This window comes from Variovorax sp. GW821-FHT09A10, assembly GCF_059418385.1.
The window spans coordinates 217936-272466 of the sequence record NZ_JBWKPT010000001.1 but is presented as its reverse complement, the minus strand read 5'-3'; the positions used below and the strand labels follow the sequence as shown (position 1 = coordinate 272466).

54 protein-coding genes and 1 pseudogene (2 of these 55 cut by a window edge) are annotated in these 54531 nt (G+C 68.1%); 14 read left to right on the top strand and 41 right to left on the bottom strand.

All coding sequences use genetic code 11. The features are described from left to right. Window positions 1-148 carry the start of a decarboxylating NADP(+)-dependent phosphogluconate dehydrogenase gene (gene gnd, locus AC07Q9_RS01375; RefSeq protein WP_495306972.1) on the bottom strand. Its footprint begins 1274 nt before the window's first position, so the window shows 148 of its 1422 coding nt (coding positions 1-148); the start codon lies at window positions 146-148; its stop codon lies beyond the left edge, outside the window. A 128-nt stretch (window positions 149-276) separates the two neighbouring features. Here gnd and AC07Q9_RS01370 point away from each other — a divergent pair, with 128 nt between their 5' ends. Next, window positions 277-1263 carry an AraC-like ligand-binding domain-containing protein gene (locus tag AC07Q9_RS01370; RefSeq protein WP_495306971.1) on the top strand — a complete coding sequence of 329 codons (987 nt, stop codon included), beginning with the start codon at window positions 277-279 and terminating at the stop codon, window positions 1261-1263. Window positions 1264-1270: 7 nt separating this feature from the next. Here AC07Q9_RS01370 and AC07Q9_RS01365 read toward each other — a convergent pair whose 3' ends face one another. From AC07Q9_RS01365 to AC07Q9_RS01340, 6 genes are read right to left on the bottom strand one after another with little or no spacing between them, the layout of a single operon-like run. After that, window positions 1271-2056: an SDR family oxidoreductase gene (locus AC07Q9_RS01365; protein ID WP_495306970.1), complete on the bottom strand. Its 786-nt coding sequence runs from the start codon at window positions 2054-2056 to the stop codon at window positions 1271-1273. Beyond that, window positions 2053-2646 carry a cysteine hydrolase family protein gene (locus AC07Q9_RS01360; protein WP_495306969.1) on the bottom strand — a complete coding sequence of 198 codons (594 nt, stop codon included), beginning with the start codon at window positions 2644-2646 and terminating at the stop codon, window positions 2053-2055. The genes AC07Q9_RS01365 and AC07Q9_RS01360 overlap by 4 nt, the downstream gene beginning before the upstream one ends. Further along, window positions 2643-3128, bottom strand: a complete 486-nt coding sequence (locus AC07Q9_RS01355) for an aromatic-ring-hydroxylating dioxygenase subunit beta (RefSeq protein WP_354347311.1) — start codon at window positions 3126-3128, stop codon at window positions 2643-2645. The genes AC07Q9_RS01360 and AC07Q9_RS01355 overlap by 4 nt, the downstream gene beginning before the upstream one ends. Further along, window positions 3125-4480: an aromatic ring-hydroxylating dioxygenase subunit alpha gene (locus AC07Q9_RS01350; protein WP_495306968.1), complete on the bottom strand. Its 1356-nt coding sequence runs from the start codon at window positions 4478-4480 to the stop codon at window positions 3125-3127. The genes AC07Q9_RS01355 and AC07Q9_RS01350 overlap by 4 nt, the downstream gene beginning before the upstream one ends. Window positions 4481-4503: 23 nt before the next feature. Further along, on the bottom strand, window positions 4504-5469 hold the full coding sequence (locus AC07Q9_RS01345) for a PDR/VanB family oxidoreductase (protein WP_495306967.1): 966 nt from the start codon (window positions 5467-5469) through the stop codon (window positions 4504-4506). Next, window positions 5466-6728: a dienelactone hydrolase family protein gene (locus AC07Q9_RS01340; RefSeq protein WP_495306966.1), complete on the bottom strand. Its 1263-nt coding sequence runs from the start codon at window positions 6726-6728 to the stop codon at window positions 5466-5468. The genes AC07Q9_RS01345 and AC07Q9_RS01340 overlap by 4 nt, the downstream gene beginning before the upstream one ends. Before the next feature lie 189 nt (window positions 6729-6917). On the opposite strand from AC07Q9_RS01340, the gene AC07Q9_RS01335 reads away from it, so the two are divergent. Then, window positions 6918-8114, top strand: coding sequence for an ABC transporter substrate-binding protein (locus tag AC07Q9_RS01335; RefSeq protein ID WP_495306965.1), 1197 nt, complete (start codon window positions 6918-6920; stop codon window positions 8112-8114). Between the two features lie 10 nt (window positions 8115-8124). Here the strand turns inward: AC07Q9_RS01335 and AC07Q9_RS01330 are convergent, their stop codons facing one another. The 5 genes from AC07Q9_RS01330 to AC07Q9_RS01310 form a co-directional block, all read right to left on the bottom strand. Beyond that, window positions 8125-9150 (bottom strand): AraC family transcriptional regulator, encoded by a 1026-nt coding sequence (locus tag AC07Q9_RS01330; protein WP_495306964.1) that lies wholly within the window; start codon window positions 9148-9150, stop codon window positions 8125-8127. Between the two features lie 148 nt (window positions 9151-9298). Beyond that, window positions 9299-10018 carry an arsenical resistance protein ArsH gene (gene arsH, locus AC07Q9_RS01325; protein WP_495306963.1) on the bottom strand — a complete coding sequence of 240 codons (720 nt, stop codon included), beginning with the start codon at window positions 10016-10018 and terminating at the stop codon, window positions 9299-9301. Beyond that, window positions 10002-10433, bottom strand: coding sequence for an arsenate reductase (glutaredoxin) (arsC, locus tag AC07Q9_RS01320; RefSeq protein ID WP_495306962.1), 432 nt, complete (start codon window positions 10431-10433; stop codon window positions 10002-10004). The genes arsH and arsC overlap by 17 nt, the downstream gene beginning before the upstream one ends. Window positions 10434-10462: 29 nt before the next feature. Then, window positions 10463-11749, bottom strand: coding sequence for an arsenic transporter (locus tag AC07Q9_RS01315; RefSeq protein ID WP_495306961.1), 1287 nt, complete (start codon window positions 11747-11749; stop codon window positions 10463-10465). 295 nt (window positions 11750-12044) lie between these two features. Beyond that, window positions 12045-12362, bottom strand: coding sequence for an ArsR/SmtB family transcription factor (locus AC07Q9_RS01310; RefSeq protein ID WP_495299268.1), 318 nt, complete (start codon window positions 12360-12362; stop codon window positions 12045-12047). A 168-nt stretch (window positions 12363-12530) separates the two neighbouring features. Here AC07Q9_RS01310 and AC07Q9_RS01305 point away from each other — a divergent pair, with 168 nt between their 5' ends. After that, window positions 12531-13259, top strand: coding sequence for an alpha/beta fold hydrolase (locus AC07Q9_RS01305; RefSeq protein WP_495306960.1), 729 nt, complete (start codon window positions 12531-12533; stop codon window positions 13257-13259). A 10-nt stretch (window positions 13260-13269) separates the two neighbouring features. On the opposite strand, the gene AC07Q9_RS01300 is transcribed toward AC07Q9_RS01305, so the two are convergent. From AC07Q9_RS01300 to AC07Q9_RS01285, 4 genes are read right to left on the bottom strand one after another with little or no spacing between them, the layout of a single operon-like run. After that, complete coding sequence (locus AC07Q9_RS01300; protein WP_495306959.1) at window positions 13270-13893, bottom strand: 3'-5' exonuclease; 624 nt, start codon at window positions 13891-13893, stop codon at window positions 13270-13272. Continuing rightward, the gene (locus tag AC07Q9_RS01295) at window positions 13890-14276 is read right to left on the bottom strand and encodes a TfoX/Sxy family protein (RefSeq protein WP_495306958.1); all 387 of its coding nucleotides are present in this window, start codon (window positions 14274-14276) and stop codon (window positions 13890-13892) included. Before AC07Q9_RS01295 ends, AC07Q9_RS01300 begins: the two co-directional genes overlap by 4 nt. After that, window positions 14273-14668: a VOC family protein gene (locus AC07Q9_RS01290; protein ID WP_495306957.1), complete on the bottom strand. Its 396-nt coding sequence runs from the start codon at window positions 14666-14668 to the stop codon at window positions 14273-14275. The genes AC07Q9_RS01295 and AC07Q9_RS01290 overlap by 4 nt, the downstream gene beginning before the upstream one ends. 26 nt (window positions 14669-14694) lie before the next feature. After that, window positions 14695-15198 (bottom strand): GNAT family N-acetyltransferase, encoded by a 504-nt coding sequence (locus AC07Q9_RS01285; protein ID WP_062470730.1) that lies wholly within the window; start codon window positions 15196-15198, stop codon window positions 14695-14697. A 121-nt stretch (window positions 15199-15319) separates the two neighbouring features. Between AC07Q9_RS01285 and AC07Q9_RS01280 the strand changes: the two genes are divergently transcribed. Then, window positions 15320-16729, top strand: a complete 1410-nt coding sequence (locus AC07Q9_RS01280) for a serine hydrolase domain-containing protein (RefSeq protein ID WP_495306956.1) — start codon at window positions 15320-15322, stop codon at window positions 16727-16729. Between the two features lie 97 nt (window positions 16730-16826). Continuing rightward, window positions 16827-17810: an AraC family transcriptional regulator gene (locus tag AC07Q9_RS01275; protein ID WP_495306955.1), complete on the top strand. Its 984-nt coding sequence runs from the start codon at window positions 16827-16829 to the stop codon at window positions 17808-17810. Window positions 17811-17825: 15 nt separating this feature from the next. Here AC07Q9_RS01275 and fghA read toward each other — a convergent pair whose 3' ends face one another. From fghA to AC07Q9_RS01245, 6 genes are read right to left on the bottom strand one after another with little or no spacing between them, the layout of a single operon-like run. Next, on the bottom strand, window positions 17826-18704 hold the full coding sequence (gene fghA, locus AC07Q9_RS01270; protein ID WP_495306954.1) for an S-formylglutathione hydrolase: 879 nt from the start codon (window positions 18702-18704) through the stop codon (window positions 17826-17828). Beyond that, complete coding sequence (locus AC07Q9_RS01265) at window positions 18701-19630, bottom strand: alpha/beta fold hydrolase (protein ID WP_495306953.1); 930 nt, start codon at window positions 19628-19630, stop codon at window positions 18701-18703. Before AC07Q9_RS01265 ends, fghA begins: the two co-directional genes overlap by 4 nt. Before the next feature lie 19 nt (window positions 19631-19649). After that, window positions 19650-20756 carry an S-(hydroxymethyl)glutathione dehydrogenase/class III alcohol dehydrogenase gene (locus AC07Q9_RS01260; RefSeq protein ID WP_070059685.1) on the bottom strand — a complete coding sequence of 369 codons (1107 nt, stop codon included), beginning with the start codon at window positions 20754-20756 and terminating at the stop codon, window positions 19650-19652. A 52-nt stretch (window positions 20757-20808) separates the two neighbouring features. Then, window positions 20809-21459, bottom strand: a complete 651-nt coding sequence (locus AC07Q9_RS01255) for a glutathione S-transferase family protein (protein ID WP_495306952.1) — start codon at window positions 21457-21459, stop codon at window positions 20809-20811. Continuing rightward, a complete protein-coding gene (locus AC07Q9_RS01250) occupies window positions 21456-22301 on the bottom strand; it encodes an aromatic ring-hydroxylating dioxygenase subunit alpha (protein ID WP_495306951.1) in 846 nt (281 codons plus the stop codon). The genes AC07Q9_RS01255 and AC07Q9_RS01250 overlap by 4 nt, the downstream gene beginning before the upstream one ends. Window positions 22302-22318: 17 nt before the next feature. Next, window positions 22319-22993 carry a Rieske 2Fe-2S domain-containing protein gene (locus AC07Q9_RS01245; protein WP_495306950.1) on the bottom strand — a complete coding sequence of 225 codons (675 nt, stop codon included), beginning with the start codon at window positions 22991-22993 and terminating at the stop codon, window positions 22319-22321. A 171-nt stretch (window positions 22994-23164) separates the two neighbouring features. Between AC07Q9_RS01245 and AC07Q9_RS01240 the strand changes: the two genes are divergently transcribed. Both AC07Q9_RS01240 and aroQ read left to right on the top strand, forming a co-directional pair. Continuing rightward, window positions 23165-24163 carry a LysR family transcriptional regulator gene (locus tag AC07Q9_RS01240; RefSeq protein ID WP_495306949.1) on the top strand — a complete coding sequence of 333 codons (999 nt, stop codon included), beginning with the start codon at window positions 23165-23167 and terminating at the stop codon, window positions 24161-24163. Between the two features lie 46 nt (window positions 24164-24209). Then, window positions 24210-24650 (top strand): type II 3-dehydroquinate dehydratase, encoded by a 441-nt coding sequence (aroQ, locus tag AC07Q9_RS01235; RefSeq protein ID WP_062470706.1) that lies wholly within the window; start codon window positions 24210-24212, stop codon window positions 24648-24650. A 7-nt stretch (window positions 24651-24657) separates the two neighbouring features. Here the strand turns inward: aroQ and AC07Q9_RS01230 are convergent, their stop codons facing one another. From AC07Q9_RS01230 to AC07Q9_RS01145, 18 genes and pseudogenes are all read right to left on the bottom strand, one after another. Continuing rightward, a complete protein-coding gene (locus tag AC07Q9_RS01230) occupies window positions 24658-26235 on the bottom strand; it encodes a SpoVR family protein (RefSeq protein WP_495306948.1) in 1578 nt (525 codons plus the stop codon). Then, the gene (locus AC07Q9_RS01225) at window positions 26232-27524 is read right to left on the bottom strand and encodes a YeaH/YhbH family protein (RefSeq protein WP_492681142.1); all 1293 of its coding nucleotides are present in this window, start codon (window positions 27522-27524) and stop codon (window positions 26232-26234) included. Before AC07Q9_RS01225 ends, AC07Q9_RS01230 begins: the two co-directional genes overlap by 4 nt. Before the next feature lie 81 nt (window positions 27525-27605). Continuing rightward, on the bottom strand, window positions 27606-29528 hold the full coding sequence (locus AC07Q9_RS01220) for a PrkA family serine protein kinase (protein ID WP_101492107.1): 1923 nt from the start codon (window positions 29526-29528) through the stop codon (window positions 27606-27608). A gap of 656 nt (window positions 29529-30184) precedes the next feature. Then, window positions 30185-31324 (bottom strand): molecular chaperone DnaJ, encoded by a 1140-nt coding sequence (dnaJ, locus tag AC07Q9_RS01215; RefSeq protein WP_095744576.1) that lies wholly within the window; start codon window positions 31322-31324, stop codon window positions 30185-30187. A gap of 100 nt (window positions 31325-31424) precedes the next feature. Continuing rightward, entirely contained in the window at window positions 31425-33365 is a 1941-nt protein-coding gene (gene dnaK / locus AC07Q9_RS01210; RefSeq protein ID WP_487849290.1) for a molecular chaperone DnaK, read from the bottom strand. Window positions 33366-33479: 114 nt separating this feature from the next. Then, window positions 33480-34052 (bottom strand): nucleotide exchange factor GrpE, encoded by a 573-nt coding sequence (gene grpE, locus AC07Q9_RS01205; protein WP_159272622.1) that lies wholly within the window; start codon window positions 34050-34052, stop codon window positions 33480-33482. 227 nt (window positions 34053-34279) lie between these two features. After that, on the bottom strand, window positions 34280-34630 hold the full coding sequence (locus AC07Q9_RS01200) for an FKBP-type peptidyl-prolyl cis-trans isomerase (protein ID WP_099796131.1): 351 nt from the start codon (window positions 34628-34630) through the stop codon (window positions 34280-34282). Window positions 34631-34834: 204 nt separating this feature from the next. Continuing rightward, window positions 34835-35137, bottom strand: a pseudogene (locus tag AC07Q9_RS01195) (winged helix-turn-helix transcriptional regulator); the annotation flags it as partial. A 189-nt stretch (window positions 35138-35326) separates the two neighbouring features. Then, the gene (gene asd, locus AC07Q9_RS01190; protein WP_062470689.1) at window positions 35327-36172 is read right to left on the bottom strand and encodes an archaetidylserine decarboxylase; all 846 of its coding nucleotides are present in this window, start codon (window positions 36170-36172) and stop codon (window positions 35327-35329) included. 347 nt (window positions 36173-36519) lie between these two features. Then, the gene (locus AC07Q9_RS01185; protein ID WP_489057493.1) at window positions 36520-37512 is read right to left on the bottom strand and encodes a Bug family tripartite tricarboxylate transporter substrate binding protein; all 993 of its coding nucleotides are present in this window, start codon (window positions 37510-37512) and stop codon (window positions 36520-36522) included. 26 nt (window positions 37513-37538) lie between these two features. Then, window positions 37539-38519: a tripartite tricarboxylate transporter substrate binding protein gene (locus tag AC07Q9_RS01180; protein ID WP_495306947.1), complete on the bottom strand. Its 981-nt coding sequence runs from the start codon at window positions 38517-38519 to the stop codon at window positions 37539-37541. A gap of 58 nt (window positions 38520-38577) precedes the next feature. Beyond that, entirely contained in the window at window positions 38578-39339 is a 762-nt protein-coding gene (locus AC07Q9_RS01175) for an SDR family NAD(P)-dependent oxidoreductase (RefSeq protein WP_495306946.1), read from the bottom strand. A 26-nt stretch (window positions 39340-39365) separates the two neighbouring features. Next, the gene (gene garD, locus AC07Q9_RS01170) at window positions 39366-40937 is read right to left on the bottom strand and encodes a galactarate dehydratase (RefSeq protein WP_495306945.1); all 1572 of its coding nucleotides are present in this window, start codon (window positions 40935-40937) and stop codon (window positions 39366-39368) included. Between the two features lie 22 nt (window positions 40938-40959). Further along, entirely contained in the window at window positions 40960-42255 is a 1296-nt protein-coding gene (locus tag AC07Q9_RS01165) for a TRAP transporter large permease (RefSeq protein WP_495306944.1), read from the bottom strand. A gap of 8 nt (window positions 42256-42263) precedes the next feature. Beyond that, window positions 42264-42752, bottom strand: a complete 489-nt coding sequence (locus AC07Q9_RS01160) for a TRAP transporter small permease (RefSeq protein ID WP_495306943.1) — start codon at window positions 42750-42752, stop codon at window positions 42264-42266. Window positions 42753-42888: 136 nt separating this feature from the next. Next, window positions 42889-43866 carry a TRAP transporter substrate-binding protein gene (locus tag AC07Q9_RS01155; protein ID WP_489057487.1) on the bottom strand — a complete coding sequence of 326 codons (978 nt, stop codon included), beginning with the start codon at window positions 43864-43866 and terminating at the stop codon, window positions 42889-42891. A gap of 44 nt (window positions 43867-43910) precedes the next feature. Further along, complete coding sequence (locus AC07Q9_RS01150) at window positions 43911-44798, bottom strand: SMP-30/gluconolactonase/LRE family protein (protein ID WP_495306942.1); 888 nt, start codon at window positions 44796-44798, stop codon at window positions 43911-43913. Between the two features lie 17 nt (window positions 44799-44815). Beyond that, entirely contained in the window at window positions 44816-45640 is an 825-nt protein-coding gene (locus AC07Q9_RS01145; RefSeq protein ID WP_495306941.1) for an NAD-dependent epimerase/dehydratase family protein, read from the bottom strand. A 111-nt stretch (window positions 45641-45751) separates the two neighbouring features. Here AC07Q9_RS01145 and AC07Q9_RS01140 point away from each other — a divergent pair, with 111 nt between their 5' ends. The 7 genes from AC07Q9_RS01140 (at window position 45752) to AC07Q9_RS01110 (ending at window position 53034) form a co-directional block, all read left to right on the top strand. Then, a complete protein-coding gene (locus AC07Q9_RS01140; RefSeq protein ID WP_495306940.1) occupies window positions 45752-46612 on the top strand; it encodes a FadR/GntR family transcriptional regulator in 861 nt (286 codons plus the stop codon). A 123-nt stretch (window positions 46613-46735) separates the two neighbouring features. Next, a complete protein-coding gene (locus AC07Q9_RS01135) occupies window positions 46736-47725 on the top strand; it encodes a Bug family tripartite tricarboxylate transporter substrate binding protein (protein ID WP_307585986.1) in 990 nt (329 codons plus the stop codon). Window positions 47726-47777: 52 nt separating this feature from the next. Next, entirely contained in the window at window positions 47778-48689 is a 912-nt protein-coding gene (gene kdgD, locus AC07Q9_RS01130; RefSeq protein ID WP_492681126.1) for a 5-dehydro-4-deoxyglucarate dehydratase, read from the top strand. Window positions 48690-48743: 54 nt separating this feature from the next. Next, on the top strand, window positions 48744-49202 hold the full coding sequence (locus AC07Q9_RS01125) for a nuclear transport factor 2 family protein (protein ID WP_495306939.1): 459 nt from the start codon (window positions 48744-48746) through the stop codon (window positions 49200-49202). A gap of 14 nt (window positions 49203-49216) precedes the next feature. After that, window positions 49217-50206 (top strand): Bug family tripartite tricarboxylate transporter substrate binding protein, encoded by a 990-nt coding sequence (locus AC07Q9_RS01120; RefSeq protein ID WP_495306938.1) that lies wholly within the window; start codon window positions 49217-49219, stop codon window positions 50204-50206. A gap of 16 nt (window positions 50207-50222) precedes the next feature. Then, complete coding sequence (gene gudD / locus AC07Q9_RS01115) at window positions 50223-51584, top strand: glucarate dehydratase (protein WP_495306937.1); 1362 nt, start codon at window positions 50223-50225, stop codon at window positions 51582-51584. 13 nt (window positions 51585-51597) lie between these two features. Continuing rightward, window positions 51598-53034: an aldehyde dehydrogenase family protein gene (locus AC07Q9_RS01110; protein ID WP_495306936.1), complete on the top strand. Its 1437-nt coding sequence runs from the start codon at window positions 51598-51600 to the stop codon at window positions 53032-53034. A gap of 7 nt (window positions 53035-53041) precedes the next feature. Here AC07Q9_RS01110 and AC07Q9_RS01105 read toward each other — a convergent pair whose 3' ends face one another. Continuing rightward, window positions 53042-54531 carry the 3' portion of an ABC transporter permease/substrate-binding protein gene (locus AC07Q9_RS01105; RefSeq protein WP_495306935.1) on the bottom strand. 67 nt of this gene lie beyond the right edge of the window, so only the last 1490 of its 1557 coding nucleotides appear in the window; its start codon lies beyond the right edge, outside the window; the stop codon is at window positions 53042-53044.

Sequence of the window (54531 nt, the reverse complement as noted above, 5' to 3'; positions counted from 1 at the left end):
TGCCGGGGTTGGCGGCAAGGAAGGCCTCGGTGGTGGCTTCGGTGCGGTTGTAGACGCTGACCTGGAAGCCGCGGCTTTCCACGTTCAGCACCAGGTTCTGTCCCATCACGGCCAGGCCGATCAATCCGAAATCGCTTTGCTTGCTCATGTGTGTCGGGCCCTTCGTGCGTGTGCGGTGGATGAAGCGGGCCATTGTGCCGGGCACCCGCGCGGTGCGGCGTCGGAGGGCGTCTATACCCGCTTGGCAAACGGGCCCGGGCTGGCTATGTTGGCGGGATGACTTCCGCCGCCATGCCCGCAGCCCCTGCAGCGATCCACACCTGGTCGACCGACACCGTGCCGCCGCCGCAGCGGCTGGACTACTGGATCGGCGCGGTCTGCGAAGGCTTTCTCGAGATGGACGTGACCAGCCCGCTGGCCGGCCGCTTCGGCGCCTCGCTCGAATCCGCGCCGCTCGGGCCGCTGCACGTGAACCGGGTGCGCGGCAGCGCGCAGGACGTGTACCGCACGCGCCGCGCCATCGCCCACAGCCGCCACAACTTCTACTACCTGCTGTGCAAGGCCGACTCGCCCTGGGTCGCGGTGCAGGAAGAGCGCTCGGCGCGTCTGCTGCCCGGCGACGCGGTGCTGGTCGATTCGCGGCGCTGCTACGCCTTCCACCTGCAGCAGTCGGCCGACACCGTGTCGATCGAGCTGCCGACCGCGTGGGTCGAGTCGTGGCTGCCCGACGCCGGCGACCACGTGGCACGCCGCATCGACGGCCACAGCGGCTGGGGCGCGGCGCTCAGCGGCTTCGCGCAGGCGCTGTCGCCCGAGGTGGCCCTGCGGCCGCCGCTGCCGGCGGCGTTGCTGGCCGACCAGCTCGGCGGGCTGCTGGCCTTGGCGCTCGGTCCCGGCGTGGCGGTGCCCGACGCCTGTGGCCGCACCGCCTTGCGCCAGCGCGTGCTCGACGCCACGCGCGAGCGCCATGCCGAGCCGGGCCTCACGGCCGCGGCCGTGGCGCAGGGGCTCGGCATTTCGGAGCGCAGCCTGCACCGCTGCCTCGCGGAAGGGGCAGGGGATGGCACCACCACTTTCGCCAACGCGCTGGCCGCCTGCCGCATGCAGGTGGCACAGCGCATGCTGGCCGATGCGCGCTTCGACCGCCTGAGCGTGGCGCAGATCGGCCTGCGCGTCGGGCTGGCCGACGCCTCGCATTTCGTGCGCCTGTGCCGCCGCCACCTGGGCGGCACGCCGGGCGCGCTGCGCCAGTCGCGCGGCTGAGCGCCGGCTACGCCTCGAACCAGTCGCGCGCCGACCGCCCCTGGTCGGGCCCCAGCATCGAGAAGCCGCCGTCGACCGGGATGTCCGCACCGGTGACGAAGCGCGCCGCGTCCGAGCACAGGAACAGCACCACCTGCGCCACGTCGTCGCCGTCGCCCACGCGGCCCAGCGGGTGCATCGGCGCGCCGACGCGGTCGGCGCGTGCGCGGTCGCCGTTCGTCATGCGCGACAGCGCGTCCGACCAGGTCCAGCCCGGCGACACCGAGTTCACCCGCACGCCGCGGGGCGCCAGCGTGGCGGCCTGGTTGCGCGTGAGCTGCAGGATGGCGGCCTTGGCCGCGGGGTACAGCGCCCGGCCCGCCGCGCCGAACTTGCCGCCGACGCTGCCCATGTTCACGATGGCGCCGCCGTGCGCGGCCAGCGCGTCGGCGGTCTTCTGCACCAGCATCGCGCCCGAGACGAGGTTGACGTTCAGCGCGCCCAGCCAGTCGGCGCGCGCGGCATTCAACCCCGCGTCGCCGTAGACCACGGCGTTGTTGATGAGGAAGTCGATGCGGCCTTCGGTGCGCAGCGTGCCGGCCACGAGCGCATCGAGTGCGTCGTCCGAGGCGATGTCGCAGGCGACGAAGCGGCAGCCCGCGCCCACGTCGGCGGCCAGCGCGGCGCCGCGCGCCGTGTCGATGTCGACTGCCACCACGCGCGCGCCGGCTTGCACGAAGGCCCGCACGATGGCGCTGCCCAGCAGCGCGGCGGCGCCGGTCACGATCGCGACCTTGCCCTGCAGCGTCGTCATGGCCGGCCTCCCATCTGCGCCACGGCCTCATCCACGCGCACCACGTCCGCGAGCATCGCCAGGGTTTCCAGGCTTGCCGCCTGCAGGTGCGTCTGCGCGGTGCTGCAGGCGTCGGCGACCACGGCCACGTCGTAGCCCAGGTCGCTCGCATGGCGCGCGCCGTGTTCGACGACGTGGTTGGTCGCGATGCCGGCCACGTACAGGCGGCTGGCGCCGGTGGCGCGCACCGCCTCTTCGAGCCCGCTGGCCCAGAAGGGGTTGTTGCGCTTGTGGGTGACGACGGCCTCGCCCGGCCGCGGCGCGAGTTCGTCGTAGAAGCTCGCGCCCCAGCTGCCTTCCTGCACCGCGCCGCTCTCGGCCACGCGGCGGAACAGCGTGCAGTTGCGCAGGCAGTCCGAGTAATCCGGTGCGAAGGCGATGCGCACGAAGATCACCGGCACGCCGTTCGCGCGCGCCCCGGCGATGAGCCGTGCGGCCGAGGCGATGAGGCGCGGGCGCGCCGGGTCGTCGGCGGCCACGCCCACGCGCACCTTGCCGTCGACGTGCAGCACGTCGTTCTGGTAGTGCATCGCCAGCAGCGCGGCCTTCACAGGAACACCTGCAGGGCTTCGTGCGGCGCGTCGCAGTTGACGAGGTCGACGCGCTTGGTCTGGATGCGCCAGCCGTCGTCGGCACGGCGCAGCGTGTGCAGCACGCTGCCGCCGAAGGTGCGCTGCTCGGTTTTGCGCCACTCCAGCAGCAGGAAGGTCGAGCGCACGGTGCAGCCCGCGTCGTCGCGCGATTCGAGCGCGATGTTGCCCAGCACGTGCACGGTGCGCGTGGGCGGCTGCTGCGAATAGGCACGGGCCTGCTCGAGCCGCCGCGCGCGCATCGAGCGCAGCAGGGCGTCCTCGCAGAACAGCGAGGCGTGGTTGAGGTGGTCGGCCTGGCCGTGCACCAGCGGCACCCAGTACAGGCCGTCGGGCGTGAAGAGCTTCTGCCATTCGTCCCAGCGGTGCTCGTCGAGCAGGCGCGCCTCGTGGTGCAGGAACTGCGTGAGGTCCTGCTGTTCGTTCCAGTCGCGGAAGTTCATTCGGCGCTCCCGGTCTGTGCACCCGTATCGACGCCCATGTAGCCGGCCCACGCCGCGAACATGTTGCGCGAGGGCATCTCGCTGTTGCCGTTGGACGCGCGCCCGCCCGGCAGCGGCTGGTCGCGCCCGGCGGCGCGGTGCATGCTGACCCAGTCGCCGCCGTCGGAGCCCAGGCCTTCCTGCACGCGGTTGTAGGCCTCCAGGTCGTCGGGCATCACGTTCGACGAGGGCGAGTTGACGATGTTGGTGTACTTGAGCGTGCGCTGGAAGGTGGCCTCCGGCGCACCCTTGAGCCGGAAGCTGAAGATCTCGACCAGCGTGCGGTCCACCGACAGCGGCCGGATCACGCGGATCTGCTGGAACGAGGTGTGCGGCGAGCAGCTCGGGTACACGATGGTGTTGTGCCGGTTCACGCGCAGGATCGCGTCGGCCTTTTCGGCGCCCTTCGCGGCTTCGAGCGAGGCCACGTAGGCCAGGCTCACCGGGTCGGTCGGCGGCACGAAGATGCCTTCCATGAAGCCGTGACCGTGGTCGTAGCCCTTGAGCTCCAGCTTCTCCCAGAACTCCAGCGGCTCGCCGTTGCCGTCGACGATCACCACCTCGAAGGGCTTGGGCGTGCCGGCCGGCATGGCCTCGTGCTCTTCCTTGGCCGCGCGCCACGACGACTCGTGCGTGGCCACGGCGTGGATGGTGTCGTGCAGGTTCTCGAAGAAGATCTTCCAGTTGTTGCGCTGGATCACGCGCTGAACGCCACCGGCCACTTCCACTTCGCCTTCGGGGGCGCGGTCGCAGAAGTTGTCGAGCGACGTGGCCACGCCGCCCAGGAATTCCTTCAGCTCGGGCCCGTCTTCCGACAGGCTGGCGAACACGAAGCCGCGGTGCGAGGCCACGCGCGCCACCTTGCGCACGCCGTACTGCGGGTCTTTCAGGTCGAGTGCGGTGCATTCGTAGCCGCTGCGCAGCGGCACCGACAGCAGGCTGCCGTCGCACTTGAAGGTCCAGCCGTGGTACAGGCAGCGCAGGAATTTGCCGGCGCTGCCGCTGCCGTCGGGCACGAGCTTGGCGCCCTTGTGCGGGCAGCGGTTGAACATCACGTGCACCTGGCCGTCGGTGTGCCGCACCATCACCACGGGCTCGCGGCCCAGGCGGGTGGTGAAGTAGTCGCCGGGCTTGGGCACCTGGCTTTCGTGGCCGATGTAGATCCAGGCCTGGCCGAACACGCGGTCCATTTCCAGCTCGAAGATGGCGGGGTCGGTGTAGACGCGCTTGTGCACGCGGTCGGGCTGCACGAGCGACTGGATGTCGATCGGGCTTGTCGCCGCGATGGGGATGATGGGGATCACGGAATTCATCGGGTGGGTCTCCTGAAACGTCATCAGATATCGAGCACCAGGTGCGGCGTCTTCGCGCGCGACACGCAGGTGCACAGGGTCTTGCCGTCCGCCTTCTCGCGCGGACTGAGGTTGTGGTCGCGGTGGTCGGGCACGCCCTCGACCACGTCCACCACGCACACGCCGCAGTCGCCCTGGCGGCAGTCGTACAGCGGGTCCAGGCCGGCGGCGATGAGCACGTCGAGCAGGCTCTGGTCGGGCGCCACGGTCAGCGTCTTGCCCGAGCGCAGCGTGCGCACCTCGAAGGGCGCATCGCCCGCCTGCTCGATGGCGCCGGCGAAGAGTTCGAAATGCACGTGGTCGTCGGGCCAGCCGAGCGCGCGGGCGGTGTCGACCACGGCCTGCACCATGCCGCGCGGGCCGCACACATGCAGGTGGCGGCCGGGCACGGGCGCCGCCAGCAGCGCGCGCAGGTCAATGCCGCGTGCCGGGTCGCCGCCGTCGTGCACCACCGTGCCGCCGAGCGCGCGCACCTCGTGCAGGTAGGCCGTGGCTTCTTCGCTGCGCGTGGCATAGACGAACTCGAAGGGGCGGGCTTCGGCCGCGAGCGAGCGCGCCATGCACAGCAGCGGCGTGATGCCGATGCCGCCCGCGATGAGCAGCGGCGGCGCGCTGCCCGCGTGCAGTGCGAAGTCGTTGCGCGGCGCGTGCGCGGCCAGCGCGGTGCCGGGTTGCAGCGCGTGCATCCAGGCCGAGCCGCCCGCGCCCTGCGGTTCGCACAGCACGGCGATTTCGCAGCGGTCGGAGCCGTCGTGCGGCTTGGCGAGCGAATAGGCGCGCTGGCCCGGATGGCCGTTGGCCTGCACCACCTGCACGCCCAGGTGCGCGCCCGGCGTGAACGGCGGCAGCGGCTCGCCGCCGGCCGAGCGCAGCACGAAGGCCTTGATGGCCGGCGTGAGCGGCGCGACCGCGTCCACGACCAGCGCCAGCATGTCGGCGGCGTGGCTCATCCCAGGGGCAGCGCCGGGTCGGCGATGGTGAGGCCGGTCGATTTTTCCCAGCGCGGCATCAGCGTGTTCGACGGCTGCGTCTCGTCGACCAGCTTGCGCGCCGTCTCGGCGCCGGCCACGGGCAGGCCCTTCGGATCGAGCAGGCCGATCTGCACCAGCACGCTGGCCTGGTCCCAGTAGATGTGCTCGTGATACAGCTTGTCGCCACGGAACTTCACGATGGCCACGAGCGGAATCTCCACCGGCTTGCCGGTGGGCGCGATGCCCGGGAGCAGCCAGTCGATCTCGACCGTGTGGGTGAAGCTGAACAGCATCTCGTCCACGATCTGCGTCGCGCCCACTGTGCGCGAGATGGGCGTGAGCCGCGTGTCGGGCGGCGTGCTCGGAATGAAGTGGTGCTTGTAGAAGCGCGACAGCTCCTTGGCGCCCACGCCGCCGGTCATGGTCGGGATGTGGTTCACGTAGGGCTCGCTCACCATCGTGGCCATCGTGGCGACCACGTCGCGCGTGGCGAACTCGTACTCGCAGTGCTTGTCCCACAGCGCCGAGAGGTCGTACACGGGGCCGATCGCCTCCTTGAACAGCGCCATCGAGCGCTGGTGCGCCATGAGCGTGGAGGGCTTGTCGAAATGGTCGCCGCCGGTGCGCGCAAACGCATGGTCGACGCCAGGGTAGACGTACATCTGCGCCTCGGGCTGGCCGGCGAAGGCTTCGAGCACCTGGGCGCGGGCCTCGGGCGGGCAGAACTGATCGAGCTCGGCGAAGTGCAGGGCGATCGGGCATTTGATTTGCGGCACGAGGTCGAGCGCGCCCTCGATGCCCACGCCGTAGTAACCCACGGCCGCGTCCACGCCCGAATGCGCGGCGGCCAGGTAGGCCAGCTTGCCGCCAAGGCAGAAGCCCAGCGCGCCGACCTTGCCGGTGCAGGCCGGGTGCGCGCGCAGCGCCTTCACGCTGGCCGTGACGTCGGCCACGCCGGCTTCGATGTCGAACTTCTGGAAGAAGCCGAAGGCGCGCTGCCAGTCTTCGGGCGAGTAGCCCAGATCGACACCGGGCTCCATGCGCCAGAACAGGTCGGGCGCGAGCACCACGTAGCCTTCCTGCGCATAGAGGTCGGCCACCTCGCGCACATAGGCATTGACGCCGAAGATCTCCTGGCACAGCACGATGCCGGGGCCGCGCCCCGAGGCCGGCAAGGCCAGGTAGCCGCGAAAGGTCTGGGTGCCGTCGCCGGCCGGGATGTCGATGGTGTCGCTCATCGGTTCGTCTCTTGAAGTGGTGGGGTCGGCGGCGATTCTGGGGAGCGCGCCGGCCTGTTGTCTGTCCATTTCGTGCAGCGGTTTCGGTCGCACGAAACGGATAGCGGGGCGCCGCCGCCGCACAGAGACTGCGCCCTGCATTTGCAGCAGCCCCCCACGTTCAACGAACTCACCCCGAGGAGACCTTTCATGTCGCAGGCCACGCCCCGATCCGTCTTGTGCGCGCTCACCGTCCTGGTGGGCGCGCTGGCTTTACCCACGCAGGCACAGACCGCGCAGACCGTGAAAGTCGGCCTGGCGATGGACCTGTCCGGCCCGTTCGCCGTCGGCGGCGCCGAGGCCAAGGCCGGCTTTGCCGTGGCGATGAAGCAGCTGGGCGGCAAGCTCGGCGGCGTGCCGGTGGAGTTCGTCGAGGCCGACACGGCCGGCAACCCCGAGATGGCACGCCAGGTGGTCGAGCGCATGCTGCTGCGCGACAAGATCGATTTGTTCACCGGGCCTGTCGGTTCGTCGGTCGCGCTGGCCGTCGGCCCGCCGCTCTTCGCTGCCAAGGTGCCCTACCTGTCGAGCAACACCGGCCCGAGCGACTACTCGGGCGCGCGCTGCAACCCGTACTTCTTCGGCGCCTCGTACCCGAACGACGCGTACTACGAGTCGGCCGGCAAGTTCGCGAGCGACAAGGGCTTCAAGAAGGTCGCGATGATCGCGCCCAGCTACCCGGGCGGCAAGGACGCCATCAACGGCTTCAAGCACACCTTCAAGGGCGCCGTGGGCGACGAGCTGTACACCAAGCTCGGGCAGCTCGACTACTCGGCCGAGCTGGCGCAGATCCGCGCCTCGAAGCCCGATGCGCTGTACTTCTTTTTGCCCGGCGCGATGGGCGTGAGCTTCATCAAGCAGTTCGTCGGCGCGGGGCTGTCGAAAGACGTGGCGCTGATCTCCACCGCCTTCTCGGCCGACGAGGACATGATCCCCGCCGTCGGCGAGCCGATGCTAGGCCTGTTCAACACGGCGCACTGGTCGTTCGACCTCGACAACCCGGCCAACCAGCGCTTCGTGGCTGCGTTCCGCCAGCAGAACAACGGGCGCAACCCGTCGTTCTATGCCGGCCAGGCCTATGACGTGCTCATGGCGATGGATGCGGCCGTGCGCGACGTCGGCGGCAAGGTGGCCGACAAGCCCGCGCTGCTCAAGGCGATCAAGGCGGCCAACTACAAGTCAGTGCGCGGCGATTTTCGCTACGGCTCCAACAACTTCCCGATCCAGAACTACTACCTGCGCGTGGTCGCCAAGGACGGCAGCGGGCGCATCGCCAACAAGGTGATCGGCACCGTGCTGGAGCGCTACCAGGACCGCACCGCCGCGCAGTGCGCGATGAAGTCCTGAGGAGGTGTGTTCAGTGCCGCGCGGCGGGCAGCCGCGCGGGGTCGCGCGAGGTGTCGCGCGGCAGCTGCCCGAAGCGCTCGCGGTAGCAGGCGGCAAAGCGGCTCAAGTGCGAGAAGCCGCAGTTCAGCGCCACCTCGGTGACGCTGGCGCCGTCGTGCCGCGCCAGCAGTGCGTGCGCGGCATCGAGCCGCATGTTGCGCAGCACTTCGCCGGGCGACAGGTCGCGGTGGCGCCTGAAGAGCAGGGCGAGGCCGCGGCGCGTGACGCCCGCGGCCTGCGCCACCTCTTCGAGCGAGAGCAGCGAGTCGAGCCGCTCGCGCATGAACTCTTCGGCCCGGCGCAATTGCCTCAGGCTGGTTTCCTCGGTGCCGCGCTGCGCGTCGGCATGCCGCTGCAGCACCGAGTTCGGCCGGTGGCACAGCAGGTAGAGCATGAGGTTGTCTTCACAGTGCGCGAGCCAGCGCGGGTCATAACGCTCGAACTCGGTGGGCGGCAGCAGCGAAGCCAGGCTCGCCACCATGCGGCACCACTGCGTGCCCGCCGCGTCGTCCAGGCGCAGGGGCATGTCGAAGTCGATCTCGCCCACGGTGTCGCCGCCGCGCAGCGCGAAGGCATGGCGCGCCACCTCCTGCAGGCGGCTGAGTTCGATCTTCAGCATCAGCTGTTCGCAGTCGGCATGCCAGCGCAGGCGCACCGGCTTGTGGGCGGAAATGATGGCGCCTTGCCCGGGATGGATCTGCAGCGTCTGTCCGCCGGTGTGGATGTCGGCGCGGCCGCGCAGCGGCATCTGCACCAGCACGAAGTTGCCGAGCGCGTCGGGCTCGATGTCGACGTCGCACCCGTAGCGCAGGATGCACAGCGACAGTGCGCTCATTTCGGCGCGGCAGAAGACGGCATCGACATCGCCCGCGCCCCACGCGCTGCGGTGCGGCTTCAGTTCGCGCGCCACGCGCGCGTCTGTCTCTTCGGCCTCGCGCGAGCGGAAGACCTCGCGCCTGTACAGCGGGGACAGTTGCTGACTCGACCATGCGTCCATGGACACTCCTGCGGGGCCAAAGTGGGGAAAGCGACGGAAACGGACGCTTTTTTCTACGCTGGAATCTACGTGGGTGCGCCGCGCGCCGCCATGGGAGTTGCCCGGGCAACGGGCGTCCCCGTTGCAAGAAGCTTGCCGACCCTTGTGTCTAAATGCTGCGCAGGTTGACGCGCTTCGACAGCGCCTCCGCACTCTCGCGCCGCTCGCTGTAGCGGTCGACCAGGTGGTCCGCGCAATCGCGCGTGAGCAGCGTGAACTTCACCAGCTCTTCCATTACGTCGACCACGCGCTCGTAGTAGGGCGAGGGCTTCATGCGGCCCGCGTCGTCGAACTCGAGGAAGGCCTTGGCCACCGACGACTGGTTGGGGATGGTGATCATGCGCATCCAGCGGCCCAGCACGCGCAGCTGGTTCACCGCGTTGAACGACTGCGAGCCGCCCGACACTTCCATCACCGCGAGCGTCTTGCCCTGCGTGGGCCGCACGGAGCCGACGGCCAGCGGAATCCAGTCGATCTGCGCCTTCATGATCCCGGTCATCGCGCCGTGGCGCTCGGGCGAGGTCCACACCATGCCCTCGGCCCACTGCGCAAGATCGCGCAGCTCCTGCACCTTCGGATGGTCTTCGGGTTCGCCATCGGGCAGCGGCAGGCCGCGCGGGTCGTAGATGCGGGGCTCGGCGCCCATCGCGCGCAGCAGGCGGGCGGCCTCTTCGGTCAGCAGGCGGCTGTAGGAGCGCTCGCGCAGCGAACCGTACAGCAGCAGGATGCGCGGTGCGTGCGTGGCGCGCGCGGCGGGCAGAAGCGCCTGCAGGCGGGGGACACGGAACGCATCGGCGTCGACGTGGGGCAGATCAGGGCTTGGCGACACGCTGGCCTTTCGCGTCGATCACGGCTTCGCCGTCTTCCTTGGCGAACGCGCCTTGCTGCGGCCTGGGCAGGATGTCGAGCACGGCCTCCGAAGGCCGGCACAGGCGCGTGCCCAGCGGCGTGACGACGATGGGGCGGTTGATGAGGATCGGGTGCTGCCCCATGAAGTCGATGAGCTGTTCGTCGCTCCACTTGGGATCGCCCAGGCCCAGCTCGTCGTACGGCGTGCCTTTCTGGCGCAGCACCTCGCGCACGGGCACGCCCATCGCCGCGATCAGCTGAGTGAGCGTGGCGCGGTCGGGCGGGGTCTTCAGGTACTCGATGACGGTGGGCTCGTCGCCCGTGTTGCGGATCAGCGCGAGCACGTTGCGCGACGTGCCGCAGGCGGGGTTGTGATAGATCGTGATGTCGCTCATGGCAGGCTCGTTGAGAGAAAAAAAGTGGGTCAGCCGAGGCTGAGCCGCAGCGCCAGCGCGGCGAGCGTGGCGGCCAGCACGGGCAGGGTCAGCACGATGCCGATGCGGAAGTAGTGGCCCCAGGTGATGGTCATGCCCTTTTTCGCGAGCACGTGCAGCCACAGCAGCGTGGCCAGGCTGCCGATGGGCGTGATCTTCGGGCCGAGGTCGCAGCCGATCACGTTGGCATAGACCATCGCCTCCTTCACGAGGCCCACCGCGCCCGAGGCCTCGATCGACAGCGCGCCGACCAGCACGGTCGGCATGTTGTTCATGACCGAGGAGAGCACCGCCGCGAGAAAGCCGGTGCCCATGGCCGCGCCCCAGACGCCGCCTTGCGCGAACAGGTTCAGCAGCGTGGCGATCTGGCCGGTGAGCCCGGCGTTGCGCAGCCCGTAGACCACGAGGTACATGCCCAGCGAGAAGACGACGATCTGCCAGGGCGCGCCGCGCAGCACCTGGCGCGTGTGGATCACCGGGCCGCGCGCCGCCACCGCGAGCAGGATCACCGCGCCGAAGGCGGCCACGGCGCTCACCGGCACGCCCAGCGGCTCCAGGCCGAAGAAGCCCACGAGCAGCAGCGCGAGCACCACCCAGCCCGCACGGAAGGTGTCGCGGTCGCGGATCGCATCGGCGGGGTTCTTGAGGCGGGCCATGTCGTAGCGCGCGGGAATGTCGCGCCGGAAGCACCACAGCAGCACGCCCAGGCTCGCGAGCACGGCGGCGACGTTGACGGGCACCATCACCGAGGCATAGGCGTTGAAGCCGATGCCGAAGAAGTCGGCCGACACGATGTTCACGAGGTTCGACACGATGAGCGGCAGGCTGGCCGTGTCGGCGATGAAGCCCGCCGCCATGACGAAGGCCAGGGTGGTGGCCGGCGTGAAGCCGAGCGCCACGAGCATCGCCATCACGATGGGCGTGAGGATCAGCGCCGCGCCGTCGTTGGCAAAGAGGGCCGAGACCGCGGCGCCCAGCAGCACGATGAAGGCGAACAGCCGCCGGCCGTTGCCGCGACCCCAGCGGGCCACGTGCAGGGCGGCCCACTCGAAGAAGCCGGCTTCGTCGAGCAGCAGGCTGATGAGGATGACGGCGATGAAGGTCGCGGTGGCGTTCCAGACGATGGCCCAGACGACGGGGATGTCGGTGAGCTGCACCACGCCGAGGAGCAGGGCGATGACGGCGCCCAGGGAGGCGCTCCAGCCGATGCCGAGGCCGCGGGGCTGCCAGATCACGAGCAGCAATGTGCCGGCGAAGATGAGGAGGGCGGTGGTCATTTTTTCAGGGCGCGTGCACAGGCCACCGGGTACTTCCCTCCGCGAATGTCCCCCGCCTTCGGCTCCTCCTTGATTTCGCTGCGGGAAGCACCCAGTGCCCTGCGCACATGGAGGCGCTGCTGGTGCTCGCCGATCAACGACCGCCGCGAACAATGCTCACGCCGATGGGGTGCCTTGCGCAGCGAAATCAAGGGGGAGGCCGCAGGCCGGAGGACATTCGCGGAGCAAGGTGCCCCGTCGGCGTGAGCACGCCAGAGCACACGCACTCGGCGTGCAACAGCACAGGCTTTCATGGTCAGCAGTCGCAGGTGCTCGCCGGAAGACAAGGCTCCCCTTGGCAGCAGTTCTCGGTGAGGTAGCCGAGCAGGCCGTTCATCCGCTCGAACGACGCGCGGTAGATGAGGTTGCGCCCCTGGCGCTCCTGCGAGACCAGGCTCGCGTTCACCAGCTCCTTGAGGTGAAAGGACAGCCCCGTGGCCGACACCGCCAGCGCTTCGGTCAGCGCACCCGGCGTCAGCCCGTCGGGCCCCGCCACCACCAAGGCACGGAACACCCGCAGGCGCACGGGTTGCGCGAGTGCGCCCAAGGCGCGGACCACATCGTTTTCTTCCATTATTCAAGTATCTTTGAATTATTGAATCGAGGCAACCCGAAAGACCAAAAGACCGGTGGCACGAATCGGCCATCGCCCTGGCAGGCAGCGGCCATCCGCGACGCAACGCTTTTTCTACAGTCGCCCTCGGTTCATTCCCCAACGACGCATCCAACGAAGGAGACATCCATGTCCGACACCTATGTTCTGGTTCACGGCGCCTGGCACACCGGCGCCGAAATGGAGGCCGTGGCCGACGGCCTGCGCGCGGCCGGCCACACCGTGCATTGCCCCACCGTGGCAGGCAACAACCCCGGCGACGACCGCGCGGGCACCGGCCTGGCCGACGCCATCGCCTCGGTGGTCCGCTTCATCGAGGGAAAAGACCTCACGCAGGTGCGGCTCGTGGGCCACAGCTACGGCGGCATGGTGATCTCGGGCGTGGCCGACCGCATCGCGGCGCGGCTGCGGCGGCTGGTCTACATCAACGCCTTCGTGCCGCTCGATGGCGAGGCGCTCAACGACATGGTGCCGCCGCACTACGTGACCATGTTCGACGCGGTGGCTGCGGCCAACAACAACGCCGTGACGCTGCCCTTCGAGATCTGGCGCGAGGCCTTCATCAACGACGCCGATCTCGCGCTGGCGCAGGCCGCCTACGACAAGCTCAACCCGCACCCGTACCGCACCTTCACCGACAAGATCCAGCTGAAGCAGCCGCTGGCGGCGCTGGCGCTGGGCAAGTCTTACGTCAATTGCCAGCAGGACACGGCGCTGCCGCACAGCCTGCCGTGGCATCCGCGGCTGTCGGAGCGGCTGGGGTTGTTCCGGCTCGTGGAGTGCCCGGGCAGCCACGAGATGTTCTTCTCGAACCCGGCGCGGCTGGCGCAGGCGATCCTCGAAGCGGGGCGCGACTGAGGGCGGAGGTTCAGTCGTTCGGAAAGAGCGCGTCGAACACGCGCAGCGACGCATAGGCGTCGTTGGCCGCGTAGCGGATCTGCGATTCGCTGAGCTGCTTGTGCGCCCAGTTCGAGGTGGTCGCCTTGCGCGACTTGGCGAAGCGGCGGTTGAACATCAGCGCCACCGCCGTCTTCACGCCCACCGAGCGGCGGTAGCCGCGCCGGCGGAACTCGTCGTCGATGTCGAACACGGCCTGCGGCGCAATCGCCAGGCGTAGGCGGATCAGCGACAGGTCGCTCGAAAGCCCGAAGCCGACCTTGCGTAGTTCGGTGGACGCGAGCAGGCCCGCGACCACGGGGTTGCATTCGTCGCGGTGCAGCTGGAACAGCCAGGCCGTGTCGCGCGTGGCGAACTGCACCACATGCGGGCCGGTCGACACTTCGTTCTTCGCGAAGGTGGGGCGCGACTCTGTGTCGAAGCCCGCCACGCCGGCGTCGAGCAATTCGTCGGCGGCGCGTTCGGCTTCGGCCAGTGAGCTGACGACCACGATGTCTTTCAGGTTGAGGCTGTCGAAGGGGTCGAGCAGCGCGATCTGTTCGCGCTCGGGAAGCGGAGGTAGCCGGTGGCCGTGGTTGTTGTTCTGGTCGTTCACCGGGTCTTCGCTTTCGCGGCCTTGGGGGGTGTCTTGGGTTTGGGCTTCTTCGGCTTCGGCGGCTGGCCCGAACGCAGCGCGGCTTCGTAGGCCAGGCGGCCCCAGCGCGCCGCTTCCTCGCGGTCTTCGAACAGGTCGGCCGGCGCCAGTCGGTACGACATCGGCATCTCCTTGCCCGCGCGCACGTAGGTGAAGGGCGGCAGGTTCAGTGCATCGAAGTGCGCGGCGCTGCCGGCATCGGACTTGAGATACTGCGTGTCCTTCGCGACGAGCGCGATCATGCGGCCCTCGTGCCACACGCCGTGGCCGCCGAACATGCGGCGGGTCTCGATGCGGCCGAGGCGTTCGAAGGTCTCGTGCAGGCTCTGGACGAAGGCGCTCATGACGTGATCTCGATGCGGTTGCCGTCCGGGTCGAGCACCACGCTCTCGTAGTAGCCGTCGCCGGTGCGGCGCGGGCCGTCGAGCAGCGGGTAGCCGTCGGCCTTCAGCCGCTGCGTGAGCGCATCGACCTCGGCGTCGGAGCCGACCGAGATCGCCAGGTGCGTCCAGCCCATGCGCTGCGCGCCGGCCTCGGCGACCACGGGCGAGAGCGTGCTCGTGGTCATGGCCTCGATGCGCGCGCCATCGTCCAGGCTCAGGAAGCACGAGGCGAAGCCCTTGGCCGGGTTGACGTAGCCGGCGCCGGCGGTGGCGCCGAAGTAGTCGACGTAGAAGCGCTTGCAGCGTTCGAGGTCGGTGGTCCAGAGGGCGATGTGGTCGATGCGGATGCGCATGGGGCAGGAAGGAAGTGCGGAGGGTGTCAGCCCGTGCGCCAGGGCGCGCGGCTGGGCGACCAATGGTAGGCGATGCGTTCGCGTCCGCTGCCCGGGTGGCGGTCGACCACGCCGCGCACGAGGCCGTAGCGTTCGTAGAAGCGCTGCGCTTCGGTGTTGGTGACGGCCACGTGCAGCCGCCAGCCGTGCGGCATGCGCACGCAGGCCTCGTCGAGCAGCGCCTTGCCCAGGCCCTGGCTGCGCAGGTGCGGCTCGACGAACAGCTGGGCCACGTACTCGCGCGCCGTGAGCAGCACCATGAAGGCCAGCACCTGGCCGTCGCGCTCGGCCAGCACCACGTCGGCGGGCGGGATGAATTCGGTCTGCACGCGCCGCAGCCAGTGGCCGATGGGCTCGACGTGGACGGCGCTGCGGTTGGCCGACACCCAGGCGCGGCGCCAGATGCCCGCGAGCACCATGTTCTCTTCGGCGCCGCCATCGCGCGAGCGCAGCTGGAAGGCAGGAATCTGGGCGGCGGACATGCGGACCATGATAGCCACGCGCAGCAGTTCCGTCCGGCGACAGCGCGGGTCCGTGGGGCGGTAGACGCCGCCGCCGCGCCTTTTGACACTGCCTCGCACTCGCCCGTTTGAGGCGAGGTTGGAGACACGGATGACCGACACCTCGACCGCCAGCCGGCGGCACTTTCTTTCGCGCGGCGGCGCCGCGCTGCTGGGCGCCGCCGCTGCCGGTGCGTTGAACGCCTGCGGCGGCGCGTCCGCCGGCGAAAACCCGATATGGATCGCGCCCGTCAACCCGCCGGTGGTTCAGCCGCTGCCCGACGGCGGCCTCGTGAGCGGCCATGTGGCGCCGGCGTACCAGCCGGTGCTCGACGCCTTCGTGGCGAACTTCCGCGACCGCCGCGAGATCGGCGCCTCGCTCGCCGTCACCGTCAAGGGCGTGCCGGTGGTGGACGTGTGGGGCGGCCACTCGGACACACTGGCCGCCAGGCCCTCGGTGCCCTGGGCGCGCGACGACGTGTCGCTGGTGTTCTCGTGCACCAAGGGCGCGACGGCGTTGTGCGCGCACATGCTCGTGGCGCAGGGCCAGCTCGACCTCGACAAGTGGGTCGCCTACTACTGGCCCGAATTCGCCGAAAAGGGCAAGGATGTCATCACCGTGCGGATGCTGCTGCAGCATGCGGCCGGGCTGGCGGCCATTCCGTTCAGCACCCCGGTGCGGCCCGGCGGCTGGGCCGACCCCGACTACATGAGCGGCCTGCTCGCGGCGACCACGCCCTGGTGGGAGCCGGGCACGGCCCACGGTTACCACGGCATGACCTTCGGCTGGCTGGTCGGCGAGCTGGTCAAGCGGGTGAGCGGCCTGTCGCTCGGCACCTTCTTCGCCAGGCACGTCGCGGCGCCGCTGGGCATCGACTTCTGGATCGGCACGCCGGAGGCCGTGCTGCCGCGCGTCGCGCCGATGATGGCGGCCACCGAGGTGCTGCCGGTCGATCCGGTGGCCCAGGCGATCGCGCGCGACCCGGCCTCGATGCAGGCGGCCATGTTCTTCAACGTCGGCGGCTGGCTCGGCCTGCCGCCCGACACGCCGCCCGCGTACAACACGAAGGCGTCGCTGCAGGCCGAGATTCCCGCGGCCGGCGGCGTGACGAACGCGCGCGGGCTCGCCACGATGTACGCGGCGCTGGCCAACGGCGGTGCGTTGAACGGCGTGCGCCTGCTGCCGGAGGACTACACGGCCCAGCTGGGCGTGGTCCATGCTGCCGCGCCGGTCGAGCGCATGGCCCTGCTCGCGAGCCGTTTCGGGCTGGGCTTTCATGGCGGCATCGACAACCGGGCGAGGGCGCCCGGCAACTCGGCGATCCTGGGCCCTCAGGCCTTCGGCCATGCCGGCTTCGGCGGCAGCCTGGGCTTCGCCGACCCGCAGGCGCAGATGTCGTTCGGCTACCAGATGACGCGCATGGGGCCGGGCACGCTGCTGAACGACCGGGGCCAGTCGCTGGTCGATGCCGTCTACGGCGTGCTGGGCCGCACCTCGAACCGGTACGGCTTCTGGGTGTGACGCAGGCGACAGCGGCGGTGTCCTGGCGCATTGACGCCGGGGGGCCTGGGGATCAGCATGCGCCTGTTGCCATCCTCGGCCCCCGCCCGCCATCGCCATGCCGTTGCCTGTCGCCACCGAAGGCCCGCCGCCCGGACGCTGGCGCGCCGCGTTCCGCACGCACGACCCCGATGCGGCGCGCCAGCATGTGGCGCAGCTCTACGGCGCGCATGCGCTGGAGCTGCGCCCGCGCGCCGAGATCGACCTGCGGCTGTCGGGCTTCGATCTCGGCGGGTTGAACGTCTCGCGCATCCAGTACGGCTGCCCGGCGGTGGCCCGCAACATCACGCAGCGCGACTTCTGGGCCTTTGCGCTGCTCGTGCAGGGCCGCAGCGCGGTGGGCAGCCAGCCGGCGCATGTCGGCGACGCCAGCGCCCTCGACCCGGACGACCTGCGGCGGATTCCGATGTCGAGCGACATGCGGCTGGTCAACCTGCGCGTCACGATGGCCGACATGGACGAGGCCTGCCGCGTGCTGCTCGGCAGCGACCGCCCGCAACGCCTGCGCTTCGACGCCTACGTGCCCGGCGGCAGCCCGGCCGCGCAATGGCTGGCCGGCCTGGCGCCGCGGCTGGCTGCCGTGCCCGCCGTCGCGCACCCGATGCGTGCCGTGCTGGAGCGCCGCTGGCAGGAGGCGACATTGCTCGAGCTGCTGATGGTCTGGCCGCATGCGCAATCGCAGCAGCTGGCCCGAACCCCGGAGGCGCCCGACGCGGTGCAGCGCGCCATCGACTACATCGAAGCGCACCTCGACCAATTGCCCACGCTGGGCGACATCACGCGGGCGGTGGGTGTCGGGGCGCGTGCGCTGTCGCGCGGCTTCGACAAGCGCCTGGGCGTCTCGCCGATGCGCTTCGTGCTGCAGCGCCGGCTCGACCGCGCGCGGGACGAACTGCTCGATGCCGTGGGCGGCGCGAGCGTGGCCGACATCGCCTGCCACTGGGGCTTTGCCAACCTGGGCGACTTCGCGGCGCACTACCGCGAGCGCTTCGGCGAGTTGCCGCGCGAGAGCCTGGCACGGGCGAAGTCGCGCCGCCCCTGAGCCGATCGCTCGCGGTCAGCCGTTCAGCGTCTGCGCATGGTGCGCGATGTGGTCCGCCATGAAGCTCTGGATGAAGTAGTAGCCGTGGTCGTAGCCCGCATGGCGGCGCAGCGTGAGCGGCTGGCCGGCGGCGAAGCAGGCGGCCTCGAAGGCCTCGGGGTGCAGCTGCTCGGCGAGGAATTTGTCGGCCAGGCCCTGGTCGATGAGGATGCCCTGCGGATAGGGCGCCACGGTCTGCGATTGCATCAGCGCGCTGGCGTCGTGCGCGAGCCATTGCGCGCGGTCGTCGCCGGGCTCGCCTAGGTAGCCGGCGAAGGCCTTCTGGCCCCACGGGCACTGGGTGGGCGCGCAGATCGGCGCGAAGGCCGAGAGCGACTTGAAGCGCCCCGGGTGCCGCAACGCCAGCGTGAGCGCGCCGTGGCCGCCCATCGAGTGGCCGAAGATGCCGATGCGCTCGCCGTCGATGGGAAAGTGGCGGGCCACCAGCGGCAGCAGCTCGTGCACGATCCAGCTTTCCATGCGCCAGTGCGTGGTCCAGGGCTCGGCGGTGGCGTCGAGGTAGAAGCCGGCGCCGATGCCGAAGTCCCAGCTGTCTTTGGCGCCCGGCAGGCTTTCGGGTTCCGTGCCGCGCGGGCTGGTGTCGGGCGCGATGAGCGCAACGCCCAGGCTGGCGGCCATGCGCTGCGCGCCGGCCTTCACCGCGAAGGTCTCTTCGTTGCAGGTCAGGCCGGCAAGGTAGAGCAGGGCGGGCACGCGCGTGTGCGCGGCCTGCGGCGGCAGGTAGACCGAGAAGCGCATCGGCAGGCCGATCTCGTGCGAGCGGTGCTCGACGAAACGCTGCACGCCGCCGAAGGCGTGGTGTTCGGAAAGAAGGGTCGGGGCGGTGTCGGTCATGAAGAAGAGGTCGTCTGGCTCCGCAGCGCGGGCACGAGTTCAAGCACGGCGTCCGCGAAGGTGCGCGGCGCTTCCTGCGGCAGGTTGTGGCCCGCGCCGGGCACGAGGCGGTGCGAGCGCGGTCCGCTGAAGCGGTGCGCGTGGGCCGAGGCATCGGCGGGCGGTCGCACGCCGTCGTCGATGCCGTCGAAGGTGATGGCGGGCACGGTGATCGTCGGCTGCGCGGCAAGGCGGCGTTCGATGTCGGCATAGGCCGGGTCGCCGGGCACGAGGCCGAAGCGGTGGCGGTACGAATGGATCACCACGTCCACGAAGTCGGGGTGCTCGAAGGCGGCGGCACTGCGCGCGAAGGTGGCCTCGTCAAATTGCCATGTCGGCGACCACAACTGCCACAGCAATCTGGTGAGGGCCTTGCGGTCCTTCGCGAGACCGGCGCGCCCGCGTTCGCTGTGGAAGTAGTACTGGTACCAGAGGCTGTGCTCGTTGGCGGGCGTGTCCGGCTCCATCGCCTTCGCGATGTTCTGGATGTTGTAGCTGTTGAGCGAGACCAACCCCGCGCAGCGCTCGGGCCACAGTGCCGCGACCACGCAGGCGGCACGGCCGCCCCAGTCGTAGCCGGCCAGCACGGCGCGCTCGATCTTCAAGGCGTCGAGCAGCGCGAGCAGGTCGGCGCCGAAGGCCGCCTGTTCGCCCGAGCGCGGCGTGGCCTCGCTCAGGAAGCGCGTGGCGCCGTAACCGCGCATGTACGGCACGATCACGCGGCAGCCTTGGGCGGCCAGCATCGGCGCGACCTCGGCGTAAGTGTGAATGTCGTATGGAAAGCCGTGCATCAGCAGCACGGGCGGGCCGTCGGCGGGGCCGGCTTCGTAATAGGCGATCTCGAGGACGCCCGCTTCGATGGTGCGCAAGGGTTCCATGCGGTTCATGGCGGGCGCCTCCTCGGGCTCAGTACAGGACCACGCCGCGGATCGATTCGCCGCGCTTCATCAGGTCGAAGCCCTTGTTGATGTCTTCCAGCGGCATGGTGTGCGTGATCAGGTCGTCGATGTTGATCTTGCCTTCCATGTACCAGTCGACGATCTTCGGCACGTCGGTGCGCCCGCGCGCGCCGCCGAAGGCCGAGCCTTCCCACTTGCGGCCAGTGACCAGCTGGAACGGGCGCGTGCTGATCTCGGCGCCGGCCTCGGCCACGCCGATGATGATGCTGCGGCCCCAGCCCTTGTGCGTGCACTCGAGCGCCTGGCGCATCACCTGCGTGTTGCCGATGCACTCGAAGCTGTAGTCGGCGCCGCCGTCGGTCAGCTGCACGATGGCGTCGACCACGTTCTCGGTGGTCTTGGGGTTGATGAAGTGGGTCATGCCGAACTGGCGGGCCATGGCTTCGCGCTCGGGGTTCAGGTCGACGCCGATGATCTTGTCGGCGCCCACCATCTTGGCGCCCTGGATCACGTTCAGGCCGATGCCGCCCAGGCCGAACACCACGACGTTCGCGCCGGCTTCGACCTTGGCCGTGAAGATCACCGCGCCGATGCCGGTGGTGACGCCGCAGCCGATGTAGCAGACCTTGTCGAAGGGCGCGTCTTCGCGGATCTTGGCCAGCGAGATCTCGGGTGCCACCGTGTAGTTGCTGAAGGTGCTCGTGCCCATGTAGTGGAAGATGGGCTTGCCGTCGAGGCTGAAGCGGCTGGTGGCGTCGGGCATCAGGCCCTTGCCCTGCGTGCCGCGGATCAGCTGGCACAGGTTGGTCTTGCGGCTCAGGCAGAACTTGCACTGGCGGCATTCGGGCGTGTACAGCGGAATGACGTGGTCGCCCTTCTTCAGCGTGGTGACGCCGGGGCCGACATCGACCACGATGCCCGCGCCTTCATGGCCCAGGATGGCGGGGAAGATGCCTTCGGGGTCGGCGCCCGAGAGCGTGTAGTAGTCGGTGTGGCAGATGCCGGTGGCCTTGATCTCGACCAGCACTTCACCGAATTTCGGACCTTGGAGGTCCACGGTTTCGATGGTCAGGGGTTGGCCTGCTTGCCAGGCGACGGCGGCTTTGGTTTTCATGGGATTCGGTTCTTCAGAGAGCGGAAGGGGACAAGGATACTCAGGCGAGCCTTCAGGCGGGGCCAGCCGGGAAGATACCCGACATGCCCACAAAGCCCGGCAGGTGACGAAAGTCCCAGACCCAGCGGCGCAGCGCGGGAAACTCGTCGAGCGAGATGCCGCCTTCGCCCGCCAGCGCCACGTACGGAAAGCAGGCGAGGTCGGCAATGGTCGGCTCGGGCGCGGCCACGAGCCAGCGCAGGCCGGTGGCGGCGTGCTGCTCGGCCAGGTGGTCGTCGAGCACGCGGAAGGCCGCGCGCGCGCCGCGCCGGCAGGCCTCGATGTCCAGGTGCGTGTAGCCCAGCGCGTCGTGCAGCCGGGCGGCCGAGGCGGTGCGCGTGATCTCGTCGGCCATGGCGAGCCACATCGCGACCTGGCCGCGCAGCTTCGGGTCGGCGGGGTACCAGCGCTGCCGCGCGTCGTCGTAGCGGCTCGCCAGGTAGACCAGAATGGCCTGCGCGTCGCGCAGCACGAAGCCCTCGTCGTCGATCACGGGGAGCTGGCCGAGCGGGTTGACCTGTTCGAGGAATCGAGCGGACTTGTGTTCGCGGCCCGGATGGAAATCGACCGGCACGCTCGCATGGTCCACGCCGAGCCACAGCAGCATCTGCCGCACCTTGAAGCAGTTGCCCGAGAGCGGGTAGTCGTAGAGCTGGACGGTCATGCGGCGGCCCTCGCGGTGCCGAAGCGCATGCCGCGCTCGCGCAGCCAGCGGCGGTAGGTGACGGAGGTGGTGTCGCCGCGCGTGGGCGTCTCGGCGCGGCCTTCGAGCGGCATGCGCTTGAAGGCGTGGTTCTCCAGGATTGGCTTGTCCTGTCCGAAGATGGTGTGCTGGAAGGCGATGAGCTCGGCGTCGCTCGACACGTCGTCGAAGTAGGCCAGCAGCGTGTGGGCGATGACGTGCTCGTCGTCCACCGGCTGCAAGAAGAGGCCGATGGCGTCGAGCTTGTCGGGCCGGTGGCTCGACTTGTAGAGCATGGCCGAGAAGGGCTGCATCACGCGGTACTTGTAGAACACCTCGCTGCCGGTGTCGTGGGCGGCCGAGGCGCGCGGCTGCCAGAAGCGGCAGTCGGTGGCCCAGATCTCGTCGGTGGCGGCGTCGACCTCGACGTTGTACTTCGCCACTTCGGTGTGCGGCACCTTGCCGAGGTAGTCGGGGTGCACGAAGGGAAAGTGCGCCATGTCCAGGAAGTTCTCGATCACGCGCAGGCCCGACACGGCCACGCCGAGCCCGCCGCAATCGACGATGCGGCGGCCGGGCTCGTCGTACTCGGGGAAGGCGAACAGCGGTCGTGCGGGGCGACCGCTGGGGCAGACCCAGAGGAAGCCGTAGCGCGACTGCACGGTCAGCGCGTCGTTGCCGAGGAGGGCGTGCGGCGTGCCGTCGGCATCGGCGTGCAGGTGCAGGGTGTCGCCGAGCAGACGCGTCGTGCGCGGCAAGCCGCTGGCGGGGCCGACGACGAGCCAGTCGTCGAGCATGTTGGGATCGTCGGTGACGAAGGGCATGTTGCTTCTTTCTTCTTCTAGTGCGATGCAGCGGCTTCGATGTCGCTGCGCAGCTGGCGCGCCGCGCGGTGCACCCGGGCCATCGCGTCGGAGCCGGGGGCTGCGTCGGTCCACAGGTGCAGGAAGCTCAGCTGCGGCTGGGCGTCGAGCAGCAGCGCGGCGACGGGCGATTCGCCCAGCGTGCCTTGCCATGCATCGGGCGTTCCCGTCGATGCGAAGCCATGGGGCGCCAGCGCAGCACGCACCTCGGAGGCGGCCACGCGCAGCGTCAGCGTGCGGGCGAGGTGCCAGCCGGCGGGAACCGCGCCGGCCAGTTCGGGCGGCGCCTCTGCGCCGTCGGCAGCGAGGCGCACCCACAGCATCCCCGCAGCATCCGCCGTGGCGAACGTCTTGGCGCAGACGTTGCGCGGCGCGGGCATCGCCGGGTGCGCCGGGATGCGCACGCACGCGCCGCTGCCGGCTTCGTACTGCCAGCCGTGGTACGCGCAGGCCAGGCGGTCGCCGCCGGTCACCTGGCCGAGGGTGAAGCGCACGCTGCGGTGTGGGCAGCGGTTCTCCCAGGCCTGCGGCGCGCCATCGGCCGCGCGCCACAGCGCGAGCTCCTGGCCTTGCGCAAAGCCGGCGACGATGTTGGCGCCGGGGCGCACCTCGGCGGAGGGCGTGACGGGGTGCCAGGTGGCGGAAGGATTCATGGGTCTTGATCGTGGGGGCAGCGGGGAAGGGCGCCGCAAATCGGCATAGCATCGGCCATGCCCTTGTCGGCGGTGCCGCCTACCGTAGCGTGTCCGCCGCACCGATGAAAGCCCCATGCCAAGACGCTCCTTTTCATTCCTGCAACGACGGCCCGCGCGGCGGTGGCGTCCATGACGGCCGGGCGCATCGATCTCGCGCTGGTCGAGGCCTTCGTGCTCGTGATGAAGAGCGGCAGCCTCACCAAGGCCGAAAGCCTGTCGGGCGTGTCGAAGGCCACGCTGAGCCGGCAGCTCACACGGCTGGAGGAGCTGCTGGGCGCCCAGCTGCTGCTGCGCAGCTCGCGCCGCATTGCGCCCACGGAGGCCGGGCGTGCGTTCTTCGCACGCTGCGAGGGGCTGCTCGGCGAGGTGAGCGGCCGGCTGGAAACGGCGCGCACCGAGGTGCAGGAGCTCACGGGCGGGGTGTCGGGGCGGCTCACGCTGCTGTCCGACACGCAGTTCAGCACCTCCTTCGTCTGCCATGTGGTGCGGATCTTTCTCGAATCGCACCCGAACGTGCGCTGCCAGCTCGACGTGGCGAACGGTGCGCAGGCCCCGCGGATCGGCGAGGTCGACTGCTATGTGGGCTCGGCGCCGCCCGACCTGCCGGACCTGGTCGCCAAGCTGCTGGGCCGGCTGGCCTACGGCCTGTACGCCAGCCCGCAGTACCTGGCGCGGCACGGCACGCCGCAGGCGCCCGAGGCGCTGGCGCAGCACCGGATGATCGCGATGCGCGAGCCCTCGGGGCCGCCATTGCCGCTGTGGCTGGTGTCGCAGCAGGCCTCGGGACGCCATGTGGTGCGCACGGAGCCGGCCTTCGAGACCAACGACCACTGGGTGATGAAGACTTTCTGCATCGACGGCCTGGGCATCGCGCCGCTGCCGGTGTTCTTCGCGGGCCCCGAGGTGGCGCAGGGCGTGCTGGTGCCGGTGCTGCCGCAGTGGCCGCCGGAGGCGCGGCGGCTGTACTGCGCCTACCAGCGGCAGCGCTACATGGGGCAGAAGCTGCGCGCATTCGTCGACTTGATGGCGCGCTGCGTGGCGGACATCGGGTCGTACAACCACTACGTGGGGTCGACTGCGGCGGTGTCGCCTTCAGCGCGCCGGGCGCGGTCGGCGGCGCGCCCATAATCTTGGCCATCTGCCGGTATCCGGTTGCTTCCTTCACCGATCCATCATGAAGAAAATCCTCGTTCTCAACGGCCCCAACCTCAACCTGCTTGGCACGCGCGAGCCCGAACAGTACGGTCGCGACACGCTCGCCGACGTCGAACGCCTGTGCAAGGAGACGGGCGCGAAACTCGGCGTCGAGATCGAGTGCCGCCAGTCGAACCACGAAGGCGTGCTGATCGACTGGGTTCAGGAGGCGGGCCGCGAAGTGGCGGCCGGCAACATGCTGGGCGTGGTGATGAATCCGGGCGCCTACACCCACACATCGATCGCGCTGCACGACGCCATCAAGGGGGCGAGCGTGCCGCTGATCGAGCTGCACATCTCGAACGTGCATGCGCGGGAAGAGTTTCGCCACCACTCGTACATCTCGCCTGCAGCGCGGGGGATCATCGTGGGGCTGGGGGTGAAGGGGTACACGCTGGCCATCGCCGCGCTGGTGCCTTGACCCTTCTTCAGTAGTTCTGCTTCGGCGCGGCAGCCTTCCAGCTGCGGCTGACCCGGCCTGCGCTGTCGACGCTTTCCAGGTGCACGTCGAAGCCCCAGAGCCTTGCGACGTGCTTCAGCACTTCTTCGGCGTTGTCGTTCAGCGGCAGGTTGTTGCGCTGCGTATGGCGCAGCGTGAGCGAGCGGTCGCCGCGCGTGGCCACGCTCCAGACCTGGATGTCGGGCTCGCGGTTGCCGATGTCGTACTGGCGTGACAGCGATTCACGCAGCGCCTGGTAGCCGCTGTCGTCGTGGATGGCCGACACCTCGAGTTCCGATTCGCTCTGGAAATCGCGGATCGAGAACAGGCGGAAATCGCGCATCGTCTTCGGGCTCAGGAACTGGCCGACGAAGCTCTCGTCCTTGAAGTTGCGCATCGCGTAGTCGAGCGTCTTCACCCAGTCGGTGCCCGCAAAGTCGGGGAACCAGCGGCGGTCTTCTTCGGTCGGCTTCTCGCAGACGCGCCGCAGGTCGGTGAACATCTTGAAGCCCAGCGCATACGGGTTGATGCCGCTGTAGGCGCGGTGGCCTACGGGCGGCTGGAACACCACGCTGGTGTGCGAGCTGAGCCATTCCATCATGAAGCCGTCGTCCAGCTGGCCGCGGTCGTACATGGTGTTGAGCAGCGTGTAGTGCCAGAAGGTGGCCCAGCCTTCGTTCATGACCTGGGTCTGGCGCTGCGGATAGAAGTACTGCGCGATCTTGCGCACGATGCGCACCACCTCGCGCTGCCACGGTTCGAGCAGGGCGGCGTTCTTCTCGACGAAGTAGAGCAGGTTCTCCTGCGGCTCCGACGGAAAGCGGCGCGCGGATTCCGACTCGGCCGTCTGCTCGCTCTTGCGCGGCAGCGTGCGCCAGAGGTCGTTCACCTGCTGCTGCATGTGGCGCTCGCGCTCGGTGCGCTGTGCGCTTTCTTGTGCCAGCGAGCGCTTCTGCGGACGGCGGTAGCGGTCGACGCCGTAGTTCATCAGCGCGTGGCAGGAGTCGAGCAGGTCTTCCACGGCATCGAGGCCGTGGCGCTCCTCGCACTCGGCGATGTAGTGCCGCGCGTAGACGAGGTAGTCGATGATCGACGATGCATCGGTCCACATGCGGAACAGGTAGTTGCCCTTGAAGAAGCTGTTGTGCCCGTAGGCCGCGTGGGCAATCACCAGGGCCTGCATGGCCATGGTGTTTTCTTCCATGAGGTAGGCAATGCACGGATCGGAGTTGATGACGATCTCGTAGGCCAGCCCCATGTGGCCGCGCTTGTAGTTCTTCTCGGTGGAAATGAACTGCTTGCCGTACGACCAGTGCCTGTAGATCATGGGCATGCCCACGCTGGCGTAGGCGTCCATCATCTGCTCGGCCGTGATCACCTCGAGCTGGTTCGGGTAGGTATCCAGCCCGAAGCTCCTCGCGGTCTTGGCGATCTCGGTGTGGTACGTCTCGATGAGCTCGAAGGTCCAGTCGGAGGGGCTGGGCAGGCGCTCGAGGCGGGAGGTGGGGAGGTCGGTGCTGCGCGGCAGGACCGGCGCCCCGGGCGCGCGTTCGGTGGTGGTGATCATGCGGGCACCCCTTCCTTCTTGAACAGGTCGCGGAACACCGGGTAGATGTCCTGTGCGTCCGATACCTTGCGCATCGCAAAGTTGGGCGCCACGCCTTCGAGCTGCTGGTACTCCTGCCACAGGTTCTGCTCGGTCTCGGCCACCTGCACGTAGGCGTAGTAGCGCACCACCGGCAGGATGTTGTCGACCAGCAGTTCGCGGCAGCGTCCGCTGTCCTGGTGCCAGTTGTCGCCGTCGCTGGCCTGGGCGCCGTACACGTTCCATTCGCCGCTGGCGTAGCGGGCCTTGACGATCTCGTCCATGAGCACCAGCGCGCTCGACACCACGGTGCCGCCGGTTTCGGTGGCGTGGAAGAACTCTTCCTCGGTCACTTCCTGCGCCTGCGTGTGGTGGCGCAGGAACACGAGGTCGATGCGCTCGTAGTGCCGCGTGAGAAACAGGTACAGCAGCATGAAGAAGCGCTTGGCCATGTCCTTGCGCGCTTCGTCCATCGAACCCGACACGTCCATGAGGCAGAACATCACGGCCTTGGCGCTGGGCACGGGCGTCTTCACGCGGTTGCGGTAACGCAGGTCGATCGGGTCGATGTAAGGCACGTGCCGCATGGTGCGGCGCAGCTCGGCGATGAGGTCCTCGGTCTCGCGGATTTCCTTCTGGATCAGCGCTGTCTCGACCTGCGGATGCGCTTTCAGGACCAGGAGGTGCGCCTCCAGGCGCTTGAGCTCCTTGCGCGGTTCGCCTCCCAATGCAATGCGCCGCGCGAGCGCGCCGCGCATGGAGCGCACCACGTGCAGGTTGTTGGGCGAGCCGTCGCTGGTGAAGCCGGCGCGGTGGCTCTTCCATTCGGGTACTTCGGCGATCTGGGTGCGGATGAGGTGCGGCAGCGCGAGGTCGTCGAAGAAGACGCGCATGAACTCCTCGCGCGTGAGGCGGAAGACGAAGTCGTCCTCGCCTTCGCCGCTGTCGCTGGCCTCGCCACTGCCCGAGCCACCGCCGCCCTGGCCCTCGGGGCGCGCGATGCGGTCGCCCTTGAGGTATTCCTGGTTGCCGGGGTGCACGTACTCGCGGTCGCCGCCGCGCGCATGGCCGAACACCGGCTCGGAGACATCGTGGCGCGGCAGGGTCACGTCTTCGCCTTGCTCCAGTTCGCGGATGTTGCGCCCGCTGACCGCGCGCCGCACCGCCTCCTGGATCTGGCCCTTGTAGCGCCGAAGGAAGCGCTCGCGGTTGCCGATGGACTTGTTCTTGCCCGAGAGCCGACGATCGATGATCTGCTGCAGGATGGCCACGATGTTTTCAAAGCTCCTTGCAAAACGGTGGACGGTGCGCTGGTTAGGTCCTTCGCACGCGTCCGTTGTTCCCGCTGTCCGCTATGAACTCTTGCGCACCCGCAGGTACCACTCGCAGAGCAGGCGCACCTGCTTGGCCGTGTAGCCCTTCTCGACCATGCGGGTCACGAAGTCTTCGTGCTTCTTCTGCTCGTCGGCGCTGCTCTTGGTGTTGAAACTGATCACCGGCAGCAGCTCTTCGGTGTTGGAGAACATCTTCTTCTCGATGACTGCGCGCAGCTTCTCGTAGCTGGTCCACGCCGGGTTGCGCCCCGCGTTGCCGGCCCGTGCGCGCAGCACGAAGTTGACGATCTCGTTGCGGAAGTCCTTCGGGTTGCCGATGCCGGCGGGCCGCTCGATCTTCTCGAGTTCGCCGTTGAGCGAGGCGCGGTCGAACACTTCGCCGGTGTCCACGTCGCGGAACTCCTGGTCCTGGATCCAGTAGTCGGCGTAGGTCACGTAGCGGTCGAAGATGTTCTGGCCGTACTCGCTGTAGCTCTCGAGGTAGGCGGTCTGGATCTCCTTGCCGATGAACTCGGCATAGCGCGGTGCCAGCAACTCCTTGATGTAGCTGATGTACTTCTGCTCGGTTTCCGGCGGAAACTGCTCGCGCTCGATCTGCTGTTCGAGCACATACATCAGGTGCACGGGGTTGGCGGCCACCTCGGTGCTGTCGAAGTTGAACACCTTGGAGATGATCTTGAAGGCGAAGCGCGTCGACACACCGCTCATGCCTTCGTCGACGCCCGCGTAGTCGCGGTACTCCTGGATCGACTTGGCCTTGGGGTCGGTGTCCTTCAGGTTCTCGCCGTCGTACACCTGCATCTTGCTGAAGGTGCTGGAGTTCTCGGGCTCCTTCAGGCGCGTGAGCACCGACAGCTGCGCCATCATGCGCAAGGTGCCGGGCGCGCACGGGGCCTTGGCCAGCGAGGAGTTGCGCACCAGCTTCTCGTAGATCTTGATCTCTTCGGAGGCGCGCAGGCAGTACGGCACCTTCACGATGTAGATCCGGTCGAGGAAAGCCTCGTTGTTCTTGTTGTTGCGGAACGCCTTCCACTCGCTCTCGTTGCTGTGGGCCAGCACGATGCCGTCGAAAGGAATGGCGCCGAAGCCCTCGGTGCCCTTGAAGTTGCTTTCCTGCGTGGCCGTGAGCAGCGGGTGCAGCACCTTGATGGGTGCCTTGAACATTTCCACGAACTCGAGCAACCCCTGGTTGGCCAGGCACAGGCCACCGGAGTAGGCGTAGGCGTCCGGGTCGTCCTGGGCGTAGGTTTCGAGCTTGCGAATGTCGACCTTGCCGACCAGCGAGGAGATGTCCTGGTTGTTCTCGTCGCCCGGCTCGGTCTTGGCGACCGCGATCTGGCGCAGCACCGAGGGGTAGCGCTTGACCACCTTGAACTGGCGGATGTCGCCGCCGTACTCCTCGAGCCGCTTCACGGCCCAGGGCGACAGGATGCGGTTCAGGTAGCGCACGGGGATGCCGAACTCTTTCTCGAGGATCTCGCCGTCTTCGAGGGTGTCGAACAGCCCGAGGGGCGATTCGTTCACCGGGGAGCCGTGGATCGCATAGAAGGGCACGTGCTCCATGAGCTGCTTCAGGCGCTCGGCGATCGAGCTCTTGCCGCCGCCGACGGGGCCCAGCAGGTAAAGGATTTGCTTCTTTTCTTCCAGGCCCTGCGCGGCGTGGCGGAAATAGGACACCACCTGCTCGATGGCATCTTCCATGCCATAGAACTCCTTGAACGCCGGATAGATCTTGATGACCTTGTTCGCGAAGATCCGCGAAAGACGGGGGTCATTGCGGGTATCTACCAGTTCCGGCTCGCCAATGGCCTGGAGCATTCGTTCGGAGGCCGTTGCATATGCCGTCGGATCGCGTTTGCAGATATCCAGATATTCCTGCAGCGAGAGAACTTCCTCGCGGGTGCGTTCGTAGCGGGCTGCAAAGTTGCTGATCACGTCCATGGTCGCGCCTCCTTCAGGTCGGCGGGGCTTTTGACCCCGATGCCTACAGCCAGAGACTGCGTCGCTCCTCTTGGAAGAGGGGCCCCGCCCATGGCCGTATGCCGTGGAAAACTCCCTTACACACTATCTACACAATCGGTTCAATCAGCATAAAGCAAAGAATGAACCGGGCAAATGTTTTATTTATTCTGAACCCCTCTGCCGAGTAAAGTTCCTCGGAAAACAAGGAACTTCTATTCGCGTTTCTGTTAAATTGAAAAGCTCGCGCTCGCGTAATTGTCCCCGGATGAAATGACTATGCCGAATGGCTATCGTCCTCATTGAAATTCTGCGGCGAACACCTTTCCTAATTGAACCCGGGTTCAATAAAGCCGATGCCTTTCAGCAATAACGCGCGACCTGTCGTTTGGTTTATTGCATATCCAAAAAAACATTAAAGCAATCCCCGCGCCACTCCTGTGGCGGGTGGCGGGCGCATGGCAACGTGGGAAGGCAACGCAGGCGCCGGTCGGCGGCGTTCCGCAACGGTGCAGGGAGCACCGTTCGCGTGCCTGGCGCGCCGCCGGAGTGCGGAGGCGGCCGAAAGAGGGCACGCTGCGGGCCGACAGGGCGTCGGCCCGGCGCTGACGAGCATCGTCAGCGCGTCAGCAGCAACATCAGCTGAAGAATTCCTTGGCCTTGTCGAACCAGCCCTTGTCGGTCGGGCTGTGCTTCTCGCCACCCTTCTTGAGCGATTCGTCGAGTTCCTTGAGCAGCTTGCGCTGGTGCTCGGTGAGCTTCACCGGCGTTTCCACGCGCACGTGGCAGTACAGGTCGCCCGGGTAGCTCGAACGCACGCCCTTGATGCCCTTGCCGCGCAGGCGGAACTGCTTGCCGCTCTGGGTGCCGTCGGGAATGTCGATGGCGGCTGCGCCCTTGAGCGTCGGCACGTTGATCTCGCCGCCGAGCGCCGCGGTGGTGACGCTCACGGGCACCACGCAGTGCAGGTCGTCGCCGTCGCGCTCGAACAGGTCGTGCTTCTTGAGGCGGATCTCGATGTACAGGTCGCCGGGCGGCCCGCCGTTGGTGCCGGGCTCGCCGTTGCCGGTGCTGCGGATGCGCATGCCGTCGTCGATGCCGGCCGGGATCTTCACTTCGAGCGTCTTGTTGTTCTTGATCTTGCCCTGGCCGTGGCACACGGTGCACGGGTCGGGAACGATCTTGCCGCTGCCATGGCAGGTCGGGCAGGTCTGCTGCACGCTGAAGAAGCCCTGGCGCATCTGCACCGCACCCGCGCCGTGGCAGGTGGTGCAGGTGATGGGCTTGGTGCCGGGCTTGGCGCCGGAGCCGTGGCAGGTGCCGCAGTCGTCCCAGCTCGGGATGCGGATCTGGGCGTCCTTGCCTTCCGCGGCTTCCTCGAGCGTGACTTCCATCGCGTAGCTCAGGTCGCTGCCGCGGAACACCTGGCGTCCGCTGCTGGTGCGGCCACGGCCGCCACCGCCGAACACGTCGCCGAAGATGTCGCCGAAGGCTTCCGCGAAACCGCCGAAGCCTTCCGCGCCCGGACCGCCGCGCATGTTGGGGTCGACGCCCGCATGGCCGTACTGGTCGTAGGCGGCGCGCTTCTGGCCGTCCGACAGCATCTCGTAGGCTTCCTTCACCTCCTTGAACTTGGCCTCGGCGTCCTTGCTGGTGTCGCCGTGGTTGCGGTCGGGGTGATGCTTCATCGCAAGCTTGCGATAAGCCTTCTTGATTTCGTCCTCGTTCGCGTTCTTGGGAACGCCGAGGGTTTCGTAGTAGTCGCGTTTGGTGGCCATGTCAGCAGATTCGGTCGGGCGGCGGGAACTCGGGGAACTGGAAGCGAGAAAGGCTGGAGCACCTGTTCAGGTGTTCCAGCCTTGCATGAAGGGCAGGGGATCAGCCCTTCTTCACTTCCTTGACTTCGGCGTCGACCACGTTGTCGTCAGCCTGGGCATGCGCCGCAGCTTCCGCGCCTGCCGGGCCGGTGGCTGCCGAGGCGCTGGCCGCGGCGGCCTGCGATTCGGCATACATCTTCTCGCCGAGCTTCTGGCTCGCGGTCATCAGCGTGTTGGTCTTTTCCTCGATCGCGGTCTTGTCTTCACCCTTGAGGGCTTCCTCGACGTCCTTGATCGCGGCTTCGATCGCGTCCTTCTCGGCGGCTTCGAGGCTGGCCCCGTGCTCGCCGAGCGACTTCTTCACGCTGTGCACCATGGCTTCGCCCTGGTTGCGCGCCTGCACGAGTTCGAGCTTCTTCTTGTCGTCTTCGGCGTTGAGCTCGGCGTCCTTCACCATCTTCTGGATCTCGTCTTCGCTCAAGCCCGAGTTCGCCTTGATGGTGATCTTGTTTTCCTTGCCGGTGCCCTTGTCCTTGGCGCCGACGTGCAGGATGCCGTTGGCGTCGATGTCGAAGCTCACCTCGATCTGCGGCGTGCCGCGCGATGCCGGCGGAATGCCCTCGAGGTTGAACTCGCCCAGGGCCTTGTTGCCCGAAGCGATTTCACGCTCGCCCTGGAACACCTTGATCGTCACGGCCGGCTGGTTGTCCTCGGCGGTCGAGAAGGTCTGTGCGAACTTCGTCGGGATCGTGGTGTTCTTCGTGATCATCTTGGTCATCACGCCACCCATGGTCTCGATGCCCAGCGACAGCGGGGTCACGTCGAGCAGCAGCACGTCCTTGCGGTCACCCGAGAGCACCTGGCCCTGGATGGCGGCGCCGACAGCCACGGCTTCGTCGGGGTTCACGTCCTTGCGCGGCTCCTTGCCGAAGAAGGCCTTCACCTTTTCCTGCACCTTGGGCATGCGGGTCATGCCGCCGACCAGGATCACGTCGTTGATGTCGTTCACGCTGATGCCGGCGTCCTTGATGGCCAGGCGGCAAGGCGCGATGGTGCGTTCGACCAGCTCGTCGACCAGGCTTTCCAGCTTGGCGCGGGTGAGCTTGATGTTCAGGTGCTTCGGACCCGACGCATCGGCCGTGATGTACGGCAGGTTGATGTCGGTCTGCGCGCTGTTCGACAGCTCGATCTTGGCCTTTTCAGCGGCTTCCTTCAGGCGCTGCAGGGCGAGCACGTCCTTGCCCAGGTCGACGCCTTGTTCCTTTTTGAACTCGCCGATGATGTAGTCGATGATGCGCTGGTCGAAGTCTTCGCCGCCCAGGAAGGTGTCGCCGTTGGTCGACAGCACTTCGAACTGCTTCTCGCCGTCGACGTCCGCGATTTCGATGATCGACACGTCGAAGGTGCCGCCGCCCAGGTCATACACGGCGATCTTGCGGTCGGCCTTGTCCTGCTTGTCCAGGCCGAAGGCCAGGGCTGCAGCGGTGGGTTCGTTGATGATGCGCTTGACGTCCAGGCCCGCGATGCGGCCGGCGTCTTTCGTGGCTTGGCGCTGTGCGTCGTTGAAGTACGCCGGCACCGTGATCACGGCTTCGGTGATGGTTTCGCCGAGGTAGTCTTCGGCGGTCTTCTTCATCTTGCGCAGGATGTCGGCGCTGACCTGTTGCGGGGCCATCTTCTTGCCGCGCACTTCCACCCATGCGTCGCCGTTGTCGGCCTTGGCGATGGTGTAGGGCATCAGGTCGATGTCCTTCTGGACTTCCTTTTCCTCGAACTTGCGGCCGATCAGGCGCTTGATCGCGTACAGCGTGTTCTTGGGGTTGGTGACGGCCTGGCGCTTGGCCGAGGCACCGACCAAGACTTCACCGTCTTCCTGGTACGCGACGATCGACGGCGTGGTGCGGGCACCTTCCGAGTTCTCGATCACACGCGTGGTGTTGCCTTCCATGATCGACACGCACGAGTTGGTGGTGCCGAGGTCGATGCCGATGATCTTTGCCATGTTCTTACTCCTGAAATTCGGAAAAATATGTTGTTATGAACTTGTGGATAACCCGGCGTGATTCAAGGGATGACGCGGGGATTTCCTGTGGGAATCTTGTGGGGCAGTGCCGATTTACTTCGGGGCGGCCACGGTGACCAGCGCCGGGCGCAGCACGCGCTCGTTGATGGTGTAGCCCTTTTGCAGGAGGCCCACCACGGTGTTGGCGTCCTGGTCGGCGGGCACCATCGAGATGGCCTGGTGCAGGTGCGGGTCGAACTTGTCGCCGGCGGCGGGGGCCACTTCGATCACCTTGTTGCGTTCGAGTGCGCTCTTGAGCTGGCGCAGCGTGGCCTCGGCGCCTTCGCGGATCTGCTCGGGCGTAGCGTCCTTGATGGCCAGGCCGGCTTCGAGGCTGTCGGTCACCGGCAGCAGGCTCTCGGCAAAGGCTTCGACCGCGAACTTGCGGGCCTTGGTGATCTCGTCGTCGGCGCGGCGGCGGGCGTTCTGCACGTCGGCTTGCGCGCGCAGGTACTGGTCGGCCAGTTCGGCATTCTTGGTCTGCAGGGCAGCCAGCTCGCCTTGTGCCACGGCCAGGGCGTCGAGCGCCTCGGCTTCGTTGGCGGCTTGCGCGGCCTCCAGTTCTTCGGGACTGGGCTCGCCTTGCAGCATTTGAGAATTCTGTGCGGATTGTTGCGGGTCAGACATTTTTCAAAGAACCGGCGTGCGCCGGAAAACAAACACAGCCAGCCACTTGGGGCTGGCCTAGGGCTTTTCAAGCGTAAAAATGCGGCCAAAAGGGCCGCAAGAGGGGGCGCGAACTGAATTTCACGTGGGACACCGCGGAACCGGCTTCGCCGGGCCGCAGGTGTCGCCCCCGGTAGGGGGTTGGCGAAGCGGACACGAAGTGCCGCGCAGCCTGGGGGCGAGCCTGATCAGTGCGCGTCGAGGAGCTCGACGTCGAACTTCAGGGTGGCGTTCGGGGGGATCACGCCGCCAGCGCCGCGGGCGCCATAGCCCAGTGCAGCGGGGATGACCAGCGTGCGCTTGCCGCCGATCTTCATGCCGGCGACGCCTTCGTCCCAGCCCTTGATGACCTGGCCGGCGCCCAGCGAGAACGCGAAGGGGTCGTTGCGGTCGCGGCTGGAGTCGAACTTGGCGCCTTGCACGCCGTCGTTGAAGAGCCAGCCGGTGTAGTGCACGTGCACGTGGTGGCCGGCCTTGGCTTCAGCGCCGGTGCCGACTTCGGTGTCTTCGTATTGCAGGCCGGAGGGGGTGGTGGGCATGGGAAACGCTCCTTGCGTCGATGAAATGGGAGAGGAATCGGAGGCGCGGAGTTTACCGAGGCTCGGAGCGCCCCCGCTTCAGCCCTGGTTGTCGGAGCCGGACGGCGTCGTGGCAGGAGGTGTTGCTTCAGGCTCGGAAGGCGCCGGGGCCGCAGGCGAAGCTGCCTCGGCAGAGGTCGGCTGGGCGGCCGCCGGCCCCGCGGCCTTCTTGCTCTGCCCGAGTTGCCACTTGGCAGCGAAGGCCTGCAGGTCGGACAGGCGCTTGAGCAGGTCCTGCCCGCTGAGCGTGAGGCAGTAGCCGTCGCTGCCGTGGCTCACGACGCCGGCTTCGCGCAATTCCTTGATGCGGGTGTTGAGGGTGTTGGGAGTGATGCCGCCGACGCTGTCCTGCAGCAGCCGGAAGGTCTGGGCATGGCCGTCGCGCAGGGCCCACAGCACACGCAGCGCATAGCGGGCTTCGAGCAGGGCGAGCAACTGGCTGATGGCTGCGTTTTCCTTGGTACTCATCGACATCATCTCCTCGAAGCTGGGCGGACCGTCGGCCGGGGGCAGGCCGGGGCGGCGCACTCTTGTTTGTGATTGGTCGTCATGGACCGTCTGGCTGGCCGACGACTATAGCGCGAAGGATCAGGATGCTACTGGTTTTATAGCTGTGCAGGCATGCAGCATGCGGGTTTCGAGACAAAGCTTCACAAATCAGGCGTAGTTGGCCATGGCTTCGCCCAGGCGGATCGCGCGGGTGGGCGACCAGTCCGGGTTGAAGGCCAGCGCGGGCGCCGGGAACAGCATGACGACGGTGGAGCCGAGCAAGAAGCGGCCCATCTCGTCGCCCTTCTTGATGTCGATCTGCTGGTCGTTGTAGTGCCACTCGCGCAGCTCGCCCACGCGCGGCGGGTTGACCACGCCGTGCCACACGGTGGCCATGCTGCCCACGATGGTGGCGCCCACGAGCACGAGCACGAAGGGGCCGTGGGCCGATTCGAAGACGCACACCACGCGTTCGTTGCGCGCGAACAGGCCGGGCACGCCGCGCGCGGTGGTCGGGTTGACCGAGAACAGGTCGCCGGGCACGTGGATCATGCGCACCAGCCGCCCGTCGCAGGGCATGTGGATGCGGTGGTAGTCCTTGGGGCTCAGGTACAGCGTGGCAAAGCTGCCGTGCGCGAACTTGGCGGCCAGCGCGGCGTCGCCGCCGACCAGCGCGGTGGTCGTGTAGTTGTGGCCCTTGGCCTGGAAGATCTGGTCGCCCTCGATGGCGCCGAACTGGCTGATGGCGCCGTCCACGGGGCAGACGAGGTCGGCCTGCGCGAGCGGGCGCATGCCGGGCTTGAGGGCGCGCGTGAAGAACTGGTTGAAGCTCTTGTAGTGATGGATGTCGGACTCGAGCGCTTCGCCCATGTCGACGTTGTACTTGGCAACGAAGCGGCGAATGATCCAGGTGGTGACCGCGCCTCGTTCCTTGCCTGCGACCCAGCCGGCGAAATTGGTCAGGGCCTGCTTGGGGAACAGGTATTGGGGCAGAACTGCGGAGCGATCGGACACGTTGTGAAAGGCCTGGAATGCGGAATCGGACGGGCATTCTATAAAGCGCTTCTCTCGGGGGACGTAGGAAGCTTCCCTTGGTTCGCGAGGGTGGGCGCTCTTTGCGGGGCACGCGCCCGGCGGGCGGCGCGGCGCGGGCGGCCCCACTGTGCCGGCCGCTTCGCGGCTGCCCTGCGGTGCTCGCGTTTCGCGGGGTCTCGCAGAACTCGCCTGCGGCTCAAACAGCTGCGAGCCCTGATCCGCGAAACGCTGCGCGCCTCGGCGGCACAGAGGGGCCGCCCGCACCACACCGCCCACCGGGCGCTTGTCGGGGTGTGGAGGCAGTCGGATTCGGATTCGGGGGCGGGTCAGTCGGCCTTGATGCCCGCCGCCTTGATCACCTGCGCCCACTTCTCCACTTCCGTCTTCTGGAAGGCGGCGATCTGCGCGGTCGTCATGTCGGCGGGCTCCATCCCGAATCCCTTGAGCTTGTCCTGCATCTCGGGCGTCGCGAGGATCTTGCGGATCTCGGTGTGCAGGCGGTCGACGACGGGGGGCGGCGTGCCCGCGGGCACGAAGATCGCCTGCCACGACACCACCTCGAAGTCCTGCAGGCCGGGCACGCCCGATTCGGCGACCGTGGGCACGTCGGGCATCGAGGCCAGGCGCTTGGCCGAGGTGACGGCGATGGCGCGCAGCTTGCCGCTCTGGATGTGTGGGCCGGCCACCACGGTGGTGTCGAACATCATGTCGACCTGGCCGCCGATCACGTCCTGGATCGCGGGGCCGCTGCCCTTGTACGGGATGTGCGTGAACTTCACGCCCGACTTGTAGCCCAGCAGCTCCAGCGCCAGGTGCTGCGAGGTGCCCGTGCCTGCCGAGGCCGACGAGAGGCCGCCGGCCTTGGCCTTGCTCGCGGCGATCACGTCCTTCAGCGTCTTGTAGGGGCTGGCCTGGTTCACGACCAGCACCACGGGGTTGGTGCCGATCAGCGTCACGGGCGCGAACGACTTCTGCGGGTCGTAGGCGAGCTTGGGGTACAGGCTCACGTTGATCGCGTGCGAGCTGATCGTGCCGCCCACCAGCGTGAAGCCGTCGGGCGCGGCGCGCGCGCCGATCTCGGAGCCCACGCTGCCGCCGGCACCGCCCTTGTTGTCGATGATCACGCTCGTGCCCAGCACGGTGCCGAGCTTCTGCCCGATGAGCCGGCCCAGCACGTCGGTGGTGCCGCCTGCAGGGAAGGGCACGAGGTAGGTGATCGCCTTGCCCGTGGGCCAGGTGTTGCCGCCTTGCGCGAAAGCGGGCAGGGCCGCCGCCAGCGAAGTGGCGAGGGCGGACTGGATCAGTGTGCGACGTTGCATGGCCGTGTGTCCTTGCTGTGCCGCGTTCACGGCTTGATGTTGAGCTTGGTGATCAGCGCCTTGAAGTAGGCGTTGTCCTTGGCCAGCGTTTCCTTGAACACCGCGCCGTCGGTGTAGACGTAGCCCAGGTTCTGCTTGTCCATCACCTCGTGCATGATCGGCTCGGCGGCGGTCTTGGCGGTGATCTCGCGCAGCTTGGCCATCACTTCAGGCGGCGTGTTCTTCGGCGCGCCCAGGCCGCGCCAGGTGCCGATCGACAGGTCGATGCCGCGCTCCTTGGCGGTCGGGATCTTCTCGAAGCCCTTCACGCGCTTGTCGGCCATCACCATCAGCACCTTGAGCTTGCCGCCCTGCACGTGCGTCGTGACTTCGGCGGGGCTCACGGCCACGGCCTCGATGTGGCCGCCCAGCAGCGCCAGCACGGCGGGCGCGGCGCCCTGGAACGGGATGTGGCCGAACTTGGTGCCGGTCTTGTCTTCGAGCGCGGCGGCGGCCAGGTGCCAGATCGAGCCGTTGCCCGAGTTGCCCACGCGGATGCCCTCGGGCGACTTCTTCGCGGCGGCGAGGAACTCTTCGATGGTGTTCCACGGCGCATCGGCCTTCACGGTGATCGCGGCCGGGTCGGCGTTGAGCTGCGCAATGGGCTGGAAGTCGTCGTAGTTGAACTTGGCCAGGCCCAGGTGCGGCAGCGTGAGCAGCTCCACCGTGAGCACCGCGAGCTTGTAGCCGTCGGGCTTGGCGTTGATCACCTCGGTCCAGCCGATGGCGCCGCCCGCGCCGGGGCGGTTGACGATCACGATGCTCTGCGAGATGTGCTTGCGGCTCGCTTCCGAGAATGCGCGCGCCAGGCCGTCGGTGCCGCCGCCGGGCTGGTAGGGCACGAGCAGTTCGATGGTGCGGTTCGGGAAGTCGTTGGCTTGCGCCGCGGCCGGCGCGGCCAGGCCGAGCGAGAGGGCGGCAGTGGCCGAAAGGGCGGCAAGGCCGCGGACGAACTGGCTTCTTTGCATGGTGTCTCTGTCTCCGTTGTTGATCTGTTCTGTCTGTGGTGTGGCGCCGGCGAGGGCGTCAGGGCATGTACTGCCCGCCGTTCACTTCGAGCACCTGTCCGGTCACGTAGCCCGAGAGTTGCTCGGAAGCCAGGTACAGGAAGGCGCCCACGCATTCGTCGGCCGTGCCCAGGCGCCCCATCGGGATGGCGGTCCTGAAGGTCTCGAGCATTGCGGGTGTCGAGAAGCGGTCCTGGAATGGCGTCTGGATCACGCCCGGCGCGACCGCGTTCACGCGGATGCGGTCGCCCACGAGTTCCCGGGCCAGGCCGTGTGTCGCGGTGCTCACGAAGCCCTTGGCGCCCGCGTACAGGTAGGCGCCGGGGCCGCCGCCGGTGCGCGCGGCCACCGAGGTCACGTTGATGATGGTGCCGCTGCCTTGCTTGCGCATCTGCGGCACCGTCTCGCGGCAGAAGGCCAGCACCGAGCGCGCGTTGATGTGCATCACCTCGTCGAACAGCGCATCGTCGAACTCGGCGATGGGCATGCGCTTGACCAGGCTGCCGGCGTTGTTCACCAGCACGTCGATGCGGCCGAACTGCGCCGTCGTTTCCTGCACGCGGGCGCGGATCGCGGCGGTGTCGCGCACGTCGGCCTGCAGCGCGAAGGCCGTGCCGCCGGCGGCGCGGATGGTGTCGACCACGCGGGTCGCCGCATCGGCCGAGCTGTTGTAGTGCACGGCCACGCGCATGCCGCGCACGGCAAACGCGATGGCCACCGCGGCGCCGATGCCGGTGCTGGCGCCGGTGACGAGGGCGGTCTTGTCCTTGAGGTCTTCCATGGCTGTGCTCCGTGAGGGTGAGTCGATCAGGTGACCGGTGCCGGGTTGAACAGCACCAGCGCGTTGTGCAGCTTCCAGTGCTCGGCCCAGGTCTTCTTGCGGCCGCTGGCCACGTCGAGCATCAGCCGGAACATCTCCCAGCCGATGTCCTCGATGCTGGCCTCGCCGTCGGCGATGCGGCCCGCGTTCACGTCCATCAGGTCGTGCCAGCGGCGCGCCAGGTCGCTGCGCGTGGCGACCTTGATCACCGGCACCTCGGCCAGCCCGTAGGGCGTGCCGCGGCCGGTGGTGAACACATGCAGGTTCATGCCGGCCGCCAGCTGCAGCGTGCCGCAGATGAAGTCGCTGGCCGGTGTGGCGGCGTAGATGAGGCCCTTCTGCGCCAGCTTTTCGCCGGGCGCGAGCACGCCGGTGATCGGCGCCGAGCCCGACTTGACGATCGAGCCCATCGCCTTCTCGACGATGTTCGACAGCCCGCCCTTCTTGTTGCCCGGTGTGGTGTTGGCGCTGCGGTCGACGCGGCCCTTGTCGAGGTAGGCGTCGTACCAGGCCATCTCGCGGATCATGGCGTCGGCCACCTCGGGCGTGGATGCGCGCGAGGTGAGCTGGTCGATGCCGTCGCGCACCTCGGTGACTTCCGAGAACATCACGGTGGCGCCCGCGCGCACCAGCAGGTCGGTGCAAAAGCCCACGGCCGGGTTGGCGGTGACGCCCGAGAAGGCGTCGCTGCCGCCGCACTGCACGCCCACGACGAGCTCGCTCGCGGGCACGGTCTCGCGCCGGCGTTGGTTCAGCCGCGCGAGGTGCGCGTCGGCCTGGCGCATCACCGAATCGATCATCGACATGAAGCCGACGTGCGCGTCGTCCTGCAGGCAGACCACGTCGAGGTCGTCGGCGGGCGCGCCGCGCTGGTCGGCGATGGGGATGGTGCCGGGCGGCAGCAGGCGCTCGGGCTGCAGCTTCTCGCAGCCCAGGCTCACGACCATCACCTCGCCGCCGAAGTTCGGGTTGAGGCTGATGTTGCGCAGGGTGCGGATCGGCACGATGGCGTCGGGCGCGTCGATGGCGACGCCGCAGCCGTAGCTGTGTTCGAGCGCCACCACGTCGTCCACATGCGGGTACTTCGGCAGCAGCTCGGCCTTGATGCGCTGCACGGCGAACTCGGTCACGCCGGCCACGCACTGCACGGTCTGCGTGATCGCGAGGATGTTGCGCGTGCCCACCGAGCCGTCGGCGTTGCGGTAGCCCTCGAAGGTGTAGCCGTCGAGCGGCGGCAGGGCAGGGGGCTTGACCGTGGCGATGGGCAGGCCGTCGAGCTCGGGGGCGACCGGCATGCGCATCACGCGCTCGTGCACCCAGCTGCCGCGCGGCAGCGCCTTGAGCGCGTAGCCGATCACCACGTTGTAGCGGCGGATGGCATCGCCTTCGGCCAGGTCGACGAGCGCGACCTTGTGGCCCTGGGGCACGGTGTCGACCAGCACGAGGCCGTCGTCGAAGGCCGTGCCGGCCTTCAGGCCGCCGTCGTTCGCGACGATGGCCACGTTGTCGGCCGCGTGGATGCGGATGTACAGCGGCGGTCGGGTGTTCGCATCGGCCATCGGGAGGCCCTTTCTCTTTTCTTTACTTCACCACCATGAAGAGGCTGGGCAGCCAGGTGGAAAACGCCGGCACGAAGGTGACCACCCCGAGCGCAAAGATCAATGCGCCGTAGAAGGGCCAGATGGTCTTCATCACCGTGCCCACCGACACCCCGCCGATGGCGCAACCGACGAACTGCGTGGTGCCCACGGGCGGCGTGTTCAGGCCCAGCGCGCAGTTGATGAGCATCACCACGCCGAACTGCACCGAGGTCATGCCGTACTGCTGTGCAATCGGCAGGAAGATCGGCGTGCACAGCAGGATGGTCGCGGCCATGTCCAGGAAGGTGCCCAGCACGAACAGGATGATGTTGATGAGCAGGAAGATCATCCACGGCGTGGTCGTCACCTGCGACAGCATCTGGCCCGTGAGCTCGGCCACGCCGTACAGGCTGATGAGGTAGCCGAAGGTGCTCGAGATGCCGATCAGCAGCAGGATCACGCCCGTGGTGCGCACGGCCTTCGAGGCGGCCTTGATGAAGTGCTCCCACTTCAGCGTGCGGTACACGAAGATCGTGAGCGCCAGCGCGTAGAGCACCGCCACCGCCGCAGATTCGGTCGCCGTGAAGATGCCCGACAAAATGCCGCCGAGGATCAGCACCACGATGAACAGGCCCGGCAGCGCCGCCGCGAACGAGCGTGCCACGATGTCCCAGCCCGGGAAGCTGCCGGCCGGGTAGCCGCGCTTCACGGCCACGAGGTAGGCGGCCGCGAGGTTGCTCAGCGTGAGCACGGCCGCCGGCAGCAGCGCAGCGAGGATCAGTGCTGCGATCGACACTTTGCCGCCCGCTGCGAGCGAATAGATGATGAGGTTGTGGCTCGTCGGCATCAGCGCGCCGACCAGGGCCGCGTGGGTCGTCACGTTGACCGCGTAGTCGGCGTGGTAGCCCTCCTTCTTCATCATCGGGATCATCACGGCGCCCATGGCCGAGACGTCCGCCACGGGTGAGCCCGAGACGCCGCCGAACAGCGTGCAGGCCACCACGTTCGACATGCCGAGGCCGCCGCGCACGTGGCCCACGAGGTTGCGCGCGAAGTTGACGATGCGGTCCGCGATGCCGCCGTAGAGCATCAGCTCGCCGGCGAAGATGAAGAAGGGAATGGCCAGGAACGAGAAGATGCCCATGCCCGAGGTCATCTGCTGGAAGCCCACCGCGAGCGGCAGGCCTTCGTACAGCAGCGTGGCCAGGGCCGAGAGGCCGATAGAGAACGCCACCGGCACGCCGAGCAGCAGGAGCAGCGTGAACGAGATGCAGAGAATGAGAAGAGGGGTCGTCATGATGAGGTTCAGCCCCAGGCGGGTTCGACTTCGCGGCCTTGAGCGAGCGCGATGATGTGTTCGATCGAGAACATCACGATGAGGACGCCCGACACGGCGGCGGGCACGTACTTCCAGCCTTCGGAAATCCACAGCGTGGGCAGGCGGTAGTCCCACACCGATTCGGCGAGCGAGGCGCAGTTCCAGGCCATGGCGAGGCCGAAGATCAGGATCAGCGCGTGGATGAGGTATTCCATCTTCAGGCGCAGCCAGTCGGGCGCGAGCACGAGGAACGATTCGAGCCCGATGTGGCCCGCGTCGCGCACGCCCACGGCCACGCCCAGCATGGTCACGTAGAGCACCAGCAGCAGCGCGAGGCTTTCGGCCCAGGTGGGAGTGTTGTTGAGCACGTAGCGGCCGAACACCTGCCAGCTCACGGCGCAGATCACTGCGACGAGACCGAGGATGCCCAACCACATGCAGGCACGGGCGAGCGTGCGGCAAAGTTTGGTGTACATGAAGGTTCTTCTGTGTCTTCCTCCCTCCCCTTCTGGGGGAGGGTTGGGGTGGGGGCAGGCGGCGCATGCATGAGCGCCGTCGTGCCCCCATCCCGGCCTTCCCCCAGCGGGGGAAGGAGCCAATCCGGCGAGGGGCTTACTTGGTGTCCTGGACGCGCTTGACCAGGTCTTTCAGCTTCGCGTCCGTGATGAACTTGTCGTACACCGGCTTCATCGCGGCCTGGAACGGGGCCTTGTCGACGTCGATGATCTCGGCGCCGCCGGCCTTCACCGTGGCCAGCGACTTCACTTCACGCTCCTGCCACTGCTTGCGCATGTAGGGCACCGATTCCTTGGCGGCCTGGCGAATCCAGCCCTGTTCTTCGGCGGAGAGCTTGTCCCACGCGCGCTTGGAGAACAGCAGCATCTCGGGCGCCATCGAGTGCTCGGTCTTGCTGTAGTACTTGGCGACCTCGAAGGCGCGCGCGCTTTCGTAGGTGGGGTAGTTGTTTTCCGCGGCGTCGATGAGGCCGGTCTTCAGGCCGGTGTAGACCTCGCCCATGGGCATCGGCGTGGCGTTGGCGCCCATGGCTTCGAGCATCGACACCCACAGGTCGGACTGCTGCACGCGCACTTTCAGGCCCTTCATGTCGGCGAAGTTGCGCACGGGCTTCTTGGCCGTGAACATCGAGCGCGCGCCGCTGTCGTAGTAGGCCAGGCCCACGAAGCCCTGCTTCTCGCATGACTTCAGGATCTCTTCGCCGATCGGGCCGTCGAGCACCTTGTGCAGGTGTTCGACCGAGCGGAACAGGAAGGGCATGGTCGGCACCTGTGTCTCGGCGCAGATGTTGTTCATGGGCGCGATGTTCACGCGCACCATCTGCAGCGCGCCGATCTTGGTCTGCTCGATCGTGTCTTTCTCGTTGCCGAGCGCGCTGTTGTTGAAGACCTTGATGCTGTGCTTGCCCCCGGACAACGCCTTGAGCCGTTCGCTCATGAACTTCACGGCAGTCACCGTGGGGTAGTCGTCGGGGTGGATGTCGGCCGAGCGGAACTCGGTGGCGCCTGCAGCCAGCGTGGTCAACGCGGCTGCAGCGCCGGCAGCAAGTGCGATGAGTGTTTTGTAGAGCTTCATTTGTCTCGTCCTCTTGGTGGTTGTCGTGAACAGAAAGAAAGGGGTCAGCCGAACGCCGGCTCGGGCACGCCGGCCACGCCGGGGCGCAGCGCGAACACGCCGCCGGCCAGCGGCTGGTCCGACAGGTCGATGCCGCCGGGGCGGATCGAGGTGACGAACAGCGTGTCGAGGCTCGGACCGCCGAAGGCGCACATGGCGGGCTTCTTCACCGGCACGGCGAGCGAGCGGTCGAGCCGGCCGTCGGGCGTGAAGCGGTGCACCAGGCCGGCGTCGTTGCCGCAGATCCAGTAGCAGCCGTCGACGTCCATCGCCGCGCCATCGGGGCGGCCGGGCAGGGGATTCATGTCGACGAACAGGCGGCGGTTGTGGGGCGTGCCGGTGTCGGTGTCGTAGTCGAAGGCCCAGACGGCCTGCACGCTCGGGTGCGAGTCCGACAGGTACATCGTGCGGCCGTCGGGGCTAAAGGCCAGGCCGTTGGGCACGATCAGGTCGTCCAGCTGCAAGGCCGCGCCGTCGTCGCCGGGGCCGTGACGGTACAGGCGGCCGACGCGCGAGCCTGCGGCCATGTCCAGCAGCATCGTGCCGGCCCAGAAGCGGCCTTGCCGGTCGCTGCGGCCGTCGTTGAAGCGCATGCCCGGCGCGGCGTGCGCCACCGGGGCGAGCGGCGTGGCCGCGAGCGTGCCGTCGGTGCGCTCGCGCAGCGAGAACAGGCCGCTTTCCATGCCGGCGATCCATTCGCCGGGTTGGCCTGCACGCGGTGCGATGCAGGCGATCATTTCGTCGGCGCGCCACTGCGCATGGCCTTCGCTGGCGTGCCAGCGGTTCAGCGTGCGCGCGGGAATGTCGACCCAGTACAGCGCCTGCTGCGCGGCCAGCCACACCGGGCTTTCGCCCGTGCCGTTGCGCGCGTCGAGAACGAGTTCGGCTTGCATGCGGTGCTGCGGGCCGTTCAGTCGCCGAACGGGCCTTGCGCGGTGAAGGCGCCGCCCTGGTAGATGGCGTTCGGATCGGTGGGGGCCACCAGCGGCTGCGCCTCGACCTTGTCGCGGAACACCTCGGAGCTGTCTTGTGGCACGAAGCCCAGGTGCGCGGCGGCGGCGTTGTCCCACCACAGGTCGCGGTTGGCCGACATGCCGTAGACCACCGTGTGCTTCACGTCGGGCGTGAAGAGCGACTTCTGGATCAGCGTCGTGAGGTCGCGGTAGCTGAGCCAGGTGCTCATCATCCGGCGGTTGAGCGGCTCGGGGAACGAAGAGCCGATGCGGATGCTCACCGTCTCGATGCCCCAGCGGTCGAAGTAGAACTGCGCCATGTCCTCGCCGAAGGACTTCGACAGGCCGTAGTAGCCGTCGGGCCGGCGCGCAGCGTGCGCGTCGATGTGTTCGTCCTGCTTGTAGAAACCGATCACGTGGTTCGAGCTGGCGAACACCACGCGCTTCACGCCGTGGCGGCGCGCGGCCTCGTACAGATTGAACACGCCCTTGATGTTGGCTTCGAGCACTTCTTCGAAAGGGCGCTCGACCGACACGCCGCCGAAATGGGCGATGGCGTCGCAGCCGGCCACCAGCGCGTCGACCGCGGCCTTGTCGGACAGGTCGCAGGGCACGACTTCTTCATGCGCGCCCGTGGCCGGCGCGATGTCGGCGATGTCGGAAAGGCGGATCACGTTCGCAAAAGGCGCGAGCCGTTCGCGCAGCACGCGACCCAGGCCGCCGGCGGCGCCGGTCAGCAGCAAGCGGCCGAGCTGGGGGGAGGGGGCTTCAGGCGTCGACATGTCTTCGGGATGTGTGAGGGGAAGCGGAGGAGGTGGACAACGTCGTCACCGTCTTTTTAGGTGATAAGTTATCTGTTGTCGTACAACTGTGAGAGGATTATGATCGTCGTCATGGCCTCAACGACTGCGGGTAATCCCGAAGTTCAGACAACGACCGCTGACAACCCGGCGGGCAACGCCGCTTTCGTGGGGCGGCCGCGCCAGCGCGCGCGCGGCCTGGCGCACGGGCTGGTGGAAGACCTGGGCGAGAAGATCCGCAGCCAGTCGCTGCGCCCCGGCGACAAGTTGCCCACCGAGTCGGCCATCATGCAGGCCTACGGCGTGAGCCGCACCGTGGTGCGCGAGGCGCTGTCCAAGCTGCAGGCGGGCGGGCTGGTCGAGACGCTGCACGGCGTGGGCACCTTCGTGCTGCAGCCGCGTCCGGGCGGCATGGGCGGGGTGTTCCGCCTCGATCCCGGCGAGATCGCGACCTCGGTCGACGTGCTCGCCGTGCTCGAGCTGCGCATCAGCCTGGAGACCGAATCCGCCGGGCTGGCCGCGAGCCGGCGCACTGACGAGCAGCTGGTGGCGATGCGCCAGGCGCTCGACACCTTCGAGCAGAACGTCAAGGTGGGCGGCGACACGGTGGGGCCCGACTTCGCCTTCCACATGGAGATCGCGCAGTCGACCGGCAACCCCTACTTCGCCGACATCATGCGGCACCTGGGCACGACGATCATCCCGCGCACGCGCATCAGCGCGATCCGCGTGCAGGACGGCAGCTACCTGAGCCGCGTGAACCGCGAGCACGAGGAAATCTATGCGGCCATCGCGCGCCGCGACCCCGAGTCGGCACGCGCCGCGATGCGCATCCACCTGACCAACAGCCGCGAGCGGCTGCGCATGGCGCAGGAAGCTGCGCAGCAACAGAAAGCCAGGGCGGAAGCGGCCGGTCGCGGCGCCGCCTCGTCCGACAACACCCCTTCGCGCTGAGTTCGCCCCGGGTTTTCGGGGCTCAAGTCTGGACAAGCTGATTCTCTAGTTGTACGATGACTGATAACATGCAGCGCCATCGCGGCCCCGCATGCCTGCATCGAACCTCAGGAGACAGCCCCCATGACCGTCAACCGACGCGGCGCGCTCGGCGCCGCCCTCGCCACCACACTGGCCGCCAGCCTGCCCCTGCACGCGTTCGCGCAAGGGGCGGGCGGCACCTGGCCTTCCAAGCCCATCCGTCTCATCGTGCCGTACCCGCCGGGCGGCTCGTCGGACATCATTGCGCGCGCCATCGGCCAGCCGCTGTCCGAGGCGCTGGGCCAGCCCGTGGTCATCGAGAACCGTGCGGGCGCCAACGGCAACCTCGGCGCCGACATGCTGGCCAAGGCGCCGGCCGATGGCCACACGCTCATGCTGTGCGACCTCGGCGCGCTGGCCATCAGCCCGTCGCTGTACCCCAAGCTGCCGTTCGATCCGTCGAAGGACCTGCGCAGCGTGGCCATGCTGGCGTACTCGCCGCACCTGCTGGTGGTGCACCCGTCGGTGCAGGCCAACACGCTGAAGGAGCTGGTCGAGCTGTCGAAGAAGAGCGACCTCAACTTCGCCGTCACCGCCAGCGGCAGCACCGCGCACCTCGCGGGCGTCGAACTGCAGCGCAAGAGCGGCGCCAAGTGGGAGTACGTGCCCTACAAGGGCGGCGTGCAGGCCGTGCTCGACACCGTCGCGGGCCAGACGCAGGTGCTCATGAACGGCATGCTGGCCACCTACCCGCATGTGCAGAGCGGCAAGCTCAAGCTCATCGCGGTGTCGAAGTCGACGCGCATGCCGCTGATCGGCAGCGTGCCGACCATCGCGGAGCAGGGCGTTCCCGGCTACGAGTCGGGCACATGGCAGGGCATGGTCGCGGCACGCGGCACCCCTGACGCGGTGATCGCCCGGCTCAACAAGGAACTGGTCCGCATCATCCGCACGCCCGACATCCGGGCGCGGCTGGCGGGGCAGGGCGCCGAGGTCGTGACCATGACCGCGCCCGAGCAGGACCAGTTCTTCGCCAAGGAGCGCGCGCGCTGGGCGCAAGTGATCCAGCAGGCCAATCTCAAGCTCGATTGAGCGATCCCTTCTTCTTCTTTTCTCTTTTTCATTTTTCACTGGACGACTTCCGATGAACCCGCAAGAACTCAAGACCATCATGGGCTCCGGCCTGCTCTCGTTCCCGCTGACCGACTTCGACAGCAACGGCGACTTCAACAAGAAGGGCTACATCGAGCGCCTCGAATGGCTGGCACCCTACGGCGCGAGCGCGCTGTTCGCCGCGGGCGGCACGGGCGAGTTCTTCTCGCTGACGGGCGACGAGTACCCCGGCATCATCCAGACGGCGGTCGACACCTGCCGCGGCAAGGTGCCGATCATTGCCGGCGCCGGCGGCCCGACGCGCTTCGCCATCCAGTGCGCGCAAGCGGCGGAGAAGGCCGGCGCGCACGGCATCCTGCTGCTGCCGCACTACCTCACCGAAGCCGGCCAGGAAGGCCTGGCCGCGCACGTCGAGGCCGTGTGCAAGAGCGTGAAGTTCGGCGTGATCGTCTACAACCGCGCCTCGAGCCGCCTCAAGCCCGACACGCTGGCCCGCCTGGCCGAGCGCAACCCGAACCTCGTCGGCTTCAAGGACGGCGTGGGCGACATCGAGGCGATGGTTGCGATCTTCCAGAAGATGGGCGACCGCTTTGCCTACCTGGGCGGCCTGCCCACGGCCGAGGTCTATGCCGCGGCCTACAAGGCGATGGGCACGCCCGTGTACTCGTCGGCGGTCTTCAATTTCATTCCGAAGACGGCGATGGATTTCTATCACGCGGTCGCCAACGACGACATGGCCACGCAGCACCGCCTGCTGAAGAACTTCTTCATGCCCTACCTGGAGTTGCGCAACCGCGTGCCCGGCTACGCCGTGAGCATCGTGAAGGCGGGCGCCAAGCTCGTCGGCCACGACGCCGGCCCCGTGCGCGCGCCGCTGACCGACCTGAAGCCCGACGAGATGGACGCGCTCAAGGCGCTCATCGACACGCTCGGCCCGCAGTAAGCCGGCACTGATCGCAGTAGTCGACAGCACCACAGAACAACAGGAGACAACGACATGCTCATCAGGAAATTCTTGCTCGCCGCCGCAGCGACCGCCGTGTTCGCGGGTTGTGCCGCCAGCGGTGGCGGCAGCACCAGCGCAGTGGACGAGCCCGCGGTTGCCGCGGCGGCCGAGCGGCTGCGCGTCGCCATGGTCGACCCGACGCCCGCCGCGCTGCGCGCGCTGGTGGCCGACGACCTGAGCTACGGCCATTCGGGCGGCAAGGTCGACACGCAGGCCAGCTTCATCGCCGACCTGCTCGACGGCAAGTCCGACTTCGTGACCATCGCCATCACCGACCAGACCGTGAAGGTCGTCGACGGCCGTACGGCCATCGTGCGCCACACGCTCACGGCCGACACCAACGACTCGGGCAAGCCCGGCAAGGTCGCGCTGAAGATCCTCGGCGTCTGGCAGAAGCAGGGCGGCGAATGGAAGCTGCTCGCACGCCAGGCTGTGCGCCTTCCTTCCTGATCGGACCACCGCGCATGAAGAGAACGCAATTCCTGGCGACGGGCCTCGCGCTCGCCGCCACCGCGCTGCTGTCGCCGCTGCACGCCTGGGCGCAGGCCGATGCATGGCCGCAGCAGAAACCCGTGACGATCATCGTGCCGTTCCCGGCTGGCGGCTCCACCGACATGGTGGCGCGCGCATTGGCGCAGCAGCTGCAGGGCAAGCTCGGCGGCAGCTTCGTGGTCGACAACCGCCCCGGCGCCACCGGCACCATCGGCACCGGCTTCGTGAGGCGCGCACTGCCCGACGGCTACACGCTGCTGGTGTCGTCGCTCGGCGCCTTCGTCGTCACGCCGCACCTGCAAAAGAGCGTGCCCTACGACGCCACCAAGGACTTCGACTACATCAGCGTGCCCGTGCAGGCGCCCAACGTGCTGGTCACCAACGTCGCACGGCCCGAACACACCGTGGCCGACGTGCTCGCGCTCCTGCGCAAGACGCCGGGCAAGGTCTCGTTCGCGAGCTCGGGCAACGGCTCGTCCGACCACCTGTCGGCCGAACTCTTCTGGCAGCAATCGAAGACCGAAGGCGTGCACGTGCCCTACAAGGGCGGCGCGCCGGCGGTGAACGACCTGCTGGGCAACCAGGTCGACTTCTCGTTCCAGAACGTGAACGCCGTGCTGCCGCACATCCGCGCCGGCAAGCTGCGCGCGCTGGCCGTCACCGGCGACAAGCGCTCGCCCGTGCTGCCCGACGTGCCCACGCTCGCCGAGGCCGGCGTGAAGGGCGCCGAGGTCTATTCGTGGCAAGGCATGGCCGCGCCCAAGGGCCTGCCCGCCGCCACGAAGAAGAAGCTGAGCGACGCGGTCATCGCCGCCATGCAGGACCCCGAGACCAAGAAGCGCATGCTCGACCAGGGCCTGGAAATCGTCGCCAGCACGCCCGAGGACTTCACCGCCTTCCAGTTGCGCGAGTGGGCGCGATGGAAGACATTGATCGACACCCGTCACATCACCGCAGACTGAGCCACCGAGCCCGAAGATGACCTCTCCTGAATCCGCTGCTTCCTCCGTCGTGTCGGGCGCGCCCGTCGTCACCGCCATGCGTGTCGTGCCCGTCGCGGGCCACGACAGCATGCTGATGAACCTCAGCGGCGCGCACGGCCCGTTCTTCACGCGCAACCTCCTGATCCTCACCGACAGCGCCGGCCACACCGGCGTGGGCGAGGTGCCGGGCGGCGAGAAGATCCGCCAGACGCTCGAAGACGCGCGCGACCTCATCGTGGGCCAGCCCATCGGCAACCACAACGCCGTGCTCAACCGCATGCGCAGCGCGTTTGCCGCGCGCGACAGCGGCGGGCGCGGCCTGCAGACCTTCGACCTGCGCGTGACCATCCATGCCGTCACCGCCGCCGAAGCCGCGCTGCTCGACCTGCTGGGCCAGCACCTGGGCGTGCCCGTGGCCGCGCTGCTCGGCGAAGGCCAGCAGCGCGATGCGGTGCAGATGCTCGGCTACCTTTTCTACGTGGGCGACCGCACCAAGACCGATCTGCCGTACGAGACCGACCCCGGCGCCGACAACGACTGGTTCCGCCTGCGCCACGAGGAAGCGATGACCCCCGAGGCCATCGTGCGCCTGGCCGAGGCCACGCATGCGCGCTACGGATTCACCGACTTCAAGCTCAAGGGCGGCGTGCTGCGCGGCGAGGAAGAGGTCGAAGCCATCCGCGCGCTGCACGCGCGCTTTCCGCAGGCGCGCGTCACGCTCGACCCGAACGGCGGCTGGCTGCTGGCTGACGCCATCCGCCTGTGCCGCGACCTGCACGGCGTGATGGCCTATGCCGAAGACCCGTGCGGTGCCGAGGGCGTGTTCTCGGGCCGCGAAGTGATGGCCGAATTCCGCCGTGCCACCGGCCTGCCCACCGCCACCAACATGGTCGCCACCGACTGGCGCGAGATGGTGCACAGCCTCTCGCTGCAGTCGGTCGACATCCCGCTGGCCGACCCGCACTTCTGGACCATGCAGGGCTCGGTGCGCGTGGCGCAGCTGTGCCAGGCCTGGGGCCTGACCTGGGGCTCGCATTCGAACAACCACTTCGACGTGTCGCTCGCGATGTTCACGCACGTGGCCGCCGCGGCACCCGGCAAGGTCACGGCCATCGACACACACTGGATCTGGCAGGACGGCCAGCGCCTCACGAAGGCACCGCTGCAGATCGAGGGCGGCCTCGTGCAGGTGCCCACGCGCGGCGGCCTGGGCATCGAGCTCGACATGGTCGAGGTCGAGAAGGCGCACCAGCTGTACCTGAAGCACGGCCTCGGCGCGCGCAACGACGCGCAGGCGATGCAGTACCTGATTCCCAACTGGACTTTCGACAACAAGCGGCCTTGTATGGTGCGCTGAAGGAAACGACGCAATGCAGAACTTCGACAACCTCATCAACGGCGAATGGCTGGCAGGCCACAGCTACAGCCCCAACATCAACCCCAGCAACCTGGCCGACGTACTGGGCCAGTACACGCAGGGCGACAAGGGCCAGGTCGACGCCGCCGTGGCCGCCGCCACCGCCGCCTTCCCCGCCTGGGCGACGGGCAGCATCCAGGCGCGTTCCGATGCGCTCGACAAGATTGGCACCGAGATCCTGGCGCGCAAGGAAGAGCTGGGCACGCTGCTGGCGCGCGAAGAGGGAAAGACCAAGGCCGAAGGCATCGGCGAGGCCACGCGCGCGGGGCAGATCTTCAAGTTCTTCGCGGGCGAGTGCCTGCGCCTCGCGGGCGAGGTGCTGCCGTCGGTGCGGCCGAACATCGGCGTGGAGATCACGCGCGAGCCGGTGGGCGTGGTCGGGCTCATCACGCCGTGGAACTTCCCCATCGCCATTCCCGCCTGGAAGATCGCGCCCGCGCTGGCCTTCGGCAACTGCGTGGTGCTCAAGCCCGCCGACCTCGTGCCGGGCTGCGCGTGGGCGCTGGCCGAGATCATCAGCCGCTCGGGCATTCCGGCCGGCGTGTTCAACCTCGTGATGGGGCGCGGCAGCGTGATCGGCGATGCGCTGGTCAACCACCCTGGCATCCATGCGATCAGCTTCACGGGCTCGGTGGGCGTGGGCTGCAACATCGCGATCCAGTGCGTCACCCACCACAAGAAGGTGCAGCTCGAAATGGGCGGCAAGAACCCGCAGGTGGTGCTCGACGACGCCGACCTCGCGCAGGCCGTGGAGCTCAGCGTGCAAAGCGCCTTCTACTCGACCGGCCAGCGCTGCACGGCGTCGAGCCGCCTCATCGTGACCGAGGGCATCTATCCGAAGTTCATCGAGGCGATGAAGGCGCGCATGGCGAAGATCAAGGTCGGCGACGCGCTGGCGCAGGGCACCGACGTGGGGCCGGTGTCGTCGAAGTCGCAGCTCGACCAGGACATGGAATACGTCGCCATCGGCAAGGGCGAAGGCGCCACGCTGGCGGCCGGCGGTGAACTGCTGAAGCTGGAGACGGACGGCTACTACATGTCGCCGGCGCTGTTCAGCGAGTCCGCCGCGAACATGCGCATCAACCGCGAGGAAGTGTTCGGGCCGGTGGCGAGCGTGATCCGCGTGAAGAACTACGAAGAGGCACTGGCGACGGCGAACGACACGGAGTTCGGTCTGTCGGCCGGCATCGCGACGACCTCACTGAAGTACGCGACGCACTTCAAGCGGCACAGCCAGGCGGGGATGGTGATGGTGAACCTGCCGACGGCGGGGGTGGACTATCACGTGCCGTTTGGCGGTCGCAAGGGCTCGAGCTATGGGCCGCGTGAGCAGGGCAAGTACGCGCAGGAGTTCTTCACGACGGTGAAGACGGCTTACACGCTGGCCTGAGAACCCGTCAGGTTGGTGGCAGCGAGGCCGGTGGCGCCCGACGACGGCGCCGCATCCAGAGTTCGATCAGCTCGAACAGGCCTTCGCTGACCAGCGCCATCGCCGCAGCCGGCAGCGCGCCGGCCATCAACAGCTCGCGATCATTGAGCGCGAGGCCCGTCACGATGCGCTCACCGAAACCGCCCGCGCCGATGAAAGCCGCGATGGTGGCCGTGCCGATGGCGATCGCAGTGGCTGTTCTCACGCCGGCCAGCAGCGTGGGCAACGCGAGAGGCAGCAGCACCAGCTGAAGGCTCTGCGGCGGCGTCATGCCCAGCGCGGTGCCGGCCAGTCGCAGGCCGTTGGGCACTTCGGTTAATCCGGTCACGGTGTTGCGCATGATCGGCAGCAGCGAGTACAGCGTGAGCGCGATGAGTGCGGGCAGGGCGCCGATGGCGCCGAGCAGCGAGATCAGCACCGCGAGCAGCGCCAGCGACGGCACGGTCTGCATCACGCTCGCAAAGCCCAGCACCACGGCGCGCAGCCGAAGGTGCGGAAACACGAGGATCGCGAGCGGCACGCCGATAAGGATGGCCACGCCGACCGACACCGCCACCAGCAGCAGATGCTGGCGTGCGAGCGGCCAGAGGTCGGGCCCGAAGAGCTTGGCCGTGAAGCCGCGCGCGGCGCTCGGCGGCGTCTTGCCGTTTTTGGTGGCGCCGGCGAGGAAGTCGCGCGCGATGGTGTCGAAGCGCACGCCCTGCAGCTCGGCGCGCGCGTTCATCGCGATCATCGCGTGCTCGTCGATCTTGCCTTCGAGCGCCTGCAATGCGGCCCAGGCCTTCGGCAGCCGCGCGGGCAGGTCGAGGCGGTAGAGCACCACCGCGTCGTAGCGCGGAAAGTACTGCTTGTCGTCCACCAGCACGCGCAGGCCGAGGTGGTCGATCTTGGCGTCGGTGGTGTAGATGTCGATGGCGTCGATCTGCTTGGCCGTCATCGCTTCGTAGGCCAGGCCGTGGTCGAGCCCGGTCGGCGTCTGCGTGAAGCCGTAGCGCGCAGCCAGGCCCTTCCAGCCGTCGGCGCGGCCGATGAATTCGTTCGACAGTCCGATGCGCAGCTCGGGGTGCCGGGCCAGGTCGCTCAGCGTGCGCAGCCCGAGCTTGTCGGCGTCGGCGGCGCGCACGGCCAGCGCGTAGCCGTCGTTGAAGCCCAGCGGAATCGCCACGCCCAGCCCGAGCGGCGCGAGCGCGGCGTTCATCGCTTCGCGCGTCTCGGCGGGCGAACCCTTGAGGATCTCGAGCGCGATGGTGCCGGTGTATTCGGCGTACAGGTCGATGGCGCCCGAACGCAGCGCCTCGTACACGATGGCCGTGTTGCCCAGCCCCTGCCGCACGACGGGCGCCGATGCGGTGTGCGGCGCGGCGGTCTGCGCCAGCACCTCGGCCAGGATGTACGACTCGGTGAAGCGCTTGGAGCCGACGCGCAGCGTCTCGTCGGCGGCCTGCGCGCGGGGTGCGG

What these genes read in the sequence shown, in the direction of transcription:
- AC07Q9_RS01370 (WP_495306971.1), top strand. Translation starts at nt 277, where the DNA reads ATGACTTCCGCCGCCATGCCCGCAGCCCCTGCAGCGATCCACACCTGG.
- AC07Q9_RS01365 (WP_495306970.1), bottom strand. Translation starts at nt 2,056, where the DNA reads ATGACGACGCTGCAGGGCAAGGTCGCGATCGTGACCGGCGCCGCCGCG.
- AC07Q9_RS01355 (WP_354347311.1), bottom strand. Translation starts at nt 3,128, where the DNA reads ATGAACTTCCGCGACTGGAACGAACAGCAGGACCTCACGCAGTTCCTG.
- AC07Q9_RS01350 (WP_495306968.1), bottom strand. Translation starts at nt 4,480, where the DNA reads ATGAATTCCGTGATCCCCATCATCCCCATCGCGGCGACAAGCCCGATC.
- AC07Q9_RS01345 (WP_495306967.1), bottom strand. Translation starts at nt 5,469, where the DNA reads ATGAGCCACGCCGCCGACATGCTGGCGCTGGTCGTGGACGCGGTCGCG.
- AC07Q9_RS01340 (WP_495306966.1), bottom strand. Translation starts at nt 6,728, where the DNA reads ATGAGCGACACCATCGACATCCCGGCCGGCGACGGCACCCAGACCTTT.
- AC07Q9_RS01335 (WP_495306965.1), top strand. Translation starts at nt 6,918, where the DNA reads ATGTCGCAGGCCACGCCCCGATCCGTCTTGTGCGCGCTCACCGTCCTG.
- AC07Q9_RS01330 (WP_495306964.1), bottom strand. Translation starts at nt 9,150, where the DNA reads ATGGACGCATGGTCGAGTCAGCAACTGTCCCCGCTGTACAGGCGCGAG.
- arsC (WP_495306962.1), bottom strand. Translation starts at nt 10,433, where the DNA reads ATGAGCGACATCACGATCTATCACAACCCCGCCTGCGGCACGTCGCGC.
- AC07Q9_RS01315 (WP_495306961.1), bottom strand. Translation starts at nt 11,749, where the DNA reads ATGACCACCGCCCTCCTCATCTTCGCCGGCACATTGCTGCTCGTGATC.
- AC07Q9_RS01310 (WP_495299268.1), bottom strand. Translation starts at nt 12,362, where the DNA reads ATGGAAGAAAACGATGTGGTCCGCGCCTTGGGCGCACTCGCGCAACCC.
- AC07Q9_RS01305 (WP_495306960.1), top strand. Translation starts at nt 12,531, where the DNA reads ATGTCCGACACCTATGTTCTGGTTCACGGCGCCTGGCACACCGGCGCC.
- AC07Q9_RS01295 (WP_495306958.1), bottom strand. Translation starts at nt 14,276, where the DNA reads ATGAGCGCCTTCGTCCAGAGCCTGCACGAGACCTTCGAACGCCTCGGC.
- AC07Q9_RS01290 (WP_495306957.1), bottom strand. Translation starts at nt 14,668, where the DNA reads ATGCGCATCCGCATCGACCACATCGCCCTCTGGACCACCGACCTCGAA.
- AC07Q9_RS01285 (WP_062470730.1), bottom strand. Translation starts at nt 15,198, where the DNA reads ATGGTCCGCATGTCCGCCGCCCAGATTCCTGCCTTCCAGCTGCGCTCG.
- AC07Q9_RS01280 (WP_495306956.1), top strand. Translation starts at nt 15,320, where the DNA reads ATGACCGACACCTCGACCGCCAGCCGGCGGCACTTTCTTTCGCGCGGC.
- AC07Q9_RS01275 (WP_495306955.1), top strand. Translation starts at nt 16,827, where the DNA reads ATGCCGTTGCCTGTCGCCACCGAAGGCCCGCCGCCCGGACGCTGGCGC.
- fghA (WP_495306954.1), bottom strand. Translation starts at nt 18,704, where the DNA reads ATGACCGACACCGCCCCGACCCTTCTTTCCGAACACCACGCCTTCGGC.
- AC07Q9_RS01265 (WP_495306953.1), bottom strand. Translation starts at nt 19,630, where the DNA reads ATGAACCGCATGGAACCCTTGCGCACCATCGAAGCGGGCGTCCTCGAG.
- AC07Q9_RS01260 (WP_070059685.1), bottom strand. Translation starts at nt 20,756, where the DNA reads ATGAAAACCAAAGCCGCCGTCGCCTGGCAAGCAGGCCAACCCCTGACC.
- AC07Q9_RS01255 (WP_495306952.1), bottom strand. Translation starts at nt 21,459, where the DNA reads ATGACCGTCCAGCTCTACGACTACCCGCTCTCGGGCAACTGCTTCAAG.
- AC07Q9_RS01250 (WP_495306951.1), bottom strand. Translation starts at nt 22,301, where the DNA reads ATGCCCTTCGTCACCGACGATCCCAACATGCTCGACGACTGGCTCGTC.
- AC07Q9_RS01245 (WP_495306950.1), bottom strand. Translation starts at nt 22,993, where the DNA reads ATGAATCCTTCCGCCACCTGGCACCCCGTCACGCCCTCCGCCGAGGTG.
- AC07Q9_RS01240 (WP_495306949.1), top strand. Translation starts at nt 23,165, where the DNA reads ATGACGGCCGGGCGCATCGATCTCGCGCTGGTCGAGGCCTTCGTGCTC.
- aroQ (WP_062470706.1), top strand. Translation starts at nt 24,210, where the DNA reads ATGAAGAAAATCCTCGTTCTCAACGGCCCCAACCTCAACCTGCTTGGC.
- AC07Q9_RS01230 (WP_495306948.1), bottom strand. Translation starts at nt 26,235, where the DNA reads ATGATCACCACCACCGAACGCGCGCCCGGGGCGCCGGTCCTGCCGCGC.
- AC07Q9_RS01220 (WP_101492107.1), bottom strand. Translation starts at nt 29,528, where the DNA reads ATGGACGTGATCAGCAACTTTGCAGCCCGCTACGAACGCACCCGCGAG.
- dnaJ (WP_095744576.1), bottom strand. Translation starts at nt 31,324, where the DNA reads ATGGCCACCAAACGCGACTACTACGAAACCCTCGGCGTTCCCAAGAAC.
- dnaK (WP_487849290.1), bottom strand. Translation starts at nt 33,365, where the DNA reads ATGGCAAAGATCATCGGCATCGACCTCGGCACCACCAACTCGTGCGTG.
- grpE (WP_159272622.1), bottom strand. Translation starts at nt 34,052, where the DNA reads ATGTCTGACCCGCAACAATCCGCACAGAATTCTCAAATGCTGCAAGGC.
- AC07Q9_RS01200 (WP_099796131.1), bottom strand. Translation starts at nt 34,630, where the DNA reads ATGCCCACCACCCCCTCCGGCCTGCAATACGAAGACACCGAAGTCGGC.
- AC07Q9_RS01185 (WP_489057493.1), bottom strand. Translation starts at nt 37,512, where the DNA reads ATGCAACGTCGCACACTGATCCAGTCCGCCCTCGCCACTTCGCTGGCG.
- AC07Q9_RS01180 (WP_495306947.1), bottom strand. Translation starts at nt 38,519, where the DNA reads ATGCAAAGAAGCCAGTTCGTCCGCGGCCTTGCCGCCCTTTCGGCCACT.
- AC07Q9_RS01175 (WP_495306946.1), bottom strand. Translation starts at nt 39,339, where the DNA reads ATGGAAGACCTCAAGGACAAGACCGCCCTCGTCACCGGCGCCAGCACC.
- garD (WP_495306945.1), bottom strand. Translation starts at nt 40,937, where the DNA reads ATGGCCGATGCGAACACCCGACCGCCGCTGTACATCCGCATCCACGCG.
- AC07Q9_RS01165 (WP_495306944.1), bottom strand. Translation starts at nt 42,255, where the DNA reads ATGACGACCCCTCTTCTCATTCTCTGCATCTCGTTCACGCTGCTCCTG.
- AC07Q9_RS01160 (WP_495306943.1), bottom strand. Translation starts at nt 42,752, where the DNA reads ATGTACACCAAACTTTGCCGCACGCTCGCCCGTGCCTGCATGTGGTTG.
- AC07Q9_RS01155 (WP_489057487.1), bottom strand. Translation starts at nt 43,866, where the DNA reads ATGAAGCTCTACAAAACACTCATCGCACTTGCTGCCGGCGCTGCAGCC.
- AC07Q9_RS01150 (WP_495306942.1), bottom strand. Translation starts at nt 44,798, where the DNA reads ATGCAAGCCGAACTCGTTCTCGACGCGCGCAACGGCACGGGCGAAAGC.
- AC07Q9_RS01145 (WP_495306941.1), bottom strand. Translation starts at nt 45,640, where the DNA reads ATGTCGACGCCTGAAGCCCCCTCCCCCCAGCTCGGCCGCTTGCTGCTG.
- AC07Q9_RS01140 (WP_495306940.1), top strand. Translation starts at nt 45,752, where the DNA reads ATGGCCTCAACGACTGCGGGTAATCCCGAAGTTCAGACAACGACCGCT.
- AC07Q9_RS01135 (WP_307585986.1), top strand. Translation starts at nt 46,736, where the DNA reads ATGACCGTCAACCGACGCGGCGCGCTCGGCGCCGCCCTCGCCACCACA.
- kdgD (WP_492681126.1), top strand. Translation starts at nt 47,778, where the DNA reads ATGAACCCGCAAGAACTCAAGACCATCATGGGCTCCGGCCTGCTCTCG.
- AC07Q9_RS01125 (WP_495306939.1), top strand. Translation starts at nt 48,744, where the DNA reads ATGCTCATCAGGAAATTCTTGCTCGCCGCCGCAGCGACCGCCGTGTTC.
- AC07Q9_RS01120 (WP_495306938.1), top strand. Translation starts at nt 49,217, where the DNA reads ATGAAGAGAACGCAATTCCTGGCGACGGGCCTCGCGCTCGCCGCCACC.
- gudD (WP_495306937.1), top strand. Translation starts at nt 50,223, where the DNA reads ATGACCTCTCCTGAATCCGCTGCTTCCTCCGTCGTGTCGGGCGCGCCC.
- AC07Q9_RS01110 (WP_495306936.1), top strand. Translation starts at nt 51,598, where the DNA reads ATGCAGAACTTCGACAACCTCATCAACGGCGAATGGCTGGCAGGCCAC.